The sequence below is a fragment of the Photobacterium minamisatsumaniensis genome (assembly GCF_050336695.1).
GTDB classification, from domain to species: domain Bacteria; phylum Pseudomonadota; class Gammaproteobacteria; order Enterobacterales; family Vibrionaceae; genus Photobacterium; species Photobacterium minamisatsumaniensis.
In genome coordinates, this window is the sequence record NZ_JAKJSI010000025.1 from 1 (window position 1) to 57,671 (window position 57,671).

General features: G+C 43.5%; 47 protein-coding genes (1 of these 47 running past the window's edge). 29 read left to right on the forward strand and 18 right to left on the reverse strand.

The window, feature by feature from the left end; all coding sequences use genetic code 11:
• The first annotated feature begins 1,036 nt into the window (after nt 1–1,036).
• The 3 genes from psrA to fabV all read left to right on the forward strand — a co-directional run bounded on the left by psrA (nt 1,037) and on the right by fabV (nt 5,456).
• Nucleotides 1,037–1,711 carry a TetR family transcriptional repressor PsrA gene (psrA, locus tag L4D78_RS13855; protein ID WP_428467468.1) on the forward strand — a complete coding sequence of 225 codons (675 nt, stop codon included), beginning with the start codon at nt 1,037–1,039 and terminating at the stop codon, nt 1,709–1,711.
• A gap of 53 nt (nt 1,712–1,764) precedes the next feature.
• A complete protein-coding gene (locus L4D78_RS13860) occupies nt 1,765–4,041 on the forward strand; it encodes an acyl-CoA dehydrogenase (protein ID WP_428467469.1) in 2,277 nt (758 codons plus the stop codon).
• Nucleotides 4,042–4,253: 212 nt separating this feature from the next.
• Nucleotides 4,254–5,456 carry an enoyl-ACP reductase FabV gene (gene fabV, locus L4D78_RS13865; protein WP_428467470.1) on the forward strand — a complete coding sequence of 401 codons (1,203 nt, stop codon included), beginning with the start codon at nt 4,254–4,256 and terminating at the stop codon, nt 5,454–5,456.
• Between the two features lie 108 nt (nt 5,457–5,564).
• Here fabV and L4D78_RS13870 read toward each other — a convergent pair whose 3' ends face one another.
• The 5 genes from L4D78_RS13870 to L4D78_RS13890 form a co-directional block, all read right to left on the reverse strand.
• Nucleotides 5,565–6,908: an ATP-binding protein gene (locus L4D78_RS13870; protein ID WP_428457449.1), complete on the reverse strand. Its 1,344-nt coding sequence runs from the start codon at nt 6,906–6,908 to the stop codon at nt 5,565–5,567.
• Complete coding sequence (locus L4D78_RS13875; protein WP_428457450.1) at nt 6,905–7,579, reverse strand: response regulator; 675 nt, start codon at nt 7,577–7,579, stop codon at nt 6,905–6,907. The genes L4D78_RS13870 and L4D78_RS13875 overlap by 4 nt, the downstream gene beginning before the upstream one ends.
• A gap of 196 nt (nt 7,580–7,775) precedes the next feature.
• A complete protein-coding gene (locus tag L4D78_RS13880) occupies nt 7,776–9,458 on the reverse strand; it encodes an aspartate:alanine antiporter (protein WP_428467471.1) in 1,683 nt (560 codons plus the stop codon).
• A gap of 216 nt (nt 9,459–9,674) precedes the next feature.
• The gene (locus L4D78_RS13885; RefSeq protein WP_428457452.1) at nt 9,675–9,938 is read right to left on the reverse strand and encodes a GrxA family glutaredoxin; all 264 of its coding nucleotides are present in this window, start codon (nt 9,936–9,938) and stop codon (nt 9,675–9,677) included.
• Between the two features lie 168 nt (nt 9,939–10,106).
• On the reverse strand, nt 10,107–11,048 hold the full coding sequence (locus L4D78_RS13890) for a porin (protein ID WP_428467472.1): 942 nt from the start codon (nt 11,046–11,048) through the stop codon (nt 10,107–10,109).
• A gap of 333 nt (nt 11,049–11,381) precedes the next feature.
• Here L4D78_RS13890 and L4D78_RS13895 point away from each other — a divergent pair, with 333 nt between their 5' ends.
• The 5 genes from L4D78_RS13895 to L4D78_RS13915 all read left to right on the forward strand — a co-directional run bounded on the left by L4D78_RS13895 (nt 11,382) and on the right by L4D78_RS13915 (nt 16,945).
• The gene (locus L4D78_RS13895) at nt 11,382–12,572 is read left to right on the forward strand and encodes an iron-containing alcohol dehydrogenase (protein WP_428467473.1); all 1,191 of its coding nucleotides are present in this window, start codon (nt 11,382–11,384) and stop codon (nt 12,570–12,572) included.
• Nucleotides 12,573–12,696: 124 nt separating this feature from the next.
• A complete protein-coding gene (gene nfsA, locus L4D78_RS13900; RefSeq protein ID WP_428467474.1) occupies nt 12,697–13,422 on the forward strand; it encodes an oxygen-insensitive NADPH nitroreductase in 726 nt (241 codons plus the stop codon).
• 152 nt (nt 13,423–13,574) lie between these two features.
• Nucleotides 13,575–14,819 carry a hypothetical protein gene (locus L4D78_RS13905; protein ID WP_428467475.1) on the forward strand — a complete coding sequence of 415 codons (1,245 nt, stop codon included), beginning with the start codon at nt 13,575–13,577 and terminating at the stop codon, nt 14,817–14,819.
• A 377-nt stretch (nt 14,820–15,196) separates the two neighbouring features.
• On the forward strand, nt 15,197–15,787 hold the full coding sequence (locus L4D78_RS13910) for an acetate uptake transporter (protein WP_428467476.1): 591 nt from the start codon (nt 15,197–15,199) through the stop codon (nt 15,785–15,787).
• A 189-nt stretch (nt 15,788–15,976) separates the two neighbouring features.
• Nucleotides 15,977–16,945 (forward strand): ADP-ribosylglycohydrolase family protein, encoded by a 969-nt coding sequence (locus L4D78_RS13915; protein WP_428467477.1) that lies wholly within the window; start codon nt 15,977–15,979, stop codon nt 16,943–16,945.
• Nucleotides 16,946–17,053: 108 nt separating this feature from the next.
• On the opposite strand, the gene L4D78_RS13920 is transcribed toward L4D78_RS13915, so the two are convergent.
• From L4D78_RS13920 to pabB, 4 genes are all read right to left on the reverse strand, one after another.
• Nucleotides 17,054–18,415, reverse strand: coding sequence for an L-serine ammonia-lyase (locus L4D78_RS13920; protein ID WP_428467478.1), 1,362 nt, complete (start codon nt 18,413–18,415; stop codon nt 17,054–17,056).
• A gap of 235 nt (nt 18,416–18,650) precedes the next feature.
• Complete coding sequence (locus L4D78_RS13925) at nt 18,651–19,904, reverse strand: SLC5/6 family protein (protein WP_428467479.1); 1,254 nt, start codon at nt 19,902–19,904, stop codon at nt 18,651–18,653.
• A 191-nt stretch (nt 19,905–20,095) separates the two neighbouring features.
• The gene (locus L4D78_RS13930) at nt 20,096–20,695 is read right to left on the reverse strand and encodes a CoA pyrophosphatase (protein ID WP_428467480.1); all 600 of its coding nucleotides are present in this window, start codon (nt 20,693–20,695) and stop codon (nt 20,096–20,098) included.
• 188 nt (nt 20,696–20,883) lie between these two features.
• Nucleotides 20,884–22,284 (reverse strand): aminodeoxychorismate synthase component I, encoded by a 1,401-nt coding sequence (pabB, locus tag L4D78_RS13935; RefSeq protein WP_428467481.1) that lies wholly within the window; start codon nt 22,282–22,284, stop codon nt 20,884–20,886.
• 288 nt (nt 22,285–22,572) lie between these two features.
• Between pabB and L4D78_RS13940 the strand changes: the two genes are divergently transcribed.
• The 4 genes from L4D78_RS13940 (at nt 22,573) to L4D78_RS13955 (ending at nt 29,728) form a co-directional block, all read left to right on the forward strand.
• Nucleotides 22,573–24,084, forward strand: a complete 1,512-nt coding sequence (locus tag L4D78_RS13940) for a fumarate hydratase (protein WP_428467482.1) — start codon at nt 22,573–22,575, stop codon at nt 24,082–24,084.
• A 412-nt stretch (nt 24,085–24,496) separates the two neighbouring features.
• Nucleotides 24,497–25,537: an efflux RND transporter periplasmic adaptor subunit gene (locus tag L4D78_RS13945; protein ID WP_428467483.1), complete on the forward strand. Its 1,041-nt coding sequence runs from the start codon at nt 24,497–24,499 to the stop codon at nt 25,535–25,537.
• A 1-nt stretch (nt 25,538) separates the two neighbouring features.
• Entirely contained in the window at nt 25,539–26,624 is a 1,086-nt protein-coding gene (locus tag L4D78_RS13950; protein WP_428467484.1) for an efflux RND transporter periplasmic adaptor subunit, read from the forward strand.
• A gap of 2 nt (nt 26,625–26,626) precedes the next feature.
• The gene (locus L4D78_RS13955) at nt 26,627–29,728 is read left to right on the forward strand and encodes an efflux RND transporter permease subunit (protein ID WP_428467485.1); all 3,102 of its coding nucleotides are present in this window, start codon (nt 26,627–26,629) and stop codon (nt 29,726–29,728) included.
• 74 nt (nt 29,729–29,802) lie between these two features.
• Here L4D78_RS13955 and pyrC read toward each other — a convergent pair whose 3' ends face one another.
• Nucleotides 29,803–30,831 carry a dihydroorotase gene (pyrC, locus tag L4D78_RS13960; RefSeq protein ID WP_428467486.1) on the reverse strand — a complete coding sequence of 343 codons (1,029 nt, stop codon included), beginning with the start codon at nt 30,829–30,831 and terminating at the stop codon, nt 29,803–29,805.
• A 209-nt stretch (nt 30,832–31,040) separates the two neighbouring features.
• Nucleotides 31,041–33,044: a methyl-accepting chemotaxis protein gene (locus L4D78_RS13965; RefSeq protein WP_428467487.1), complete on the reverse strand. Its 2,004-nt coding sequence runs from the start codon at nt 33,042–33,044 to the stop codon at nt 31,041–31,043.
• Between the two features lie 372 nt (nt 33,045–33,416).
• Between L4D78_RS13965 and hinT the strand changes: the two genes are divergently transcribed.
• The 9 genes from hinT to L4D78_RS14010 all read left to right on the forward strand — a co-directional run bounded on the left by hinT (nt 33,417) and on the right by L4D78_RS14010 (nt 40,668).
• Nucleotides 33,417–33,767, forward strand: a complete 351-nt coding sequence (gene hinT / locus L4D78_RS13970) for a purine nucleoside phosphoramidase (protein WP_428457469.1) — start codon at nt 33,417–33,419, stop codon at nt 33,765–33,767.
• Between the two features lie 207 nt (nt 33,768–33,974).
• The gene (locus tag L4D78_RS13975; RefSeq protein WP_428467488.1) at nt 33,975–35,360 is read left to right on the forward strand and encodes a COG3014 family protein; all 1,386 of its coding nucleotides are present in this window, start codon (nt 33,975–33,977) and stop codon (nt 35,358–35,360) included.
• Nucleotides 35,360–35,746, forward strand: coding sequence for a YcfL family putative periplasmic lipoprotein (locus L4D78_RS13980; protein WP_428467489.1), 387 nt, complete (start codon nt 35,360–35,362; stop codon nt 35,744–35,746). Before L4D78_RS13975 ends, L4D78_RS13980 begins: the two co-directional genes overlap by 1 nt.
• Nucleotides 35,747–35,793: 47 nt before the next feature.
• Nucleotides 35,794–36,387, forward strand: coding sequence for a penicillin-binding protein activator LpoB (gene lpoB, locus L4D78_RS13985; protein WP_428457472.1), 594 nt, complete (start codon nt 35,794–35,796; stop codon nt 36,385–36,387).
• 58 nt (nt 36,388–36,445) lie between these two features.
• Nucleotides 36,446–37,297, forward strand: coding sequence for a phosphotransferase (locus tag L4D78_RS13990; RefSeq protein WP_428467490.1), 852 nt, complete (start codon nt 36,446–36,448; stop codon nt 37,295–37,297).
• Nucleotides 37,298–37,360: 63 nt separating this feature from the next.
• Nucleotides 37,361–38,206 carry a DUF6279 family lipoprotein gene (locus L4D78_RS13995; RefSeq protein ID WP_428467491.1) on the forward strand — a complete coding sequence of 282 codons (846 nt, stop codon included), beginning with the start codon at nt 37,361–37,363 and terminating at the stop codon, nt 38,204–38,206.
• A 163-nt stretch (nt 38,207–38,369) separates the two neighbouring features.
• Nucleotides 38,370–38,912 (forward strand): alpha/beta hydrolase YcfP, encoded by a 543-nt coding sequence (ycfP, locus tag L4D78_RS14000; protein WP_428467492.1) that lies wholly within the window; start codon nt 38,370–38,372, stop codon nt 38,910–38,912.
• A gap of 202 nt (nt 38,913–39,114) precedes the next feature.
• On the forward strand, nt 39,115–40,404 hold the full coding sequence (locus tag L4D78_RS14005) for an NAD(P)/FAD-dependent oxidoreductase (protein ID WP_428467493.1): 1,290 nt from the start codon (nt 39,115–39,117) through the stop codon (nt 40,402–40,404).
• A gap of 45 nt (nt 40,405–40,449) precedes the next feature.
• On the forward strand, nt 40,450–40,668 hold the full coding sequence (locus L4D78_RS14010; RefSeq protein ID WP_428467494.1) for a DUF7661 family protein: 219 nt from the start codon (nt 40,450–40,452) through the stop codon (nt 40,666–40,668).
• A 76-nt stretch (nt 40,669–40,744) separates the two neighbouring features.
• Here the strand turns inward: L4D78_RS14010 and bamJ are convergent, their stop codons facing one another.
• The 5 genes from bamJ to L4D78_RS14035 all read right to left on the reverse strand — a co-directional run bounded on the left by bamJ (nt 40,745) and on the right by L4D78_RS14035 (nt 46,919).
• Nucleotides 40,745–41,218 (reverse strand): BamJ family beta-barrel-assembly machinery protein, encoded by a 474-nt coding sequence (bamJ, locus tag L4D78_RS14015; protein ID WP_428467495.1) that lies wholly within the window; start codon nt 41,216–41,218, stop codon nt 40,745–40,747.
• 94 nt (nt 41,219–41,312) lie between these two features.
• Nucleotides 41,313–41,864, reverse strand: a complete 552-nt coding sequence (locus tag L4D78_RS14020; RefSeq protein ID WP_428467496.1) for a GNAT family N-acetyltransferase — start codon at nt 41,862–41,864, stop codon at nt 41,313–41,315.
• Nucleotides 41,865–42,007: 143 nt separating this feature from the next.
• Nucleotides 42,008–42,856, reverse strand: coding sequence for a peptidoglycan binding protein CsiV (locus L4D78_RS14025; RefSeq protein WP_428467497.1), 849 nt, complete (start codon nt 42,854–42,856; stop codon nt 42,008–42,010).
• 29 nt (nt 42,857–42,885) lie between these two features.
• Complete coding sequence (mfd, locus tag L4D78_RS14030) at nt 42,886–46,341, reverse strand: transcription-repair coupling factor (protein WP_428467498.1); 3,456 nt, start codon at nt 46,339–46,341, stop codon at nt 42,886–42,888.
• Between the two features lie 5 nt (nt 46,342–46,346).
• Complete coding sequence (locus L4D78_RS14035; RefSeq protein WP_428467499.1) at nt 46,347–46,919, reverse strand: PilZ domain-containing protein; 573 nt, start codon at nt 46,917–46,919, stop codon at nt 46,347–46,349.
• A gap of 189 nt (nt 46,920–47,108) precedes the next feature.
• Here L4D78_RS14035 and lolC point away from each other — a divergent pair, with 189 nt between their 5' ends.
• From lolC to lolE, 3 genes are read left to right on the forward strand one after another with little or no spacing between them, the layout of a single operon-like run.
• A complete protein-coding gene (gene lolC, locus L4D78_RS14040) occupies nt 47,109–48,317 on the forward strand; it encodes a lipoprotein-releasing ABC transporter permease subunit LolC (RefSeq protein ID WP_428467500.1) in 1,209 nt (402 codons plus the stop codon).
• Nucleotides 48,310–48,999, forward strand: coding sequence for a lipoprotein-releasing ABC transporter ATP-binding protein LolD (lolD, locus tag L4D78_RS14045; protein ID WP_428467501.1), 690 nt, complete (start codon nt 48,310–48,312; stop codon nt 48,997–48,999). Before lolC ends, lolD begins: the two co-directional genes overlap by 8 nt.
• Nucleotides 49,000–50,244 carry a lipoprotein-releasing ABC transporter permease subunit LolE gene (lolE, locus tag L4D78_RS14050; protein ID WP_428467502.1) on the forward strand — a complete coding sequence of 415 codons (1,245 nt, stop codon included), beginning with the start codon at nt 49,000–49,002 and terminating at the stop codon, nt 50,242–50,244.
• Nucleotides 50,245–50,439: 195 nt separating this feature from the next.
• Here lolE and L4D78_RS14055 read toward each other — a convergent pair whose 3' ends face one another.
• Nucleotides 50,440–50,958 carry a DUF2062 domain-containing protein gene (locus L4D78_RS14055; protein ID WP_428467503.1) on the reverse strand — a complete coding sequence of 173 codons (519 nt, stop codon included), beginning with the start codon at nt 50,956–50,958 and terminating at the stop codon, nt 50,440–50,442.
• Between the two features lie 32 nt (nt 50,959–50,990).
• Between L4D78_RS14055 and L4D78_RS14060 the strand changes: the two genes are divergently transcribed.
• From L4D78_RS14060 to kdsB, 5 genes are all read left to right on the forward strand, one after another.
• Entirely contained in the window at nt 50,991–53,309 is a 2,319-nt protein-coding gene (locus tag L4D78_RS14060; RefSeq protein WP_428467504.1) for a DNA internalization-related competence protein ComEC/Rec2, read from the forward strand.
• A 144-nt stretch (nt 53,310–53,453) separates the two neighbouring features.
• A complete protein-coding gene (msbA, locus tag L4D78_RS14065) occupies nt 53,454–55,211 on the forward strand; it encodes a lipid A ABC transporter ATP-binding protein/permease MsbA (RefSeq protein ID WP_428467505.1) in 1,758 nt (585 codons plus the stop codon).
• 8 nt (nt 55,212–55,219) lie between these two features.
• Nucleotides 55,220–56,227 (forward strand): tetraacyldisaccharide 4'-kinase, encoded by a 1,008-nt coding sequence (gene lpxK, locus L4D78_RS14070; RefSeq protein WP_428467557.1) that lies wholly within the window; start codon nt 55,220–55,222, stop codon nt 56,225–56,227.
• On the forward strand, nt 56,208–56,387 hold the full coding sequence (locus L4D78_RS14075) for a Trm112 family protein (protein ID WP_428457489.1): 180 nt from the start codon (nt 56,208–56,210) through the stop codon (nt 56,385–56,387). Before lpxK ends, L4D78_RS14075 begins: the two co-directional genes overlap by 20 nt.
• Nucleotides 56,387–57,133: a 3-deoxy-manno-octulosonate cytidylyltransferase gene (gene kdsB, locus L4D78_RS14080; RefSeq protein WP_428467506.1), complete on the forward strand. Its 747-nt coding sequence runs from the start codon at nt 56,387–56,389 to the stop codon at nt 57,131–57,133. Before L4D78_RS14075 ends, kdsB begins: the two co-directional genes overlap by 1 nt.
• 148 nt (nt 57,134–57,281) lie before the next feature.
• Here kdsB and L4D78_RS14085 read toward each other — a convergent pair whose 3' ends face one another.
• Nucleotides 57,282–57,671 carry the end of an L-cystine transporter gene (locus tag L4D78_RS14085; protein ID WP_428467507.1) on the reverse strand. It continues 1,002 nt past the right edge of the window, so the window shows 390 of its 1,392 coding nt (coding positions 1,003–1,392); the start codon falls outside the window, past its right edge — the gene reads right to left on this strand; it ends in the stop codon at nt 57,282–57,284.

Below are 57,671 nucleotides of genomic sequence, written 5' to 3' on the forward strand. Positions count from 1 at the left end.
AAGCTTTAAAAGAGCGAGGCAGTAATTGTCGCGTGGCTCTTTTAATTTGAATGTTATAAATAGGACTACAGCGAAATGGATTAGTTCACAATAATTTCAAAAAAGTGCAGATATCTTTTCTAATCCCGCTATTGCTGYACGGCAGCCAAACCAGACGTAAAAAAAGCCCGCTGAAAGTCAGCGGGCGAAATCTATTTACACAATAAGGAGTTTAGCAGCAGTGGCAATCAAGCTTTAAAAGAGCGAGGCAGTAATTGTCGCGTGGCTCTTTTAATTTGAATGTTATAAATAGGACTACAGCGAAATGGATTAGTTCACAATAATTTCAAAAAAGTGCAGATATCTTTTCTAATCCCGCTATTGCTGCACGGCAGCCAAACCAGACGTAAAAAAAAGCCCGCTGAAAGTCTGCGGGCGAAATCTATTTACACAATAAGGAGTTTAGCAGCAGTACCATTAGCTGATTAAAGAGATAAATACGTGTTTGGCGGCCAGCTAACATTGAAACTCTTTAATCTTAATGACATATATTGAGACTCTGCTAATTGTATTTTGTTCCTGATTTTAAATTTATTTTTTTATTTTATTTATAACTTGTTGATAAATCGTATGTTATAGAGTTGATATAAGATGGCTCATTACATTATTTTTAAGGGTATAGCTGAAGACAATTTTACACCCTGTAGAATAAAGAAAACCCATCTCCATAAAGGGACGGGTTTCGAAGAATGTCTTCTAAGAAAAAGCAGTGGCATAACATATGACCTGCTTTTTTTAACTTTGTTCCTTTTTTTTTGAAATTTCTCTAACTTTGATCAGATTCCGCATTCTCACAAATGTCGCATGAAACTGGAGTGATACATATTTTTCCGATGCTATACGTCGTTCTATAGCACCAAATCAGACGATCAATGTCCCAACTTTCATGAATAAAAGATGGTTATCAAGATCTTATACAATAGCGACTGTTTAGCGCTTGTTAAAAATGATATCAAGATGTAAAGTTTAAACATGTGTTTAATACGGGTGAATGAATATGGCTGGAAAGGGAGAAACCAAAGCTCGCATTCTGGATGCCGCCGAATTGCTATTTGCAGAGCATGGCTTTAAAGATACCTCATTGAGGGCAATTACCAGCAAGGCAGGCGTTAATCTGGCGTCGGTTAATTATCATTATGGCGATAAAAAAACCTTGGTTAGAGCCGTATTAAGTCGGTATCTCGATGCATTCTTACCTGCGCTTCAGGTTGATTTGGAAGTCTTACTTACACGTGATGACTTTTCAATGGATGATGTATTTCGTTGTATTAAAGCCCCATTGGTTTCTTTAAATGACTTTAGACCACGGGGAGCTACTGTTTTCATGTCATTGATTGGGCGGGGTTATACCGATGTTCAAGGGCACTTACGCTGGTTTATCGTTAACCGCTATAACGATGTTTTACAGCTTTTTACTACGGCGGTTTGTCGTGCAAACCCATCACTAGACCCTGAAACACTGTTCTGGCGCTTACATTTCACCCTAGGCGCGTCAGTATTCACTATGGCTTCAACAACAGCGTTGTGTGAAATCGCTGAAAATGACTTTTCCCGTAAGGTAACCACAGAAGACTTAATCGAGCGCATGGTACCTTATTTGGCTGCTGGTGTAGCTGCCCCAATAGATCAACCGCTATCGCTGATCTGCGATACGCATACAGGAACACGATAGATGTAATAACTGTAAAAAAACCAATAACAATATGAGACAAAAGGACCTGAAACATGAGTACGTTAATTAATCTAAGAAAACGCTATCTCAGTGATCCCGCATTTAAAATGTTTAAGAAAGTGCTACCGCCGCTTTCTTCCACTGAACGAGAAGCCATGGAAGCTGGTAGCGTTTGGTGGGATGGTGAGTTATTCAGTGGGTCACCAAATTGGAATACGTTACTGACTTATCCCAAACCCGCGCTAAATGACGAAGAGCAAGCCTTTATCGATACCAAGCTCAAAACATTGTTAGATATGTTAGATGACTATCAGATTGTGCAGGAAGATAAAGATCTGCCGCCTGATGTTTGGGAGTACTTACGTAAAGAGAAGTTCTTCTCACTCATTATTGGTAAAGAATATGGTGGCTTAGATTTTTCAGCCCATGCAAATTCGACCATTGTTACCCGTATAGCAACGAAAAGCTTAAGTGCTGCTGTTTGTGTGATGGTACCTAACTCATTAGGTCCTGGTGAACTACTCACTCACTATGGTACTCAAGAACAAAAAGATTATTGGCTCCCACGCCTTGCTCACGGTGAAGATGTTCCATGCTTTGCATTAACTGGCCCTGAGGCTGGGTCTGATGCTGGCGGTATCCCTGACATGGGTGTGGTTTGTTATGGTGAATATCAAGGTGAGGAAGTACTTGGTATTCGAGTCAGCTGGAATAAACGTTACATTACGTTGGCACCTGTGGCGACAGTATTAGGTCTTGCGTTTAAATTACAAGATCCTGAAGGCTTGATTGGTGACAAGCAAGATCTCGGTATTACATGTGCCTTGATCCCAGCAGATCACTCAGGCGTCGAAATCGGTGAGCGTCACGATCCCCTAAACCTTGCTTTCATGAATGGACCAACACGCGGTAACGATGTGTTTATTCCTATGGACTGGGTGATTGGCGGTCAAGACTATGTCGGCCGAGGTTGGCGAATGCTGGTGGAGTGTTTATCAGCAGGGCGTGGTATTTCATTACCAGCATTAGGGACTGCCGTTGGTCATTTAACAGCAAGAACAACAGGCGCATATGCTTATGTGCGTAAACAATTTGGTATGTCGATTGGTAATTTTGAAGGGGTAGGTCAAGCGATGGGGCGTATTGGTGGTTACACCTATATGCTTGAAGCTTCGCGAACTCTAACAACGACATCACTCGACATGGGGGAAACTCCGGGGATTGTTACAGCCATTGCAAAATACCATATGACAGAAATGGCGCGTACCATTTTGAATGATTCAATGGATATTCATGCCGGGCGTGCAATCCAGCTTGGGCCAATGAACTATATTGGCCATCATTATTTGGGCATGCCTGTTGCGATTACGGTTGAAGGGGCCAATATTTTAACCCGTAACCTGATGATCTTTGGTCAAGGGGCGACGCGTTGTCACCCCTATGTACTAAACGAAATGGAAGCGGCAGCTAACCCCGATACAGAGCAAGCAGCAAAAGACTTTGATAAGTTACTCTCAAAGCATATTAGCTTTGCCGTTGGTAATGTCGCGAAGTCGATGGTTAATGCATTTACAGGTTCACGCTTTAACCGCGCACCAGTGAGTGGTGAGACTGCCACCTATTATAAACACATGTCACGCATGAGTAAGGCCTTAGCGGTTGCGGCTGATTTTGCCATGCTGAGTTTAGGTGGCGAGCTGAAACGCCGTGAGATGGTGTCAGCCCGTTTAGGCGACGTACTCAGCTACCTTTACTTAGCATCAGCCACATTGAAGCGCTTTGAAGATGAAGGGCGACAACAACAAGATTTGCCTTTGGTACATTATGCCGTTCAACACTGTTTGCATCAGTGCGGTGTCGCATTTGACGAAGTGTTGTCGAATTTCCCTCGTAAGGGCGTTGGCCGACTATTACGCACATTACTATTTCCAGTGGGAATTCATTACGCGGCACCGAAAGATGAACTATCAATTCAAATTGCGAAATTATTGATGACACCTGGAGAGCAGCGTGAGCGTTTAACACAGCTATGTTATGTCGGAGACAAAGAAGATGATCCTGTTGGCATTATGGAGCGCGCTTTTGTTGCCATGTATGGTATTAAAGACTTAGAGCGTAAATTGACCAAAGCGATTAAAGCGGGTGAGATCTCTAAGAAACTGCCATTAACAGAAAAAATACAAGCTGCTGTTGGTGCTGGTATCATGACTGAAAGCGATGCTGAAAAAATGTTGAGTGCAGATAAGCTTAGACAGAAGGCGATTCAAGTTGATCACTTCTCTGCAGCCCACTTTAAAAAGGGAAGTTTACAATCGGGTAAGGCTGCTTAGGCCGACGATTTAAGTAAAACGTAAACCAACTGCCTCAACGGTGCCACGTGAAAGCGTGGCACTTTTTTATGTCTAATTATCATGTCATTAGCTCACAAAATGGCAAAGAACACCTCCAACCACTGCGAAAATTGGCGTTTTCGCTCATAAATTTAATGCGAATTTGTCATTTACCTTTTATCCTACAGTCAATTGTGTAAGGGAAGTTGAAAATGATCATCAAACCTAGAATTCGTGGATTTATTTGTACAACCACTCACCCAGTGGGCTGTGAAGAAAACGTCAAAGCGCAAATTGCTTATACCAAGGCCCAAGGCACTATTGCCAACGCGCCGAAGCGCGTGCTTGTTGTTGGTTCATCAAGTGGCTATGGCCTTTCGTCTCGTATTGCTGCTGCTTTTGGTGGCGGTGCATCAACAATTGGTGTGTTCTTCGAAAAGCCGGGTACTGAAAAGAAGCCGGGTACGGCTGGCTGGTATAACTCTGCAGCATTCGATAAGTTTGCTAAAGAAGAAGGTCTGTACTCTAAGAGCTTAAATGGTGATGCTTTCTCTCACGAAGCAAAGCAAAAAGTCATTGATCTGATCAAAGAAGATTTGGGTCAAATTGACATGATCGTTTATTCGCTTGCATCGCCAGTTCGTAAGATGCCAGAAACGGGTGAAGTGATCCGCTCTAGTCTAAAACCAATGGGCGAAACATACACGGCAACAGCTGTTGATACCAACAAAGATGTGTTGATTGAAGCAAGCATTGAACCAGCAACAGAGCAAGAAATCGAAGACACTGTTACCGTTATGGGCGGACAGGACTGGGAGCTTTGGGTGAATGCATTATCAGAAGCTGGTGTATTGGCTGATGGTTGTAAGACTGTTGCTTATAGTTACATTGGTACTGAAATTACATGGCCAATCTACTGGCACGGTGCGCTAGGCAAAGCGAAAATGGATCTTGACCGTGCGGCATCTACCCTGAATGACAAGCTATCTACGACGGGTGGTTCAGCTAATGTTGCGGTACTTAAGAGTGTCGTAACTCAGGCGAGTTCAGCAATTCCAGTTATGCCTCTCTACATTGCAATGGTCTTCAAGAAAATGCGTGAAGAGGGTGTACACGAAGGTTGCATGGAGCAGATCCACCGCATGTTTACTCAGCGTCTTTATAAAGATGATGGTAGCGCTGCAGAGGTGGATAGCGAAAACCGTTTACGTCTTGATGACTGGGAGCTTCGTGAAGACATCCAGAAGCATTGTCGTGAACTATGGCCAAGCGTAACGAATGAAAACTTATTCGATGTAGCTGATTACCAACAATATAAAGATGAATTCTTAAGCCTGTTTGGCTTTGGTCTTGAGTCTGTTGACTACACGGCTGATGTTAATCCGCTTGTAGAATTTGATGTTAAAGACATCTAATACATTTATGAGCTACCTGCGTTTAAGTCAATAAATACGCGAGGTAAATAAAAACCGCCGGAAGGCGGTTTTTTTATTTTATACGACAGTAAATGAAAGTCGTTCTTGTTATTGCTTTGGCAATTTGATCACAAAAGACGCGCCTTCAATAGAAGCTGTTTCAACATGAATCGTACCTTGATAACTTCGAACGATCTCATTACATACTGATAAGCCAATACCTTGACCGGGGTTGAGTTGATCAGCCCGTACACCGCGTTGGAAAATAGCTTCACGTACATCCTCAGCTACGCCTGGGCCATCATCTTCAATACGAATAATAAAGTGATCGCGTTTTTCATCGACATAAAGGCGCACTTCGCTGATACAAAAGCGATAGGCATTTTCAAGTAAATTACCCAATAACTCCATTAAATCACTGCGGTTAACCGGCAGTTTTAGGTTGAAGTCAAAGTGGTAGCCAAGTTTCACATCTTTATCAGCGTATACTTTACTCAGTAAGCGGTCGAAGCTGTCGATAACAGGTTTGAGGTCTGTTTTATCTTTTTGCAGTCCTTGCTGACCCATCATTGCACGCTTAAGTTGGTACTGAACTAATTCATCCATTTGGCTGATTTGTTCCATCACACGCTGATTCAGCTCTAAGCGAGGGATGTCTTTATCATCTAATAGTGCATTGGTTGCGGCTAAGCGCGTTTTTAAGCTATGGGCTAAATCATCCATGGCATGGCGATATCGGCCTTTCTGAGCGTTACTGATCTCAATGACGCGGTTTAGAGCCAGCGTGACGTCTTGTAGCTCCATTGGAAAATTATCATCAAGTTTATCTCGCTTGGCGTCAGTCATCTGATCAAGCTGTGATGCAAGTTTTCGCAGCGGTTGGAAGCTCCAATGGAACGCGGCAATTAAGAATGCAATGGCAATCAATACAAACAGCCCAAGGTAAAAGGTCGTTCGTTTATGCAATTGTGATAGCGACGAAATGTATGAATCACCAGAGCGAAGCACAACCAGCTGGAAGGTTTTATTGCCTTCTCTTTCCTGACTCATATTGTAGGCAATGTAGCTTTCACCATTCAGGGTCTCGATAAGAGTAGGCGCTGGAATACTATCTGGTAACTCTTTACAAATATTACCAATGTTGGCTTCTTTAGCTTCAGCAGACAGCCAAATAGTGTGATCGGTTGTATCACAAACGACTGACATGTAATCAGTATCTGATGGGTCAACAGAGTCTATCCATTGGTCGACATCTTTTATCAGGCCCGCTCGGTTGAGTTGGGCGACCACCATCGGCATCTGGGCGACTAACTCTGACGAATAAGCCGCCATATAGCTTTGGCTATACAGCTGGTTTATGACACCTGCTAAAGCCGATGTAATAAGAACGATAATGGCTACCGAGGTAACAAGCACTCGGCGGCGTAGTCTTGGCTGAATAATTCGATTCATTGTGCTTGTAGTTCGAAGATATACCCCTGACCACGAATAGTAGAAATAGGGTTATCTTGTCCGTTACTGGTGAATTTTTTACGTAGGCGGCTGATCATGACCTCAATGGTATTTGGATCGCCTTCTTGATCTTCATATAGCACATCCAATAGGCGTTGCTTAGACACCACTTGGCGACTATGGCGCATTAGATATTCTAGCAAATCATACTCAAAAGCAGTGAGCTCTAGTAAATGCTCGTGTATGAAAACTTGTTTAGCCAGCAGATCGACACGGATATCGCCCGCAGTCATTTCTGGTTTTACAAACCCAGCGCTACGGCGTACAAGTGCACTTAAACGCGCAACCATTTCTTCTTTTTGGAATGGCTTAACTAAGTAATCATCAGCCCCAGCTTCAAGCCCTGTGACTTTATCTTGCCAATTTGAGCGGGCAGTTAAGATAAGTATTGGTAGGCGTAAGCCTTTCTGGCGAATATCTTTAATTAGGCTAATACCATCACGGTCAGGTAAACCGATATCAACAATCGCGATATCATTTGGGTAGTCTTGGGCAAAGAACAGCCCTTCTTCTGCTGTTCCAGCACACTGAACCTGGTGGCCGAGTTCACTTAGCTGCGATTTAAGGTGGTGGCTAAGAATAGGATCATCTTCAACAATTAGGATACGCATAGTTTTGATTACCAATAGAATTTTATCTATCCAATATACTGAATAGAGCCAAAGCAGGCGAATGATTATTATGGATATATAGTAGTTGATCGGACTGAATCAGGCCTGACTCGAGTGTGAGCACGCGAAAAAACGCCCCTAATGGTATTTTAGGGGCGTTGAGAGGATAGAATCGTCGGCTTTATCGCGTTTTACACTAACTTAATATAATAAACAGTGTTCCGGCAATAGTGAGCAATACGTTGGCGATTGCATACGTGCCGGCATAGCCGAGTGCTGGAATGGTACTTCGAGCATGTTCGTTAATCATATCCATTGCTGGGGCACATGTACGTGCACCGATAATGGCACCGAACAGTAAAGCACGGTTCATTTTCAGGATATAAGCACCAAATAAATAGGCCAATACCACAGGAATAACACTCACCATTAGGCTAACAGCAAAAACAGTCAAGCCAGCTTGTTCCAGTGACTCAAATAAATTAGAACCCGCACTTAAGCCAATACCCACCATAAACACCATTAAGCCAAGATCTTTGGTCATATTCAGCGCCCCTTGAGGTACATAACCAAATGTCGGGTGGTTAGCTCGCAGGAACCCGAGTGTAATGCCGGCAATTAATAACCCAGCAGAGCTACCTAAACCGAAAGCAATGTGGCCAAAGGTCATGGTAATGGTTCCAACCAATAAGCCAATAATGAAGAAACAACAGAAAGCTAATAAATCGGCAATTTGGCTGTGAACTGAAATGAAACCAATGCGTTCAGCAAGCCCCAAAACACGGCTTTTTTCACCGCTAACTTGAAGAATATCCCCTTTACTTAGCAAGATATTATGATCCATCGGCATTTCAATTTGGGCGCGAACGACGCGGTTAAGAAAACAGCCGTATTCAGATAGATTCAGCTCTGATAACCGCTTACCTGCGATACTGTCATTCTTAACAACAATCTCTTCTTCGACAACGCGTAAATCGAGTAGGTCTCGGTCGAAAACTTCTTTACCGTTTCGAAAACTTGGGTCGAGTCGAGCGTGGCTATCGGGATAACCCACTAACGCAATTTCATCACCTTCTTGCAAAATGGCATCGCCATCTGGGTTCGCCAAAATACCGTTACGACGAACACGCTCGATATAGCAGCCGGTTTGTCGGTATATACCCAACTCGCGAAGGTTTCGTCCATCAATCCAATTGATCAGTTCAGGACCGGCGCGATAAGCACGGATAATCGGCAGGTATACTTTGCGTTGTGCGCTTTCACCAATACCTCGTTCTCGGGCAATTTGCTGTGAAGACTCTGCAAGGTTTTGCTTCTGCAGTTTAGGCATTAGCTTTGCGAGCACAATGACACTGACAAGGCCAATAAGGTACGACATGGCGTAACCGACGCTTAGGCTATCGACCATTTGCTGAATCAGGTTGGCGTCATCAATACCGGTAAGTCCACTGTTTAAAGCATCTTTTGCACCAACGAGTACGGGGGTTGCCGTTAGTGAGCCCGCCATTAAGCCTGTCGCAAGACCAAGTTCAAGGCCTAAATATCGGCTCATAAACACAGTGATAGTGATGGCCGATAAAATGACGACGAGTGCAAGCATTAGGTAGTGCTTACCATCTCGGAAAAAAATACCGAAAAAGTTAGGGCCAGCTTCTATACCAACGCAAAAGATAAATAGCATAAAGCCTATATTTAAGGCTTCCGCGTCGAAGGTAAAGCCTGCATTACCAAACAGTAAGGCAGTAATGAGAACACCAATGGAGTTACCAATTTGAAGGTTTGCGATTCTGATTTTTCCTGCGGTTAGACCAACAGTCAGAACAACAAAGAGCAATAAAATATCATTTTGATGAAGGAGGGCGGCGACATCGATATTCACAACATTTTTTCCGGAGAGAGCAGCAACAAAGTGATGAAATTTTAGCTGATTTTGGTAAAAGGTCATACCGAAAAAAGTGATATTTTTGATAAAAAATACAACGTTTTTTGCTGGCATATTTTAACAAGGTAATAAAAAAGGCTGAAATATCAGCCTTTTTAAGAATTTGTTATAAGAGATGTTGCGTTTATGGCAGCATTCTGTATCACAAAATGWTTATTGGAAGAGTTCCAAGTTTTCTTTTGCGTATGCTTCGAACTCTGTGCAGCCACCGATGTGTTCTTGATCAACAAAGATCTGAGGTACAGTTTCAACTGGCTTACCCACAGTTTTTTCTAGATCAGCTTTGCTGATACCTTCAGCGTGGATGTCTACATAACGGTAGTTAAAGTCTTCGCGTTCTTCTTTTAGCTTATCAGCAAGATCTTTAGCACGAACACAGAATGGGCAACCCGGACGTCCAAAAATAACAACAAACATGATTTATCTCCTAAAATTTGATGAGGTAACTATAACGTGACTGTGCTCAATGAGAAAGAAGGTTTTCTCTCTTGGTGTGATAGATAAAACCGATTGAAGTCGCATGGTTAAATTAAAAAAGAAAAAGCCGGACAAAGTGTCCAGCTTAGTTAGATGTATAACCCGAACTTAGAAGTCGTAACGTACACCCGCTTGTACTTGGTCATCTTGATCATCAACTTGATCGAACAAGTAACCAGCATAAGCGCGGAATTCACTGTTGAACTTGTAGATAGCTTCGATAGCGAAGTAGTCATATTTATCTGACTTTGCACCGTTATCATCGACTTCTTGGTAGTTGTAAACACCTTGGAAAGTAAATTGGTTGTATTTGTAAGCCGCTGCTAATTCGTAAGCGGTCAGGTCGGCATCACCAATAGAGCCTCCTGCGTATAAACCTGCAACGTAAAAATCATTGATGGTGTAAGCAGCAGTGATGTTGTACTGATCGGAGTCATCGCCATCTTCTTTACCGTCAACATAACCTGCGCCTAAATCGAGACCCATTGGTAATGAATATACAAATGAAATGCCGTAGGTATCAGTATCTTTTTTTTCATTAGCGATGTAGTTAGCAGTCACTGTTAGGTCATTGAATGAGCCAGAGTAAACGAAGTTATTTTCACGCTTATCTTTGTTGCCATCGATAAGGTCGGCGGCATCACCACCGAATGTCGCGAGAATATCGGTGAAGTCAGTCAGGATAACCTGAGCTGAATCTTGTTGACCGTATGAGAATGCACCCACTTGTGTGTCTAGGCCAGCGAAGAGGTAGCGGGTATCAACCGTCGCATCCTTACCACTATTAATTTCCATCTCGTAAGTACCGAAAGCGCCCAAACCGTCCATTATTTCGGTTCGACCCTTAAGGTTTACACGGGCACGGCTCTTATCTTTGAAAGAATCAGTATTGTCAGCGTCAGATTTGTTTTCATCTGAAATATTGAAACGTGCTTCGGCACGGCCACCAACCTTTAAAGAAGATGTTTCATCTTGGTAAACAGTTGCTGCGCTGGCTGTACCAGATAATAAAGTGGCTAAGATTGCTGTTGTAAGTGCTGCGTGTTTCATGGTTTCGTCCCTAGAAAAATAAAAAATGAATAATCAGTTGTTATGTTTAATGGGGAGAAGAGTAGATACCTGAAATGACAGCAATATTTTAAATTGGCTTCATTTTTATGACTTCGGGGGAAGTGCGCTATCAATAGTGAAATGTGACTCGTGGCGAATAATTAGCTTTAAGGCGATTATCACTGTGTAAAATTTGCTCAGAATCAAAAAAGGGAATTTAGATCAGGGCACACTCGATAATAATTACTTATACCCAAGTGGCTTTGATCAACATGATTAGCACGTAGGAAGCTAAAAATTACTTGGGTATACGTATTGTGGAATGGAGTACCTATGTTTCAGTTTATGACCTCATCTCGGATTATTTTTGGCGAAGGTGCGCTGAATAATTCGCTGTCTTCACTTAATCAATTTGGTTATAGCGTGCTGCTAGTGACAGGGCGAGATAGTGCCCGTGCTGAATCGATAATTAGCTACTTTAAACAACAAAATATGCGTTACCAACAAGTCGCTGTTCATGGTGAGCCACTGATCGCGATGGTTGAAGAAATGGCAGCAATGGGGCGGAAGTTTCGACCCGATATGGTTGTCGCCATTGGTGGTGGTAGTGTACTCGACGCAGGTAAAGCGTTAGCAGCGTTGATCCCAAACCAAGGCAGTGTGTATGACTATGTGGAGGTTGTGGGACGAAATGTACCGCTTCAAGCCAAACCGATACCATTTATAGCGGTACCAACAACAGCAGGAACAGGCTCTGAAGTCAGTAAAAATGCCGTACTTCGCTCAGCACAAGAAAATGTAAAAGTTAGCCTACGCAGCCCTGACATGCTGCCTGATCTGGCTATTATTGATCCAACCTTAACGTATGGTATGGATGCTGTGACGTCAGGGTGTTGCGGTATGGATGCCTTTACTCACCTAATGGAGTCTTACGTGTGCGGCGATCCAAGCCCGTTAACCGATATGGTATGTGAAGAAGGCTTACGCCGCTTATCAGGCGCCATTTTGGCGGCTTGTGAAGATGATGATCCACGGGCTCGTTCAGATATGTCTTTTGCTGCATTGCTCGGTGGAATGGCCTTAGCGAATGCTAAGCTTGGCGCTGCACATGGTTTAGCGTCATCATTGGGGGGAAGGTTAAAGGCGCCACATGGTTTAATTACCGCTCAGTTAGCACCCTTTGTAATGCAAGAAAATGTATTGGCGGCTAGGGAGGCGGGGCGTGCTGATGTACTAAACCGTTATCGCCAACTCGCTTGTATTTTAACTGGGCGTATGAATGCAGAGATCATCGATGGCATTCTATGGACCAAACGCACGCTTAAACGGCTTAATTTGCCGTCGGTATCTGAATATGGCCTATGTGACATTATGTACGATGAAGTTGCAGAAGATGCACTGTTATCTAATGCGATAAAAGGCAATCCGTTACCATTAAACAAAGACAGGTTATTAAGTATTTTAGAGCAGATGTGTGATTGTAAAAAACAAACAACGCCAACCGTACTTGATGAGAATTTATAGCATGTTCCTTACTTTTATCTAAATACGGTCGCTTTATAGGTATGCTTTATTTGTTATATGAATAATAGTGGGCTGTGTTACATTTAGCGGCTCACTATTGATTACTTATAAGATAAGGATATCTATGAATCAGACCATTGATACTATACTTGCTCACCGTTCTATCCGTAAGTTTACAGCTCAGCCTATAGCTGAAGAACAGCTATCAACAATACTGGATTGTGCCATTGCGGCATCAAGTTCAAGCTTTATTCAGTGCGTCAGTGTTATCCGTGTTACCGACCCGGCTAAGCGTGAACGATTATCTGAGTATGCTGGTGGTCAACCTTACGTAGCTTCGGCTGCAGAGTTCTTGGTCTTTTGTGCGGATTTCAACCGACATATTCAAATTCATCCTCAGGCACAATTAGGCTTTACCGAGCAAACACTAATTGGCGCAGTGGATGCCGCACTTATGGCGCAGAATGCCATGATAGCAGCAGAGTCGCTTGGCTTGGGTGGCGTGTATATTGGCGGAATACGTAATAACCCGGATAACGTTGCTGATTTATTAGCATTACCAACGCATGTACTACCATTATTTGGCCTGTGTTTGGGTTACCCCGATCAACAGCCAGAGTTAAAGCCCCGCCTGCCTCAATCGTTAATTGTTCATCAAGATACTTATCAACAAGAATTAGATCGCGTTGAGCTTGAAGCTTACGACCAAAATGTCCGCACGTACTATCATAGTCGTACTAGTGGCCAAAAAGATATGTCGTGGAGTGAGCAAATTACAGCGAGCTTGAATAAAGAAGCGCGGCCGTTCATGAAAAAGTTTATTGAAGAAAAAGGATTTAGCGTTAAATAAATACGTTAAATACTGTGTTTTTCGTTGTTTTGATTCTGCTAATGTCAGTTTTTGATTAGAATGGCATCGAAGTCGATGCCTGAACTTTTTTGCGGTTAATGAGTCAGATACACTATAACCAGAATAAATATAGAAAAATTGGAACACGATATATGAAGTTTACAGGGAAAGCTGTCGGGCTGATCTTGCTAGCGGCTTTACTCAGTGGATGCGGAAGTACCCCTGGTAATGAAAGCGGTGCTCAAAATGAAGTTAACTCAGAAACTATCTTGCAAACAGCGGAAAATGTACATCGGCAGTGGCGTGATCAACTGATTCAAGCTGAATCGTTACGAATTTATTCGCCGAGTAAGTATGATCTCATGATGGTGAGCTGGCAAAAAGCCGACCTATTGTTTAAAGACATTCAGCAAAAACCAGAAATGGCATTACAGAGTGTCTCGCTATTTTCGTCAACAACTTACATTGATCGCTTTTATGAAGATATCGCCGTTGTTAAAAGTAACCACAAAGAATTGGAGTATTTTAAGCGGGTAGCAGACGATGTTTTAGCCCCTGCGATTACGCAAATAGCGTATCTTAATTCTATTGATGCAAACCAGCACTACAGAAGTGAATTTGTTCGATTGAACCGCTTTTATGCACGGCTTTTTAACTCAATTGCTCGCGGTGATGTTAGTGATGCTAAAAAAGATCAAATTGAGTTTTTATCTCGAGCGCATAGTTTAGAAATACGTGTAATTAAGCGAATTTATATTTTGCCCCAAGAAGATGCGCTCCGTGAATTACGTCGTAATGATGTACGTTATTACGCACCGTTGAGTTATGCAAAAGTTGAAGCTGAGATTACGAGTGGTAAAACGCTCATTGATAACTCACCTCGTGCTTTTGATGCCATAAACCAAACGGTGTCAGCGATTCAATTTGAACTAGCGCATGCAGAGCATATAGCGAATGAAGTAAAAAGTTTGCGTGACCGAAGCCGTGATGAGTACGAAAGTTTTATTTTAGAGCTTGAAGGTAACCTACTGGATATCTCATTAGCGCTAAAAGATGATGACTTACGTGATATCCCTCTGTCTCAACAGGCAAAGCGAATTAAAGAAGACGTAACAATCGCAAGACGCAAATACGAGATTGCTTCAAAGCAACTTAAGCGTAATGAGGCAGACGATCAGCTTGCTCTGCTCGAAACCTTGATCAATCAACAGAATGAGCAAATCTCTTTGCTTCAATCGCAATTAAAGCGACTGACAGAGGTTAGCCGTGAACCAGAAATGAACGTTCCACCGATTGAATTATCCACCGTTCCTGCTGCAGAACAGCACCGAGAGATAACAATGGATAAGGATGAAGGTGTCAATGAGCTTGATGAGCAAGACATCGAGTTAATGTAAAACACACTTTTAAGCGTTAACAACGTATTTTCGATGAAAAAGCAGCCATTGGCTGCTTTTTTTTGATATGTGAAAAATTATTAAATATACCACTTGCCATTATTGAATTAAGTCTTTGAATTATTAGGGGGTGATGTTTTTTGATGTTGTGGTACGTCAATAATGACTTACATTTAATTACACTTAGATGCGGTTTGTGTATTTTGTTTTCTTTACATTTTGTGTGTTTATTTCAACTTTTTTTGATTTTGGTTGAGTTTTACCCTGTTTTTGGATTGATTTGCCTAGCATCATCCTTTAGAATTCGCCGCGCACTTAAAATGCATCCAAATTTTAATGTTTGTAACTTTTTTTGAATTACTCCTGTAGGGGAACAAATGTCTACGAAACTAGCTAACCCAGCACCACTTGGTCTTATGGGTTTTGGTATGACTACCATCCTTTTGAATATCCACAATGCGGGCTTTTTCCCGATTGACTCTATGATCCTAGCTATGGGTATTTTTTACGGCGGTTTGAGCCAAGTTATCGTAGGTATGATGTGCTTTAAGCGTGGCGATACGTTTGGTACGACGGCATTTACATCATATGGCCTATTTTGGCTAACACTTGTTGGTATTCTAGTTATGCCTTACATGGGTCTTCCTGCAAGCCCTGCTAGCTTCATGGGTTGGTACCTTCTGTTATGGGGCATTTTCACAGGCTTCATGTTTATCGGTTCTTTATGCTACCCACGTGCTAAACAGTTTGTATTCGGTTCACTAACCGTACTGTTCTTCCTACTAGCAGCACGCGATTTCACCGGTAGCACGCTAATTGGTACGATTGCTGGCTTCGAAGGTATTATCTGTGGCGCAAGTGCAATTTACTTTGCAATGGCTCAGGTACTAAACAATGAGTACGGCCGTACAATTTTGCCTGTTGGCGAGTTAAAGAAAAACAAAGTCAGCCTAAAAGCTGCTGCATAATGTTTTACTGAGGTGAGGTAATTAGAGTAAGCCTTTGTATTACCGCTCTGAAATTTAAAAAGCCCGCTGTCTATGCGGGCTTTTTTACGTCTTAAATTCCTGCTTTTGCTTTCTTTACGGTAAATGGTTTGATCTAACGTTATTAGTATAAGCTTATTGCATACTTTTCTGTCGAGGAAGGAATAAGAGATGTCACAACGTTATGCAGCACTTATGGGCGCGCTGGTGGCAGACGCCGCTAGCATGGGGACACATTGGATATATTCGTCTGAGCGCGTTAAGTCATTACAGTCGCTACCACATTTTCCTTTCATAGAGCCGGATGCCCAGCATTATCAAGGGGTAGATGGGTATTATGCCCATGATAAGTTAACCGCCGGAGAGCTGACGACCTACGGTGAGTGGCTAGCGTTGTATACGCGGTTGCTATCTCAGCCCGGTATTGAAACTCGAAAAATACAGCAAGAAATACTTGAATACTTTGGTCCTGGTGGTGATTTTATCGGTTATGTCGATAGCCCAACCAAAGCGCTATTATTGACATTATTTTCGATGGAGCCAGATGACTGGCCAGATGACTCTGGTAGCGATGATGATCAAAACCCTGCGTTGTGTGCCGTACCAGCGTTGGTGGCGTTGAAGATGCCATCGGTTGAGCTAGAAAATGAAATTGAGCGAGTCGTTGGTATTACCCACCAAAATGAAATGGCCATTGCTTGCGCGAAAGCGTTTGCTAGTGCATTGAATGAAGCGCTGCGATCTCGCCGAATGGAACCTGCTTTAAATGTACTTAAAGTAAAATCGCCTGAGATAATACAAGAAAAAATTGAGCAAGTTCGGGTGCTCAGTGGTGATGTTAATGATCTTAGTCATGTGCTTGCCATTGTAAATCAGGCTTGTCATTTAAGTGATAGCTTACCGATGGCTGCATGGATCCTTCAAAACAGCAGTAGTTACACTGAAGCGATCATTAATAATATTTTAGTTGCGGGTGATAGCTGTGGACGGGGTATCTTAGTGGGTGCGATGGCTGGCGCTTGCTATGGTTTTGGTGATCAGAAAGGTATCCCTATTTCATGGGTTACGATGTTGCAATGTGGTGATGCGTTGGCAGAAGACATTGAACAGCTACTACATAACGCAAGTGGTGCATTTTAAGATCAGTTTGCGTTTCAAAAAAGGGTCGCTAGCCTATCTTAGGACTGAACAGTAGGTATAAAAAAAGCTACTCCGAGTGGAGTAGCTTTCTATTTTAAAGTAAAAAGATTAGCAGATTACTTTAATAGCAAGACCACCCTGAGACGTCTCGCGGTATTTTGCGTTCATGTCTTTACCGGTTTCTAGCATTGTTTCGATAACTTTATCGAGAGAAACACGAGGCTCAGATGAACGGCGTAGTGCCATACGTGTAGCATTGATTGCCTTAACAGCAGCAATACCATTTCGCTCAATACATGGAACCTGTACTTGACCTGCAACTGGGTCACAAGTTAGACCTAGGTTATGCTCCATTGCGATTTCCGCAGCCATACATACTTGCTCAGGGCTACCACCCATCAGCTCAGCAAGACCAGCAGCAGCCATAGAACAAGCAACACCAACTTCACCCTGGCAGCCAACTTCAGCACCAGAGATAGAAGCGTTACGCTTGTATAGGCCGCCAACAGCACCAGATGCTGCGAAATAGCGCGTGTATTCTTTTGGACCAACAGATTGAATGAACTTATCGTAATAAGCTAAAACGGCTGGAATGATGCCACATGCACCATTAGTTGGTGCGGTTACCACACGGCCACCAGCTGCATTCTCTTCGTTAACAGCAAATGCGTACATGTTAACCCAGTCAACAACCGTCATTGGGTCGTTGCTTAGCTTTTCTGTGGTCATTAGCTGCTGGCGAAGTGCTGCTGCACGGCGTGGTACACGTAGTGGACCAGGCAGAATACCTTCTTCATTCATACCTCGTTCCATACATTCACGCATGGTCTTCCAGATATTAGAGAAGTAAGTATTAATTTCTTCTTCAGCATTCATCGCACGTTCGTTAGCCATAACCAACGAACTAACAGAAAGGCCGCTGTCTTTACATGCGTTAACAAGCTCTTCAGCTGTTGTGAACATGTGCGGAACTTTAACTGAAGATTCAGCAGGCTTGCCGAAGTTTTCTTCGTCAACGATGAAGCCACCGCCAATCGAGTAATAAGTTTTTGTGTATGCTTCATCATCGCCAATCCAAGCGCGAATCGTCATAGCGTTTTCGTGAAGTGGAAGGTTCGTAGTATGGAAGTTCATACCGCCATCACGAGGGAATTCGACTGTATGGCAGTGCATGCCTACAGGTAGGCGCTCAGTTTCTTCAACACGAGCGATGAAGCCAGGAATGCTGTCAATATCAACATGTTCAGGGCTATTGCCCGCAAGGCCCATGATGATAGCGATATCTGTGTGGTGACCTTTGCCGGTTAGAGAAAGCGAACCGTAAACATCTACGGTAATTTTAGTCACATCACGTAGCTTGCCCATGGCACGCAAGTCGTCGATAAACTCTTTACCTGCTTTCATTGGACCAACAGTGTGCGAACTGGAAGGACCCACACCAATTTTAAAGATATCAAAAACACTGATCATTACGTAATACCTCAGCCTTTGGAAGCGATCTTGCTACCACCAGACTGTATAGTTTTTATCATTCTCGCCCCTTCCTTGGCGAGCTAAAAAAACAAAAGAGCAGGGGCATTCGCGTCCTGCTCTTTAGTAGCTTCTATTCTACGTGAATTGTCTCAGAAGACTATGCGTTGTAGCACATTTTCTTACAATAACAACTCATCATAGCTGTTTATCACTGTTTGAGTGACATACAGCCTTATAGTGCACCGTAGATTACAGATGTAATCGCCGCGATACCACATAGCGCAGTGAAAATCTGAGCTGGAGTAGAAGTTTTGTATTTAGCCATTGCTGGAACTTTGTTCATCGCAAATACAGGCATTAGGAATAGGATTGCCGCAATCATCGGTGCACCCATTGTTTCAATCATACCTAGGATGCTTGGGTTAACTACCGCAACAATCCAAGTTGTAATAACGATGAAACCAAGAGAGATTTTCTCGATCTTGCCTTTAGGCATGTTAGAGCGAGATTTAATTAGGCCAACTAGACCTTCTTGAGCACCTAGGAAGTGACCGAAGTAGCTAGAAGTAATCGCTGCGAAAGCAACCATTGGGCCCATTAGAGAAATCAGAATTGAGTCGTGCTCGTTAGCTAGGTAAGAAAGAACAGAGATGTTTTGTTCTTGTGCCATTGCAAGCTGCTCTGGAGATAGAGACAGAACAACAGAGAATACGAAGAACATTACAAAACCCATTAGCATCATCGCTGCACCACCAGTGATCATGTCAGTTTTCTGTACTGCATTGTCACCGTAGATACGACGTTGTTCTTTAGAGAACTGGCTGATGATAGGGCTGTGGTTGAATGAGAATACGATAATTGGAATCGCTAACCAGATTACAGAAGGCATAGTGCTCCAATCTGGGCTTACAGATACCATTGACGCATTCCACTCAGGAATCAGGTATAGAGATAGTGCTAGTAGAACGAATACTAGTGGGTAAACCATTGCAGAAGTTGCCTTCAGCATTAGCTCTTTACCAAATACTACGCCAGCAGTCATCGCAAGGATTAGGCCACCAGATAGTAACCAGCGTGGAATTGATTCCATACCTAGCTGGTTAACCATGAAAGAATCAACAGTGTTAGTGATACCAACACCATAGATTAGAACGATTGGGTAAATAGCGAAAAAGTAAGCAAAAGTGATGAGGTTCGCACCTGATTTACCAAAATGTTCTTCAACAGTATCTGTGATGTCTGCTTCAGGGTTCTTCGCAGAAAGAACGAAGCGTGCTAAGCCTTTGTGGGCGAACCATGTCATTGGAAGAGCAAGCAGTGCAAGAATGACTAACGGCCAGAAGCCACCAGCACCAGCTTTAATTGGAAGGAATAGAACGCCTGCGCCTACAGCAGTACCGAATAGCGATAATGCCCAAGTAACGTCTTTGTATGTCCATCCTGCTTTTGCAGTTGTAGTCGCTGCAGTGCTTGTAGATGTTTGCATGATTATATATCCAGAGTTAATTACGGAACGGAAATTACGGAACGGGGCGCATTTTCACGATTTCTTACAGGAAAACTTTGATCAAGATCCCGTTATGTAATCACTTGGAATTGCAATACAATTAAAGGTGATCTGGATCACACTAAATGAGAGGGTAATATTAGGGAAAATAGCGTGTCACATTAGATTTGTTAATACCAAAGCTGTTTCGACAGTACCTTTAGCATTTGGGCAGTGGCACCCCAAATTGAATATTTGCTGAATGGAATTGAATAAATATTGTGATTAGCACCTGAAAGAGTGAACCTTTGTGTCCGCATATTCACTGGGTTTAATAAGTAGTCAAGAGGGACCTCGAATAATTCATCGACCTCGTTAGGATCGAGTACTGGCCTATAGTTAGGAGAGATAGTCGATAAATATGGCGTGACAATGTAACCACTAATTGTCGGTAGTTGGGGAAGCTGCCCAATAATACTGTCTCTGTTGCATAAAATACCAGTCTCCTCCCGTGTTTCTCGTAGTGCAGTCTCAATTAAATCAATGTCTTCACTCTCAAAGCGGCCTCCGGGGAAGGCGACTTGTCCTGGATGGTGTTTTAAGTGTTGAGCACGGCGAGTAAAAACGACATTAAAGGTATCATTACGTGGGACGAGAGGGATAAGTACAGCAGCTTGCTTTAAGGTACTAGCAGGTTCTATATGTTGGCGTATGCGTGTTGTATGACTTCTATCGTAGTTAGCCTGAGGAGCTAAAAGAAAGCGGGTAATAAATTGTTGCTGGTCGCTCATAAACTGTCCATAGCGTAAAAGCTTGCTGTCCTACATATAGTAACTATAGCTGTTGAAATACATTATTAAGATGAATTTTCATTTTGGCCAGTATAGTTAATATCGATGGCTTGGTTATTCTTTGAACACCAAAGTTAATGATATCCAAGCTTTTTTAAGTAAAAAACTTGGATATCTAACGTATTCATCTATTCTAGCGTTGGTAATATTTTACTTAGCTTATCCAGTATTTCTTGGTATTCACTGTCAGCCTGACTGTCAGCAACGACACCTCCACCAGCCCATGCATGGATCTTTTGCTGATGAGCAACCAGTGTTCGAATTGTAATACTGGTGTCCATATTTCCACAGCGGCTAATATAGCCAATGCTGCCACAGTAAACGCTTCTACGATGCGGCTCTAACTCTTCGATAATTTCCATTGCACGAATTTTTGGCGCGCCTGTAATCGAACCGCCAGGGAAACACGCACGAAGGAGGTCGGTGGGACTATATTTCGCCTCAAGTTCACCGGTCACAGTGCTTACAAGGTGGTGAACGGCAGGAAAGCTCTCAATACTAAACAGGTAAGGTACACGGACAGATCCTGGTACAGCGACTCGACCGATATCATTACGCAATAAATCGACAATCATTAAATTTTCAGAACGATCTTTTTCTGCTGTTTGTAAATCATTAGCCAGCTCAGCATCGTGTTCAGGGTTACTTGAACGTGGTCGGGTGCCCTTTATTGGTTTCGTCTCAATACGACCGCTGCTGTGTTGCAAAAAACGTTCTGGCGAGACTGACAATACACTGCTGTCATTTGTTCGAATAAAAGCAGAGAACGGCGCACTGTTATGTTGCTCAAGATGACAGTACGCTTCCCACTCATCGCCCTTGTAGTGGGCACTAAAACGCTGCGCAAGGTTGATCTGATAACAGTCACCTGAGAGTAAATACTGTTGAACCTGATCAAACTTGTTGCAGTATTGGGCTTTTTCCATATTTGCAGCCCACTTAGATGTTAATGCAAAGCAAGCAGATTGTTGCTGCACGTTTATTTCCGACTTGGAATAATACGCTTTTTGTTGTTTTTCAAGCCAGGCTTTGCGTTCACTTCCATGCGGGGATATAACATAAAGCTGCTGGGTATGGTGGTCTGCAATCAATGCCCAATCATAAATACCAACAGCCATATCTGCTGTTGCGAGATCGTGTTCTGCTAGCTCTGCGATATGTTCAACACGTCGACCTAGGTCATAAGCAAAATAGCCGACTGCACCACCTAAAAAGGGTACATCTTTGATAGGGTTAATCGTGGGTAACAGCTTTTGCTGAGTTTCTTCTACTAACTCGAAAGGATCATTGGTGCTGATTTTTTCATCACCATTTGAAAATTTAATACGAGTTGTTTCATCTTGTGTCTCTAAAGTGGCTAAAGGATCAGCAACCAAGATATCAAAACGATTATCTGGGTGATCTGATGCCGCAGAGCGTAATATCATAGCCCAAGGCTGGCCCGCCAACGGTTTAAACCACGTTAACGAAGCGTCTTTAGTGTAATTGAGTTGTTCTATAGTCAATTTTGGATGTGATTTACAAATCATTTTCTTTTTTGTGACAGGTGTACGATTGGCGCATGGCGCGAAATTGTCCGCAAGAGTATCATAAACGCAGAATTTAATACGACGCCCAAGGACGTCCTTTGGCCATTATTTTTATTGGATACATAGAAACAATGGTTAACGGAGAATAGCCATGAGGATCATGGCCGCGTGGTTACGTTTTTACCCTGTGCATTTCCCTACATACAGGCGTACTAATCGTGAATCACACCTTACATTGGAAGCATTAAATCGGGCGCCATGGAATGATAATAAATCAACGAGGGCTTTATGACCGTCATCCAAAAACAAGATGTGATCAGTAGTGTAGCAGATGCGCTGCAGTATATTTCTTATTACCACCCGCTAGACTTTGTTCAAGCGCTTGAAAAAGCTTATAACAAAGAGCAAAGCCAAGCAGCAAAAGATGCCATTGCTCAAATTTTGATTAATTCACGTATGTCAGCAGAAGGGCGTCGTCCGATCTGTCAGGATACGGGAATCGTAACGTGTTTTGTTAAAATTGGCATGAATGTACAGTGGGATAGCGATCTTACCGTACAAGAGATGATTGATGAGGGTGTACGCCAAGCATACACCAATCCCGATAACCCGTTACGAGCCTCTGTTGTAGCGGATCCAGCGGGAGCGCGTAAGAACACCCAAGATAACGCGCCTGCTGTTGTTCATATTGATATGGTGCCAGGTAATAAGGTCGAAATTCAAATTGCTGCTAAGGGCGGCGGTTCTGAAAATAAAACGAAAATGGTAATGCTGAACCCATCTGATGATGTGGCTGAGTGGGTAGAAAAAACGGTACCGTTAATGGGTGCTGGTTGGTGTCCACCGGGCATGTTAGGTATTGGCATTGGCGGTACAGCAGAAAAAGCGGCAGTGCTTGCAAAAGAGTCACTCATGGAATCGGTTGATATTCATGAGCTACAAGAGCGCGGCGCGGAAACGGCAGAAGAAAAATTACGCCTAGATATCTTCGAGCGCGTAAACAAGTTAGGTATTGGTGCACAGGGCCTTGGTGGTTTGACAACGGTTGTTGATGTCAAAATCAAAACGGCACCTACCCATGCGGCTTCAAAACCAGTATGTATGATTCCTAATTGTGCAGCTACGCGCCATGTACACTTCACGCTTGACGGCACTGGCCCTGCTGAATTGACGCCACCAAAACTGGAAGACTGGCCTGAAGTCACATGGGAAGTCGGTGAAAGTGTTCGACGTGTAAACGTGGATGAGATTTCTAAAGCTGATGTTCAAGAATGGCGCTCGGGTGAAACAGTTTTACTTTCAGGTAAAATTTTAACGGGTCGTGATGCCGCACATAAGCGCATTCAAGACATGCTAGCGAAAGGCGAAGATTTCCCCGTTGATTTCAATAATCGCTTTATCTATTACGTAGGTCCTGTTGATGCTGTAGGCGATGAAGTTGTAGGCCCTGCTGGCCCAACGACATCAACACGTATGGATAAGTTTACTGACATGATGCTCGAACAAGCGGGCTTAATGGGTATGATTGGTAAAGCTGAGCGTGGGCCTGCGGCCATCGAATCCATTAAAAAGAATAAAGCAGTATACCTAATGGCAGTCGGCGGTGCGGCTTACCTGGTTGCGAAAGCAATCAAGAAAGCACGTGTGGTTGCTTTTGAAGATTTAGGTATGGAAGCTATCTATGAATTTGAAGTCGAAGATATGCCTGTAACGGTTGCCGTTGATGCTGAAGGTGTTAACGCACACCAAACTGGCCCGGATACGTGGAAAGTGAAAATTGCTGAATTCGAAAAAGCATAAATTCTTTCGCATAATTTAGCTGGATAAAAAGGGGCTTCGGCTCCTTTTTTGTTTTTTTAGCTTTATACTAATCACCTGAAAAAACCTCTGTGTTAGTTTATTCCCCCCACAAATATTCCAAAATTCCCCAAATTTAATCCTTATTCTCTGATTTGTTTTGAAATGCTTCTTTACACTATCACCCCATTCAGAAGACTTTGTTAGATTGACTTTCTTATTTAATAAACTGTTTTTGGTCGTATTTTTGTGCTTGTTCGAAAATTAGTCGCAGTTTGTGGGCTATAGTGTAACTAGGTTATTAATTTGTGGTGCTTTTTTATGGTAACCACAGATAGAGGTACATCGCTAAATAGCCATGTGTAGCGATATTCAATAAGTATAAAGATAACAAAAACATATAATTGAGGATTTTATGGGACGCGTTATTTTAGCTACGGCTATGCTATCCCTGTTCATTCAGGGGTGTGGTGACAAGGAAGTTGAAATACCTGAGCCTGAATCTAGGCCAGTTAAGCTTGAAGCCGTTTCTGTTGGTGATAATGAGACTTTTCGTACATTTCCTGCTGTCGTTGAGGCGGGTGATAAAGCCGTTTTGGCGTTTCGGGTTTCAGGACAGTTGAATAAAGTTGAGGCTCACCCTGGTGATTTTGTCAAAAAGGGAGAGGTGCTTGCCCACCTTAATACTGATCAATTGGAGTTACTGTTAGAACAAGCTCGAGCCGATTACGAATTAGCGTATGTACAATATAAACGTGATAAAGAACTGCTAAAAACAAATTTTGTGTCGGAATTGGATTTTGACCGTTCAGAGGCTGAACTTAATCAAGCAAAGGCCGATTTGGATAAAGCTAAAGCGAACCTAAATTATGCGAGCTTGGTTGTGCCTTATGACGGAACGTTATCACTCTCTTTAGTGGAAAACTTTGAGTATATAGCGGCTAAACAACCCGTAATGCATATTCAAAGTGCAGGCCTCATTAATGTTACCTTCCAGCTCCCAGATCAACTCTTTGCTCGCTTTCAACATAAAAGTGACTTCGACCGTGAACCTCGGGTCACTTTTGATACCATCCCGGATCAAATTTTTGACGCGCAATTTAAAGAAATCGATACCGAAGCGGATGAAAAGACCAATAGTTACAAAGTCACATTATTTATGGAACGCCCACAGGGTTACAACTTGTTGCCTGGTATGGCTGGACACGTCAAAGTCTCTATTCCAAGCGGCGGAATGGGCGCGATTCCAAAGCGTGCCATTTTAACTGAAGGTGATAAGACATTTGTCTGGAAAGTGGACGGGCAGGGCATTGTTAGTAAAGTTAGTGTTCAGTTAGATGAAAAGCGGCGTGTATTAAGTGGGTTACAGGATGATGACTTAATTGCTACTTCAGGAGTGACTGGGCTCCAAGAAGGACAAAAAGTTCGTCGATGGGTCAAAGAGCGGGGGCTTTAATATGAAGACATGGACTTTAATGCCTTTAGCCTTTGGAGTGGTCATGGCTTTATCTGGTTGTGATAAAGCTGCTGTAGAGCCTCGCTCTATTATCGCTCCTGTTGCTGTCAGTGAAGTTAGAATCGCGGAAAGTGCACCGCAGCTAACATTTCCAGCTGTAGCTGCCGCGGCAAATAAATCGAGTTTGTCCTTTAGGGTGCAGGGTGAGGTCAGTTTTATTTCAGTACGACCTGGCGATTTTGTAAAAAAAGGGCAGTTGTTGGCGCGTTTAGAGCCGACAGATTACAGACTTGAAGTTGATGATGCACAAGCTAAGTTCAATGTGTCTGATAGTCAGTATCGACGTTCGGCAAAATTGGTTAAGCAAGGTTTTTTACCTCAAGCACAATTTGATGAATTGAAAGCTCAGCGGAGAATTGCAAAAGCCCGTTTGGATTTGGCAAAGCTGAATCTAACGTTTACTGAACTTAAAGCACCATTTGCCGGGGTTATTTCAAGAGTACCGGTTGAACAATTTGAAAATGTTCAGGTTGGTCAAATGGTGATGAACCTACACCTTGCAGATCAAGTCGATATTATTATTCAAGCGCCAGATATGATTTATTCCCAAAGTACAGCTGTAGAAGTTCAGGCTTCTCAACCTGGAGCCAGAATTATATTAGAAGACGGTTCTGAATTTCAGGCAAATTTGAAAGAATTCACAACCGAACCCGATCCAGAGGTTGGGTCTTTTCTTGTGACGTTGACCATGCCTATGCCAAAAGACCGTTTTATTCTTGATGGGATGGCGGTTGAAGTAAAGGCTGATGCACAAAAATTGAAGGTTTATAAACGGGATGAAGTTGTAATCCCGATGGAGGCCATATTTAATGCCGATGGCGATGAGTTGGCGCCTGATAATAAATTTGTTTGGGTTGTTGATAGTGATAATACAGTAATGAAACGGAAAGTGACTACTGACAAAGTTGTGCCTGACGGTGTTCGGTTATTAGACGGCTTAGAATCAGGAGAGCTGATAGTTGTTGAAGGCGTAAATCGGTTACGTGAAGGGCAGTCGGTTACCATCGTAGATAAGGAGGCAGGCTGATTATGAAACAAGATATTGCAGCCTATTTTATACGAAATAAAGTGGTCAGTTGGATGCTGACGTTGATTTTCCTTATTGGCGGAACGATGGCCTTTTTTGGGCTAGGACGATTAGAAGACCCAGCTTTTACCATTAAAGATGCGATGGTGGTTACTGCCTACCCAGGTGCAACGCCACTTCAAGTGGAAGAAGAGGTTACTTATCCTATAGAACAAGCGATTCAACAGCTTATTTATGTTGATGAAATCAATTCTGTCTCAAGCCGAGGACTTTCGCAAATTACGGTGACCATGAAAAATAATTATGGTCCAGATGATTTGCCACAAATTTGGGATGAGCTTCGTCGTAAGGTTAATGATTTAAAACCATCATTACCGCCAGGTGTTCAAGAACCATCGATTATTGATGATTTTGGTGATGTATTCGGCATGTTATTGGCCGTGACAGGGGAAGGCTATAGCTATAAAGAGCTAAATGATTACGTTGATTATTTACGCCGTGAAGTGAGCTTAGTCGAAGGGGTTGGTAAAGTTTCGGTTACGGGTACCCAGCAGGAACAAGTGTTCATTGAAATTTCAATGCAACGTTTGAGCAGTTTAGGTATTTCACCGCAAACAATATACGGGACGCTTGAAACACAAAACTTGGTGACGAGTGCTGGTGCGGTAAGAATTGGTTCTGAATATATTCGAGTACATCCAACGGGCGAATTTAAAAGCGTAGAAGAACTTGGCGATTTGATCATTACTGAAAGTGGTGCCGAGGGCTTAATTTACCTTAAAGATGTCGCCGAAATAAAACGTGACTTTAAAGAAGTACCGGATAACTTGGTGAGCTATAACGGCTCTCAGGCCTTACATGTTGGGATCTCTGCGGTTGAAGGGGTCAATGTTGTCCAAGTAGGTGATCGAGTAGAGCGTAGGCTAAAAGAGCTGAAAGAGCAGCAACCCGTCGGCATTGATATTGGTGTTGTCTATAGCCAACCAACCGAGGTAGATAAATCCGTTAGTGGCTTTATTGTCAGCCTTGGACAAGCGGTTGCAATTGTAATCATTGTTTTGTTGTTTTTCATGGGTGTTCGGTCGGGGATCTTAATTGGGTTAATTTTATTGTTAACCGTTTTGGGCACGTTTGTATTCATGAAATGGATGGCGATTGATTTACAACGGATTTCACTTGGTGCATTGGTTATTGCGCTCGGCATGCTGGTTGATAATGCCATAGTGGTCGTTGAAGGGATATTGATTGGCATGCAAAAGGGGCGAACCCGTGTGCAAGCCGCTTCTGACATTGTGACACAAACCAAATGGCCGTTATTAGGTGCGACCGTTATTGCGGTAATGGCATTTGCGCCTATTGGTTTATCACAAGACTCAACAGGGGAGTATTGTCGAACACTGTTTACCGTATTGTTAGTATCATTGATGCTTAGTTGGTTTACCGCAATATCGTTAACCCCATTTTTTGGTGATTTATTTTTCAAAAAATCAAAAGTTGGTTCTGATGACGACGATGTGGATCCATATGCCGGTAAGTTGTTTGTTTGGTATAAAGCTTTCCTAGAGTTTTGTATGCGACGGGCATGGATGACAGTTATGGTTCTGGTTGTCATGCTTGGGGCAAGCCTTTACGGATTTACCTTACTGAAACAGTCATTCTTTCCATCATCAACGACACCGATGTTTATGGTTGATGTGTGGCTACCAGAAGGCACAGATATACGTGCAACAAATGATACGCTGGGTAAGCTTGAGTCTGTTATCGAGCAAGATGAACGTGTTGACTATGTCAGCTCTAGTGCTGGTAAAGGCACGCAACGCTTTATGTTGACCTATTCGCCTGAAAAAAGTTACTCATCGTATGGTGAATTGATCATTCGGGTAAAGAACTTTGATGACGTACTACCCGTAATGGGTCAGTTGAGTAAAGTACTCGATACCAAACACCCAGAGCTAGATTATAAATTAAAGCAAATTATGCTTGGCCCATCCTCCGGCTCTAAGATTGAAGCGAGATTAGTCGGTCCAGACCCAACTGTTTTACGGACGTTATCTAAACAAGTGGTTGATATTATGAATGCCGACCCTGGTGCCTTTAATATTCGTCATGATTGGCGCGAACGTAATAAGGTACTTGAGCCAGTGTTTAATGAAAGTCAGGCTCGACGATATGGGATCACCAAAAAAGATGTTGATGACTTATTGCAGATGTCTTTTTCTGGGCTGACGGTTGGTGTTTATCGTGATGGTACTAATTTGATGCCAATTGTCGCGCGTTTACCGGATGAAGAACGGGTCGATGTCAGCACCATTGAAGGGATGAAAATCTGGAGCCCTGCTACGCAAGGGTATATACCAATACAGCAAGTGATCAATGGGGTGAATATTCGCTGGGAAGATCCACTGATTGCGAGGAAAGATCGTAAGCGAATGCTGACAGTCATGGCAGACCCTGATCCACTTGGTGATGAGACGGCAGCAACTGTTCAAGCTCGTATACAGACGCAGATTGAATCTTTGGACTACCCTCCAGGCTACTCACTAGAGTGGGGCGGTGAATACGAATCGTCAGCGGATGCAAAGGCGTCGCTGTTCCAGACAATGCCGATGGGCTATTTAGTGATGTTTTTGATCACGATATTCCTATTCAATAAAGTGAAAGAAGCTCTCATTGTTTGGGCGACAGTACCACTTGCTGTTATTGGTGTTACCACAGGGTTGCTATTATTGAATACACCGTTTGGCTTTATGGCCTTACTTGGTTTCTTGAGTTTATCGGGAATGCTGGTGAAAAACGGTATTGTACTGCTTGATCAAATCGAAATTGAAATTGCGAGTGGTAAAGAAAAATACCAAGCAGTAGTTGATGCGGCAGTCAGTCGTGTTCGCCCTGTTTGTATGGCGGCAATTACGACGATTCTTGGGATGATTCCACTATTGCCCGATGTGTTTTTTAAGCCGATGGCAGTCACCATTATGTTCGGCTTAGGTTTTGCGACCATATTAACCTTGATTGTGGTTCCCGTATTATATCGCTTGTTCCACCATCTTCGTTTGCCCGAAGATACTGCGGCGGTAACAGCAACACCGGTAACGCAAAACTAATATTGTGTTAGCGTGAAACAGCAAAAAGGGCTTCCGATTGGAAGCCCTTTTTATTGGCAGATCGTGCTAGTGGTTTATTTCACTTGCCACTGAATGTCTTCACCTGCACGGATCGGAACAACAACATCATTACCAAATGACATTGTTTCAGGCACTGACCAGATCTCTTTGCTTAAGGTAATGGTGTCAGCATTACGCGGAAGGTTGTAGAAATCTGGGCCATTAAAGCTCGCGAAGGCTTCTAGTTTATCTAGTGCGCCAGCTTGCTCGAATACCTCAGCATACAGCTCAATTGCCGCGTGGGCAGTATAAGAACCTGCACATCCACACGCTGACTCTTTACGATCTTGTGCGTGAGGTGCAGAGTCAGTACCAAGGAAGAACTTAGGGCTACCACTTGTTGCAGCTTCTACAAGTGCTTGCTGGTGGATATTTCGCTTAAGAATTGGCAAACAGTAGTAATGTGGTCGAATACCGCCAACCAACATATGGTTACGATTGAACATTAAGTGGTGAGCTGTAATGGTTGCACCAACATTTGGCCCAGCGTTGTTCACAAACTCGACTGCATCTTTAGTTGTGATGTGTTCAACCACGATTTTCAGGTTAGGCATTTTCTTAACAATAGGGCTTAGTACTGTATCTAAAAATGCTTTTTCACGGTCGAAGATATCAACATCATGAGTTGTTACTTCACCGTGGATAAGTAGCAACATACCTTCTTGTTCCATTGCCTCAAGCGTAGGAATTAGCTTATCAATGGAAGTCACACCAGAATCAGAGTTCGTTGTTGCCCCTGCAGGGTATAGTTTTGCCGCATAGATATGGCCAGTTGCTTTAGCTTTGCGGATTTCGTCAGGGGTGGTGTTATCAGTGAGGTAAAGTGTCATGAGAGGAGAGAAATTGCCTTGCGGCTTTTCGGCTAGGATGCGATCTCGATATGCCAGAGCCAACTCAGTGTCAGTAACCGGTGGAACCAAGTTCGGCATAATGATTGCTCGTCCAAGGTATCGGCTTATATCCCTAACGGTATCATTTAAGACTTCACCGTCGCGAAGGTGCGTGTGCCAATCATCAGGACGTGTAATCGTAATAGTCGTCATTGTTGCTTCCCTCCAAAAAAATTCGACCGATTCTAAAATCTTAACGAGATGAAGTAAAGGATAGGCTTCAAACATTCTGCCTATTTGATTACCAAAGAGGTAATCGATTGCTTTTGTGTAGCATATAAATGCTTAATGAAGAGTAAAAGAAAAGCCAGTGGAAAATCGACTGGCTTTGTTCATGAATATCGAGGTGGTTAAATTAGCACTTATAATTTAAATCGATGTACTAAATCATGCTGCTGATGAGACAAGGTATCAAGTTTGGCGCTAGCCTCTGCAACTTCTTCCATCGACATAAAGTTTGAATCCGCAATATGGCTAATATCAGCTAATGTACGAGCAATCTCGGTAGTGGTACTGCGCTGCTCTTCAGCGGCTTCAGCGATGTGGGTACTCATTTGGCTAATTTCATAAATTATCGCCTGAATTTCTTCCATTGCACTATTTGCCTCGGAAGCTTGATTGATGCTATTCCCCATTTCACTGACACATGACTGCATGACAGTCACGGCTTGACCTGAACTCGATTGCAAGCTTTGGATCATCTGTTCAATCTCAGAGGTTGAATCTGTCGTGCGTTTAGCCAGCACCCTGACTTCATCGGCAACCACGGCAAACCCACGTCCTTGATCGCCCGCTCGTGCGGCTTCTATAGCGGCATTCAAGGCTAATAAATTGGTTTGGTCGGCAATGTTTCTGATGACGTCAAGAATTGAGCCTATATTGCTGCTCATTTCTTGGAGCTTAGAGACGGCATTCACCGACTTGTCTAATCGTTCAGAAAGCTGATGTGCGGTATTAATATTACGACTCATGACTTCTCGGCCAGTGTTAGAGGCCCGCTCAACCTCATGTACACGCTCCATCGTACTTTGTGCGCTACGTGATACATCAGTCACCGATTGTTCCATCTCTGTCATGGCTGTTGCCACTGACGCTGTTTGATGGCGCTGTTCGTTTAGACGATTTTTGGCTTCAGTTGTTGTGGTTTGGTTCTCTTCTGCGACGGTGGTTAGATCGCCTGAGGCTTGGGTGATTTTGCCTAAAATTTCTTGCAGGTTATCAGCAAGCATATTGATGTAACTACCCAATTTACTGAACTCAACAAATTGATTGATATCACTACGTTTAGTCATATCACCATTGGTTAATGCCTCAAGTGTTTTTAAGGTAGCGTTCAATGGGCGACGAACACTTTGTGCTAAATACCAGCCAATGAAAATGGCAAATATTGTTGCAGCTAGACCGATTAAAATAGCGCGATTATAGCCTTGCTCATAAGCATTATCGGCATTAATAATGGCTTGATCCATTAGGTTATTCGCTTGAATACCAAAACTATCGAGAATTAATGTTGCTTGGTCAATTTCAGCGGCAAGCGTGGCAATATTGGTATAAAGGCGGCTACGCGCATCAATATATTGAAAATGGGCATCCAACACACCACCATTTTGACCGATGTCTTTATTATATTGCTCTATATCCTTATCAAAGATTGCATTTAACTCAGGCATGATGGAAGTCAATGAGCGATATGCGTTCTTGAGGTGGTTAACATAGAGTTTGTTATCCCTTACGGCTTTGTTGATGATGGTCAGATCATCGGTAGCAAGGGCATCTGAAGTAATGGTTTCTGTTTGTTGGAGTTTGATGAAGTAGTTTTTAGCGATCATTTTGACGGAAATGCTTTCTTGTTCGTCAACATAATCTTTCATTCGAAGGTTTAAGCTATTGTGTAGGCGTTGAAACCGTCGCGCAGACTGCTGTCGCTCACCTTGTGCGAGCAATTGTGTTCGGTAGTTACCCATAGCCGTATGAGACTCGCGGAAGTACCGCTCTTCAAGCGCAATTAATTCTTCAAGTTGACCGCTCAGTGCGCTGTTGCCCTGTGTGATAGCGATTAGCTCTTCAAGCGACGCAAGAAAACTATTATGTGCAACCGTAAAATCGGCCTCATAAGCATCCATTCTTTCCGGTTGCTGAGTTGTCAGAAAATCTTTGAATATTTTATCGGCAGAAAGGAGGCGCACACTGACTTGATTAGAGAGTGAAACCAAAGGTAATGCATCGGTTGTGACGTTTTCAAGTTGCTGGTGAATACGGTTTGTCCCATCCAGCATAGTCATGATTGTGATAGCAAATAAAAGAACCATCACAGCAAAGCCGGTATACATACGTCGTATTACAGAGGTTTGTTTCGTTGTCTTCATAATATCCCTAAATAATAACAAGTAAGTGACAGCTGAACTTACTTAACTAACTGTAATACGAAGTTGTTATTATGGTATTGGTCTTCGTACAAAGTGTGATGCTGAAAATTTAAGCAGCAAAATAAGCAGCATCAGTTGTGGCAAAAATGACCCTAAAAGCACAAATTAGACGTGGCTGGCATAGGGTATAGCGTCTAATCATAAATGAATATGCTTCTTACAGTCTTTGACCGCTGCATCAAAAAATAACTTCTAAGATAAATAAATCACTGGAAAAGTTGTTTAAAACAGTGTTCAATATTGCTCTGGTGAATGGAGTCAAGCATACTGGTTAGTAAGGAAAAACCTTAGCTAATTAAAATGGAGCATGTTATGGCTGAAGAGACCATTTTCAGTAAAATTATTCGCAAAGAAATCCCTGCCGATGTTTTGTATCAAGATGACTTAGTAACGGCATTTCGTGATATAAACCCTCGTGCACCAAGCCATATCCTTATCATTCCTAATAAATTAATCCCAACGGTGAATGATGTTGAAGCGGATGATGAGTTAATGATGGGGCGTTTATTTACGGTAGCTCGCAAGCTGGCAGAAAAAGAAGGCATTGCAGAAAATGGTTACCGTTTGATCGTCAATTGCAATCCACATGGTGGTCAAGAGGTGTATCATATTCATATGCACCTGCTTGGTGGTCGTCCATTAGGGCCAATGTTAGTTGGCTAATTCACTTCATTTGGTGAATGTCTAACCAAACGCAGATGGTAGCGTTTAGTTGGTGGAACTTACGTCTAAGAATAAAGTCTGAGTGGCAGGGACTTCTGATCAGAAGGACTAGAAGGTTTGTTCATTTTTCTCGTATGACCCAGTCAGTACGAAAAGGTAAGTAGGCTTTGCTCTTGGGCTTTTTTATAAATAGTGGTTGATGACAAAATGTTGAAGCATGCCGTTGTTGCGGTTTTATCTCTTAGTTTAATGGCGTGTGCGAACTTATCTACACAAAGCTTGTTTAGCCATTACAGTGCTGCCAATAGTAAGGCTCATCAGGCAATGCAACAGGGCCGCTATCAGCAGGCACTGGAGGCATTACCTGATGCGCCTGCAGGCGATATTTTAGATGGCATGGAAAAAGGGCGCGTAGGCTTTGTTGCAGAGCAGTACCCCCAAAGCTTTACGGCATTACAGCAATCCGATCAGGCGGTAAAAGAGCAGCAAAGACAGGCTGCAATCCAAATATCTGAGGGCTTTAATCAAGCGGGTGCATTATTGACGAATGACAATATGATCACCTATCAGCCAGCAGACTATGAATTGGGCTTTTTGCACCTGTATTTGGCACTGAATTACCTACAGAGCCGAGACTTAGAAGGGGCACTTGTTGAAGTACGCCGTGCCAACATGGTGCAAGAGGCAGCCAAAAGATACCGTGATGCCGAGCTTCGCAAGGCGGAAGAAGAAGCTCAGCGAAAAGGAATGGATCAAAATTTAGGGGCGGTATTAGCGCGTTACCCTAATGTTGGGAATAAGCTAGGCAATATCCAAAATGGCTATTTATTCTATTTTTCTGGTGTGTTGTATGAGGCGGATGGTGATTTAAATAGCGCCTATATTGACTATAAGCGTGCTTTAGCCGTTGCGCCTGATAACCCATATGTTGCAGATACCGTATTGCGCCTAGCGACAAGAATGGGGATGTCGAGCGATCTACAAAAATTGGAAGCGAGATATGGTGAATATCAAGCCCCTGATCGTAACAGCGGGAGGGTAGTGATATTCGATGAGCAAGGCGTTGTAGCCGCAAAAGAGGGGTGGCGTTTACCGCTATGGCTCCCCGATAGCCGCGGTAATGGTGTGATATATAACCTTGCACTGCCTTATTACCAAACACCAGTGAAACCGAAGTTTTCGCCATTGCTGATGGATAAACAACCTGTTTCATCAAGCGCGTTAACTGATGTTAATGGCATGGCGCAGTACAGTTTAAGTGAAGATCTTCCTGTTATTGTTTTACGCCAAGCGTTACGTGTTGTGGCGAAAGATCAAGTCAGGCAATCAGCAGCCAAGCAAGGCAATGATGTCGGAAATGTGCTGGCTAATATTTTTAATACATTAACTGAACAACCGGATACTCGTAGCTGGCAAAGTTTACCGGCCAGTGTCGCTGTCTCACATAGCATGATGTCACCAGGGAAACATAGTCTTTCATGGAATGGTCATCAGATCGATGTAAACGTTATTGCTGGACGGACGACGATGGTATGGGTATCACGGCAAGGAAACCAACTGACTGGTTGGTCAGTGCTACTAGGAGATAGCTAATGAGAATATTGATCATTTTGTTCATGGTAATAGGCATTTCAGCTTGTTCAACAGCTTCATCTGGAATCAGTATTGAAAGCAGCAACCAAAATGTGGTTATTGGCAATAATGATTTGGCCAATCGAATCACAATAGAAAGAGCACATGTTTCATCTGCCAATGGATTACTGAAGGCTGGTGTGCCAGTGACGAGCAAGATCGATTCAGATTTAAAATTGCAGTACCGGTTTTATTGGTATGATGCGCAAGGGTTAGAAGTTGCTGGAAGTGATTCTCCATGGCGTCAATTTGTTTTACATGGCAAAGACACTATGACATTACAAGCGGTCGCAAGAACGCCGCAAGCAACGCAATATCGTGTTTATATCCGTAAAGCGACTTATTGATTAAGGTAGAGCGGTTGATCTACTAATTTAAAAATGAAGGTAAGAAAATGAAAAAAAGCGTGATTGCGTTATTGGGTGTTGCCGCATTGATGGGTGGCTGTGCGCAAAAGGTAAGTTATGGCGATGCTCAGGAAGCGGAAACGACGACCATTGAGTTTGGCTCAACAGACTTGCAAAAAATTGCTGAAGAAATGACAGATAGTATGTTGTCATCTGGTTCTGTCGCTTATATTACGGGTAATAACCAGCGTCCAATTATTGTGGTTGATGGCATTAAGAACAAAACAAGTGAGCATATTGATACCGAGTCTATTACTGACTCAGTAAGTACTCGCCTTTTAAACTCGGGTAAATTCCGTTTTGTTGATATGACGCGTGTAGAAGCTGTTCGTAAGCAGCTGAACTTCCAAAATAACGATGAGCTTGTGAATCAAAGTACTGCTATTCAATTTGGTAAAATGGTTGGTTCGGAATACATGCTGTATGGCAACCTCTCGAGCATCGTAAAGTCTGCCGGTAGTGATAAAGATGTTTACTACAAAATGACTATGCGTTTGATGGATTTGGAAACAGGCTTAATTGAGTGGGCTGATGAAACTGAAATCCGTAAGCAAGAATCAAAAAGCTTGCTTGGCTGGTAGTTGAATCAGCACAATTAGCTCATTGGTACCCCTTCAGGCAATGCAAAGGAATAGAACGTTGTTAGATGCTTTAACTGAAGTATTTCTTACCGGCTTGCCTGAATACCAATTAGTTACGGCTAAACCATTGGATGGTGGTTTAAGTAACCGTTGCTGGTACATTGAGTTAAAGCATCGCCACACTGGTTGTAATCATCAATTAGTGTGGCGACCTACTTCCTCTGCTACATCGGCATTCGCCTTATCCCGTCAACATGAGTACCAGCTACTCACGGGAATACCGGCTCAGCTAGCCCCACAACCTTTTGCACTGCTTAACGATGGTTTATTGGTTGAGTGGGTACGTGGTGAGACGGCGACTGACGCATTACCAAGTAAAAACCTGATTCAGTTACAAGTCGCAATACATCAACTTCCGGTGCCAGCATGGCGTTTAGACGTGCGTGAGAAGGCTGCGCATTATTGGTCGCAGATACCGTCAGACGTTAAAGATGATACCTTGCAGGCCATTTATCGCTATTTTCAAACTCAATCACCTAAGCAATGGTTTTCTGATACCTGCTGCCATCACGATTTGGGTTGGTACAATGTCATAATTCAGCCCGGTGGTTCAGCGAAGGTGATTGATTGGGAGTATGCTGCAGCTGGAGATCCGGCATTAGATCTCGCTTTAACAATTACGTCTAATCAGTTGGATCCGAATATGGCAATTGGACACTACTGTCAGGCTATTGGCTCGAACGAAGTAAAGCGTTGGCAGCAAGCTGTTGCAGCTTGGCTTCCATGGTGTGATTTCCTTGCAATGCTATGGTTTTATGTGGGTTGTCGTCTTTGGCAAGATACCAGTTATGCAGTAGAAGCTGAGAAGTTAAAGCAACATCTTATTTCAAAACTGCAATATATTGATTAAATAAACCTTTTCTATATTAGCTAGTCTAAACTTCTAACGGTTTACTTAGTACGGAGTCGAAAGATGGTGAGAATGGTCCCACAGCTAGCTGCTATGTCTTTGACTTTGCTCTTGCTCGGCGGGTGTGCCACACGTTTAGCATATAATAATCTGGATTTCTGGATTAGCTATAACCTTTCGAACTATGTCAGTCTCGATAGCCACCAAGAATCATTGCTGGATAACGGGCTTGAAAAAGCACTGCAAATTCACCGTCGTCAAGCCCTTCCCAAAATTCATCATGGTATTGATCAGTTGCTGGCTGATTTAAAAATGCCGTTGTCATATGGCCAAGTTCGGGGCTATTACACGCTATTTAACGGACTAGGTAAGGAATCTTCGGCAATATTGGCTAAACCGCTCGCAGGCATGCTCTCAGGATTAAGTGATGCACAAGTTGCAGAACTCGACCAGAAAATCGAGGGGCGATTAAATGAGGTAAAGCAAGAGCGGCAGGCACTTACCGCGAGTCAAAAACTGTCCAAGCGGACTGAACGGCTTGAAGATTTTACTCAAGATTGGATTGGTACATTAAGTACAAAACAAAAAACGCTGTTGCAAGAACTGGCTGGCTACCAACTTGAAATGGAACCGGTATTCCTTGCGATTCGTCAGCATTATTTAGATAGTTGGCGAGAGCTAATGAAGCAGAGGTCTCTCCCTTCGTTTGAGTATCAATTTAGTCAGTTGTTGCAAAAAATGGTCTCTCTGGATAACGCTTCCTATCAATCTGACATTAATTTTTACCTTAATCGCCGCTTTGAGTTAATGCGGCGGTTGAACCATACGCTCACAGAAAAACAGCGTGAGAAGTTGGCGAGTAAGCTAACAACATTAAGAAAAGATATCGCTGTATTGATTAACCAGTAGGAAAAAGAGATTAAGTGATGTTTTTGACTTTTAAACCCTACAAAACGTGTTAGATTAAGTTCAAAGAAATGTTATTAGAGCATTACGAAAAGGCAGATGGTTTTCTTCATTGAGATAGACTAAAAGACCAGATGCTAAGCGTTGATCACGACAGGGAGAAAAGATGATTATTTACCTACATGGCTTTGACTCAACAAGCCCCGGTAATCATGAAAAGGTACTACAGCTGCAATTTATTGACCCTGATATTCGTTTCGTGAATTACAGCACGCTTCATCCCAAGCATGATATGCAGCATTTATTAAAAGAAGTGCACAAGCTAAAGGAAGAATCAGCAGATGAATATCCGTTGATTTGTGGTGTTGGCCTCGGTGGATATTGGTCAGAGCGTATCGGTTATTTGTGTGGGATCAAACAGGTTATTTTCAATCCAAACCTGAATCCAGAACGCAATATGGAAGGACGTATTGACCGCCCTGAGGAATATGACGATATTTCGACTAAGTGTGTGACAGGTTTTCGTGAAAAAAATGCAGGTAATTGCCTTTGCATACTTTCAACTAATGATGAAGTGTTAGATAATCATCACACAAAAGATGCACTTGGTGATTTCTACGATATCATCTGGGATGAGAACGAAAGTCATAAATTTAAAAAAATCTCACAGCATCTAAAAACAATAAAAGCATTCAAAGAAACACTTTAACCTCCTACCTTACTGCAGACGGTTCTTGCCGTCTGCTCAATAACATCAATAGAAGAGTATCTTGTGTTGCACCTTGTTGCGTAAGGTGCTGTTCTATTGGTATTAGTCAGTCAGCCAGTACATTACTATCTTCATTTTATGGATGAAACGTAGCTGTAAGGTTCTGAGCAATAAAATTTATATAARATAAGAGGAAGACATTGTGACGCGAATTATCGTAGTAGGCGGTGGCGCCGGCGGTTTGGAGCTTGCGACGAGGTTAGGTCGTACCCTTGGCCGTAAACGACGTGCGAAAGTAACACTCGTTGACCGTAAGGCAAGCCATTTATGGAAACCGCTATTACATGAAGTAGCAACAGGATCGCTGGATGCGGGGGTTGATGCTTTAAGTTATCGCGCTCATGCTAAAAACCATTATTTTGACTACCAAATGGGTAGCCTTCATGATATCGACCGCGAGCGTAAAGTCATTAAATTGTCGCCGTTGTATGATGAGCATGATGAACTGTTGATGCCTGAGCGTGAGCTTGAATATGATGTCTTGGTAATGGCAATTGGCTCGACATCCAATGATTTCAATACGCCGGGTGTTAGAGATAATTGTATTTTCCTTGATAGCCCTGAGCAAGCACACCGTTTCCGTACTGAAATGAACAACCAGTTCTTGAAACTACATGCTGATAAAAACCAAAAGACGGTTGATATTGCGATTGTAGGTGCTGGCGCAACGGGTGTAGAGCTCTCGGCTGAACTTCATAACGCAGTACAAGAGCTTAAAAACTATGGCTTTGGTGATCTCGATAGTTCACGATTAAATGTTAACTTGGTTGAGGCGGGTGAGCGTATTCTTCCGGCATTGCCCCCACGCATTTCATCAGCCGCACACAGTGAGTTGACGAAGTTAGGTGTGAATGTTCGTACTGCGACAATGGTAACAAAAGCAGATGAAACAGGCCTAACAACCAAAGATGGTGATCATATTCCGGCTCAGATCATGGTGTGGGCTGCTGGTATTAAAGCGCCTGACTTTATGAAAGATATCGCAGGGCTTGAAACTAACCGTATTAATCAGCTTGTGGTTAAGCCGACGCTGCAAACAACACGTGATGATGATATTTATGTCATTGGCGATCTGGCCTCTTGCGTACAAGAGGACGGCAGTTTTGTTCCACCGCGTGCGCAGGCTGCACACCAGATGGCAAGTCGCTGTTTTTACAATATTGTAGCTAAGATTACTAACCGTGATCAAAAGCCCTATGTCTACAGCGATCATGGCTCGTTAGTGTCTTTAAGCCGTTTTTCTACTGTTGGTAGCTTGATGGGGAACTTGACCAAAGGCTCGATGATGGTCGAGGGACGTATTGCACGTATTGTGTATATTTCGTTATACAGAATGCACTTGGTTGCCTTACACGGTGTCTTTAAAACTGGCTTAATGATGCTAGTAGGACGAATTAACCGTGTCTTACGACCAAATCTAAAGCTACACTAATCGGTAACTGACGATACGGACATGTATTAAAAGGACATAAATAAGATGTTTTTATTATTTGATGTATTTGGAGCTAAGCTATCTGTTCAGCGAAAAGACGGCTTTTGGTTATTGTTCAAAGAATCAGATACCGCAATGCGCGCCCGTATTTATGATGTTGTGATTCCGCCTGAACTGGAAGAGACTGATCTTGCCGTCTACCTTGCTGATATTTATCACGAGAATGCGACGCTAGAGCGATCCGATGTTAAACGATTGAATTGATTTGTTGCTCAATGAGTCAGAGTAAATAAAAACCGCCGAATGGCGGTTTTTTTATTTACGATATCATTGACTGAATTTAGTTGATTTTAAACAGTTCAACATCAAAGATAAGAACAGAGCCTGCCGGTATGCCACCTACACCGCGATTGCCATAAGCGAGATCAGCTGGAACGAAGAAACGAGTCTTTTCGCCTTCCACCATTAATTGTACGCCTTCAGTCCAACCTTTAATGACTTGATTCAAGCCAAACTGAATGGTTTCACCGCGGTCAACAGAGCTGTCGAAAACCTTACCATCAATTAATGTACCGTGATAATGAACGGTCACTTTATCTGATGCTTTAGGGTGCTCTGTGCCTGTGCCTTCTTGCAGTACGAGGTACTGAAGGCCGGATGCCGTTGATTTAACCCCGTCTTGTTCTAAGTTACTTGCCAGAAACTCTTCACCAATTTTAACATTCTCAGCTGCTGACTGCTTGTTGCTAGAAGAGCGCTGCATAAAGAAAATAACAAGACCAATGATGGCGATGGTAAGAATAATTTTGAACACGTTTGAACTCCGTTAAAGCAATGAAGACTAATTTTTTACTTACAAGAACAATATAACAGATTATCCCTAAGTAACTTATTTAGTGGTTTATTTGTTACGAAATATCGGTTGGAATGAGTGAAAAAAGGAGTCCATTGATAGGCTCGTTATTTTCAATCACACGATTTCTTGCTGTACATTCAAATTTGGCATTACAAGCAAGTGCCGTGCGTTGACTGGCAAGATTACCTAAATGCGTCACAATTTCTAGCCGAGTTAGCTTTACCGTGGTAAAAGCGAAGTGAGCGACAGCGTGGCAAGCTTCTGTTGCAAACCCTTGCTGTTGTGCTGAACATTTTACCCAGTAGCCGAGCTCTGCAGAGTTAGTTTGATCTGAAAGGTTGCTGAGTGAAATGCTGCCAATAAACTCATCGTTGTCTTGGCGGAAGATGGCAAATTCATAACTGATGTCGTAGAGCCAATTTTGCTGGCTAGCATGTATCCATTCATGAGCATCATGTTGGTCATACTGGTTAGAACACCAGGGTAACCAACGAGCGAGCTTCTCACCGGAATCATGAATTGCCTCAACTAACTCAAGCAGGTCGGCGTTTTTATATGGTCGCATTTTCAGTCGTTCTGTAATCAGCTCATGATCCGCTTTCATCGTTAGGCTCTTTTGGCAAGATTCGCCTTAGTGTGATACGGCAATTGAGGTGTTGCAAGATGCAGGGTGAAAATGTGTGAGTAGAAAAAGAAACGGGCAGCCAGATAGGCCGCCCGTTACGCGTAGATTTTTTCTCGTAGCGATTAATTATCGATACGGCGAATCTGGATGACCATGCCCATTAGAGGGTGGTCAATATAATGTGTTTCACCACTACGCATTTGTCGTTGCTGATCGAAACGGTAAGATTTTAAGAACTCTTCCACTTCAACTTTGTTTTGTACTGCCTGCAAGTGACCGACCTGAACATTACTGTCAGCCAGTAATGGGTCAGTATCTTCGAGTGATTCTGTACCAACAATGACCTCACGTCGTCCAGGCTCTCTTAAATCAACGTTAATATCGGTAAACAGATAATGCTGAACATAGACACGGATCATACCTTCAAGCTCGTATAAAGGCTGATTCTTAGCTTCATCAAGGTTCTGCGAACTACTGCCGAACTCTTCTTCATCAAAAGATGTAGCGTTAGGCTGGTTATCTGCCGATATGACAATGCCATCAGTACCCGCTTCGATATCACGGCGTTGTTGCTCAGCTTTCGACGTACCATCTGGAAGGTATTTATCTGAAAAATCCTTACCAGCAGTAAGATAAAATTTAGGTGCTGCCGCTCGGCTTAGATCGCCCTGACGCCAGCCAAAGTGCGCTAAAGGCGTAAAACCAGCATGGCCTTTTAACTTGTTATACTGTGAATTCAACTGGAAGTTAGAAGGGGACATCAGGCTGATCCCTTTTGCTTTCAGTCGAGCGCTATCACCAAAAGACATCGTTCCTTTCAGGTTGATGGGCTTTTGTTGGTCGGGCCAAGATTCATTGACTTGCTCTGGCGCGATATTACGCTTGAACATAATCACTTCGATATCAAATTGTCTCGCCGCTAAACTTGGCCAGCTTATGGCTAAGAGCAGCAAATAAATCAGTTTTTTCAAGATAATACTCCGCACTTTAATGCCGTCTATTATAGAGTGTTTTCTGCTAACTTTGTTAAAAGTCCGTCAACATACTTAATCCGATCTTTACGATCACTCATTGGCGCCATGACTTTGAGTTTAGTTGGGCCTTCCATTCGGTAATGCTGGGGCTGTGATTGCAATAAGCTCACAAGGAACCCAGGGTTGATAGCTGCATTTTGATTAAACTCAATAAATCCGCCTTTTTCACCAGCTTCAACTTTCCGTACGCCAAGGCCTGCCGCTTTTAACTTCATTCTGTTAACGGTTAGCAGGTTATTAGCGGACTCTGGTAATAAGCCAAAGCGGTCAATTAGCTCTACTTTTAATTCATTTAGGGCTGTTTCATTTTCAGCGCTTGCAATGCGTTTGTACAGTGACAGTCGGGTGTTGATATCTGGAATGAAGTCATCTGGCAGCAGAGCAGGTAGACGAAGCTCTATCTCGGTTTGCTGTCGAAGAAGATCATCGAGTGATGGCTCTTTTCCTTCTTTCAGTGCTTCTACTGCTTGTTCTAGCATTTCCATAAATAAACTAAAACCAACAGATTGGATCTGCCCGCTTTGATCGTCACCTAATAATTCACCAGCACCACGAATTTCAAGGTCATGTGTAGCCAGTGTAAAGCCTGCACCTAAATCTTCAAGGGATGATATTGCTTCAAGACGTTTCACGGCGTCTTTGGTCATACGTTTAGGGTGCGGTGTCAGTAGGTAAGCATAAGCTTGGTGGTGCGAGCGACCCACACGGCCACGTAGCTGATGTAATTGGGCGAGGCCAAGGTGATCGGCACGGTTAATAATGATTGTATTAGCGGTTGGAACATCAATACCCGTTTCAATTATTGTGGTACACACTAGTAGATTGAATCGCTGGTGATAGAAATCACTCATGATTTTTTCAAGTTCGCGTTCGCGCATCTGACCGTGAGCAAAAGTGACGCGAGCTTCAGGTACTAACTTGGCCAAGTCTTCTGCCATTTTTTCGATGGAGTCGACTTCATTGTGCAAAAAGTAAACTTGCCCACCACGCGTGATTTCTCGTAAAACCGCTTCACGTGTTACGGCATCATCGTTTTCTCGTACAAAGGTTTTGATGGCTAAGCGTCTTGCGGGCGGTGTTGCTATGATAGAAAGATCACGCATACCACTCATCGCCATGTTTAGTGTACGAGGAATTGGTGTGGCTGTAAGAGTTAGGATATCAACATCAGCTCTAATGGCTTTTAGCTTTTCTTTTTGGCGGACCCCAAAGCGGTGCTCTTCATCAACAATCAGCAAGCCGAGATCATAGTAGCTAATTGAGGCGTTAAGTAGTTTGTGTGTACCGATAAGAATATCGATTTTGCCTTCAGCCATGTCAGCTAAAATTTGCTTTTGCTCTTTTGCCGTTTTAAAGCGAGATAGCACCTCGACTCGAATTGGCGTATTTGCAAAGCGATCGCGGAAGTTTTCGAAGTGTTGCTGGGCCAGTAGCGTCGTAGGGACAAGGACGGTTACTTGCTTGTTATTATCAACAGCGACAAAAGCAGCACGCATGGCAACTTCTGTTTTACCGAAGCCAACATCACCACACACGAGACGATCCATCGCTTTTGCCTGACACATATCAGACAGTACTGCATTGATTGCCAAGGCTTGATCATGAGTTTCTTCAAACGGGAAACCAGTGCTGAAATCAGCATAAGCTTCACGGTCAAGGTCAAATTTGAAGCCGGATTTCATCTCACGCTGAGCATAGACATCTAATAACTCTGCGGCGACATCTCGCACTTTTTCCGCAGCTCTCTTGCGTGCTTTTGTCCACGTTTCGCCACCTAGCTTATGGAGGGGAGCCGTTTCGTCAGCACCGCCAGAATAGCGGCTGATCAGGTGTAGTGACGCAACGGGTACGTATAGTTTGGCACCACCATGATATTCAAGGGTAACGTATTCTGTTTTTAGCCCACCGGCTTCCAGCGTTTGCAGCCCAAGGTAGCGGCCGATACCGTGATCAATATGCACGACAGGTTGACCAACTTGCAGTTCGGCAAGGTTACGGATGATAGTATCGGCATTAACGGTTTTTTTGTCTTCACGGCGACGGCGCTGGACAACGCGCTCACCCAAGAGATCACTTTCACAAATAAAGGCAACTGCGGGTTCGGCAAGAATAAAACCTTGCTCTGTTGCACCAATTACCAAACTAAATCGTTCTGGTGTTTGTACCGCTTCTGTGAGTGTTGAGCAAACCATTGGCCGTAACTTAATCCGTGCCAGCAGGTCAAGCAGTGCTTCGCGGCGACCTTCTGATGCAACAGAAAAAATAATTTTGCCATCAAAGCTTTCAGAAAAACGGCGTAGCTCGGCGAGTGGCTCTTTTAACTGATGATTGATGGTTATTTCTGGTATAGGGCTCAGCGCAGGGTTAAAACGGCCTGCTTTTTCTGGCTCGACGTCTTGGCGGATACGCACTTGTGGTAGCGTTTTGAAACCCGAAAACATTTCATCTTTCGTTAGCCATAGTTCTCGAGGAGCCAGTAATGGGCGTAACGGGTCAACTTTCCGTTGTTCGTAGCGATACTCGGCATCACTGAGGAAATGGTCGACTGCAGGCTCTAGGTGACCAATCGTCACCAGCAAGCTGTTATCAGGCAGGTAATCAAATAACGTTTCAGTGTGTTCAAAAAATAAAGGCTGCCAGTACTCTATACCTGCAGGCCAAGTACGTTTACTGACCTGCTGATAAATAGATTCGGGTTCACGACGGGCTTCAAAACGCTCACGCCAGCGCATACGAAAGTTTTCAACCGCAATTTCATTGGTTGGAAACTCATGCGCTGGTAATAAATTAATGTTATTTATTTCACCTGTTGAACGCTGATTTTCAGGGTCAAACTGGCGAATTGAATCAACTTCATCATCAAAAAAGTCAATGCGATAGGGTTGATTGCTGCCCATAGGAAAAAGGTCAACTAAAGAGCCTCTACTCGCATATTCACCATGCTCCATGACTTGATCAACATGACGGTAGCCAGAAGCCTCAAGCTGAAGTCGTAGCTTATCAAGCGACAGGCGATCGCCATTGGTGACGAGTAATGCATGCTGGTGGATGAATTCTTGGGGTGAAAGGCGTTGTAGCAATGTGCTAATCGGTACCAACATCACGCCAGATTGCTGAGTGGGCAGCTGATAGAGACGCGATAAGCGATCAGAGATAATATCTTGGTGTGGCGAGAAATTATCGTAAGGTAGTGTTTCCCAGTCTGGGAATACACTGACCTCTTGCTCAGTAAATTGGCTGACTTCTGATTGTAGTCGTAATGCCGTCTGAGTATCTGGCACGACAACTAATAATGGACCGGCGTGTTCATGCGCCAGTTCAGCGATAGAAAGTGCAAGTGCAGCACCAGTAACATTACCAACAAAGCGGCTATCGCCTTGTTTGGTTGGTAATGGAAGAGAAAGAATAGAATGTGCTTTCATGATAATTATTGGCTTTCTGATCGCTGTTGGGCGCGTTGGCGCAAGATTTTTTGTTGGAAATGAAGGGCTGCACGAATGAGCAGATCCCGGTCATCTTCCTGTAAACGAGTGTATTTCAGTGTAATCTCAAACTGTTCATTTTGCTCACCGCATTCGACAACATCGGCATAGGCATATATTGCGGCTGCAGGGTTATCAAGAAACAACTTCACTCTTACTGCTGACCCCTCAACTAATGCTGTGGCATTAGAGTATGAGAGCCGGCTTGCACCAAAAGATGTGGTGATATAGCGCAGGGCTGGATCATTTTGCTGTGAAAGTACATAAGACAGTAACAGGTTAATTTTATTGTTTTGTGCTGTTAAGTACGTGGTGAGTGCTTGTTGATCGCTATTATTTAAGGTGTTTAAAGCGCGATCAAGGTTGTCATCTAAACCATTACACTCACTGGCAACACGAAATAAAGGCGGTATTTCGAGGCTGAAGGTGTGTTCGTCAGGTACCACATCTCCATCTGATAATGGCTCGACATTAATAGTCAGCCCAGCATTGACCGAAAAATACTCGTCCTGATTCATGTTACACCCACAATAAATTAACTATCCTTCGATTATCACTTAGCAAACGCTAAGGGGCAAGTAAGTCGGTAACAGAGTGTCTATTTTACCTTCTGTTTTTACGTTACTTTTACGTCGTATATTGGTAAAAAGCCGGATCTACAGGTATGCTGACGAACAATCTTTATCAGGATGGTTTCTTCATTATTTATGTTTCATCCCGTTTCTTTTTTTATAGGTCTTCGTTATCTGCGTGGTCGATCGGGAGATCGCTTTAGTCGTTTTGTCTCTTATATGTCGACAGCGGGTATCACAATTGGTGTACTTGCGCTTGTTACCGTATTGTCGGTGATGAATGGTTTTGAGCAGCAACTCAAAGAGCGAATCTTGGGTGTGATGCCGCAAGCTGTCGTATCAGGTCCCGATGGCCGTATTATGCGAACAGAGACCCCTCCCTCTGCATTACTTGAATTACCTCATGTAGAAATGGTAACGCCCGTAACACGAGGGGAGGCCGTTATGCAAAGCGCACAGTCTCTATCGGCTGGTATGTTAGTTGGTATTGACCCTTCGGAATTTGAGCCCGTTGGTTATTACACTAACAACGGCGATATTGAAAACTTGATACCGGGTAGTTACCGAGTCATTTTGGGGCAATCATTAGCCAACCAGCTAGATGTGGCTGTTGGCGACAAGGTGCGCTTGATGGTAACGAGTGCGAGCCAGTACACACCGTTAGGCCGTATCCCAAGTCAACGTAACTTTGAAGTGTCGGGTTTATATAACACGGGCTCAGACGTTGATAAACAACTGATCTTAACCAATATTGAAGATGCAGGTCGCTTGTTGCGTTATAAACCGGGTCAAATTACCGGGTGGCGTTTATTTGTTGATGATCCCTTTGTGGTTGCCGAGTTAGCAAATCACTCAAGTATTGCGGACTACGGATGGTCTGACTGGCGTGAGCAACGTGGTGAGCTTTTCCAAGCTGTTAAAATGGAAAAGAACATGATGGGCTTGATGCTGGGTTTAATTATTGGAGTTGCAGCGTTCAATATTATCTCTGCCCTCATTATGGTCGTAATGGAGAAGCAAGCCGAAGTCGCTATCTTGAAAACACAGGGCATGACGTCTTGGCAGGTATTATTTGTCTTCATGGTTCAAGGGGCTAGTAGCGGCGTGATTGGTGCTATTTCAGGTGGTTTACTCGGTACGTTGGCCGCGTTTAATTTAAATAGCATCCTGTCGGTATTAGGGGTCAATTTGATTTCTGCTGGTGGAGCGCTGCCTGTTGTTATATCCCCCGTTCAAATTTTAATTGTTATTGTTGGCGCGATTTTATTGAGCTTGCTAGCAACTGTTTTTCCTTCTTATAGGGCGGCATCTGTTCGCCCTGCCGAGGCACTTCGTTATGAGTAATTCGTTATTAGTTTGTCAGGGACTGCGCAAGGTGTACCGCGAAGCCCAACTCGAAACAGAGGTGTTAAAAGGGGTAGGTTTTAGCCTTAATGCTGGCGATCTCGTGGGTATTGTTGGCGCTTCTGGTTCGGGTAAAAGTACGCTTTTACACTTACTGGGCGCATTAGACGAGCCCAGTGAAGGCGATGTCTTTTTTAAAGGCCAGAAGCTCAATGCAATGAGCACGAATAAACAAGCGAAATTACGTAATCGTGAGATTGGTTTTGTTTATCAGTTTCATCACCTTTTGGCTGATTTTTCTGCGGTTGAAAATGTGGCGATGCCACTATTGATCGGCGGTATCTCTGCCGATAAAGCACGCTCTCAGGCGCAAAGTATTCTAGAGACTGTTGGTTTGAAGCACCGTTTAGAGCACCGACCTTCGGAGCTGAGTGGCGGTGAGCGACAGCGTGTTGCAATCGCCCGTGCGTTAGTTAATAAACCTGCCTTGGTTCTAGCGGATGAACCAACGGGTAATTTAGATCATAAAACGGCACTAGAAATTTATGAGTTAATGCGAAAGTTAAATAAGGAATCAGGCACTGCGTTCTTGGTTGTTACCCATGATAATGAATTGGCATCAAAGCTCGATCATTGTATGCATATGCAAGATGGTGAACTGGTGAAGGTTGAGGTAGCGTAAATGTTCCGACCGTTATCGTTATATATCGGGAGTCGCTTTAGCCGAGCTAAGCAGCGAAATCGAATGGTGTCGTTTATTTCGGTTTCATCCATGCTTGGGATTGCAGTGGGTGTGGCTGTCATCATTATTGGTTTATCGGCCATGAATGGTTTTGAACGCGAACTACGAAACCGTGTTTTGTCTGTTATCCCACATGGTGAGTTAGAAGTGGTTAAGCAACCATTTACTGATTGGCAACCTGTCCTACAAACAGTGGAGCAGCACCCGCAAGTTACTGCGGCGGCACCGTATATTCAATTTACCGCCTTGCTCGAAAAAGGGAGTAACTTAAAAGCGGTAGGAATGCGTGGTGTCGATCCTGAAAAAGAACGTTCTGTCAGCGCCATCCCTGATTATGTCAAAAATAATGCATGGGACACGCTATCTGCAGGTAAGCAACAAGTGATTATTGGGCAGGGCGTGGCTAAAAACCTCGGTATTGATGTTGGTGATTGGATCACCGCGATGATACCGAACCCCGATCCTGCTCTGAAACTCAAAGCCCCACAACGTATTCGTTTACAGGTTGTTGGCTTATTGGCCTTGGCGGGACAGATTGACCATAACTTTGCCTTGGTGCCTTTAGCCGACGCCCAAGAATATTTATCGATGGGGGAAGGCATTTCAGGGATCGCACTGAACGTCGACGAAGTTCTGAATGCCCAGCACATAGTACGTGAAGTCGGATTTACTCTGCCTGTATATGTCTACCTGAAAAGTTGGACGCAGAAGTATGGCTACTTGTATCGAGATATTCAGATGGTACGAACCATTATGTATCTGGTGATGGTGCTGGTTATTGGGGTTGCAAGCTTCAATATTGTGTCCACTTTGATGATGGCAGTAAAAGATCGTTCAGCCGATATTGCCATTTTACGTACCATGGGTGCGACTGATCGCTTAATTCGCTCAATATTTATTTGGCACGGTGTGTTGTCGGGGGTGGTAGGAAGCTTAATCGGTTCATTAATCGGTTCAGCCGTTGCGGTCAATTTAACGACGATCATGCGCTTTATTGAGAGTGTTATTGGGCATCAATTTTTATCCGGTGATATTTACTTTGTTGACTTTTTACCGACACAATTATTAATGCAAGATGTTGCACTTGTTACTATTACCGCGGTACTGCTGAGCTTTTTAGCGACATGGTATCCGGCAAAGCGCGCCAGTGCTCTGCAACCTGCAGCGGTACTGAGTGCTAAGTAAGTGATGCATTTTCAAGAATGGTTGTTACAAGGCTATTGTTGATGTGGTTCCCAGTGATGATGTAATGATGTCACGGTTTAAAATAGCAATGGGCCACAGCTTCAAGATATGTAAAACATGCTTTGTAGTACTCAAACCGATGTAATAAAAAAAACCTCGCCTAGGCGAGGTTTTTTGTTTCATAAATCCGTCTGGTTATTTGAGAATTCGGAATCTACGTTTTTGCCAACTTCTGACAACAGAGTAGCGCCAAAGGCCACGAATACCAAAATAACCCAATAGTGAGAAAGATATCGCACAGATCAAACAGCCAAGCAGGAATGGCGGGCCTATTTGATTCATTTGGTGCAGTAAAAACTCCCAAGAAAGTTCGAAATGAAAAGATTGGTGGGGAGTATTCAGTAGCCAAGCCCCAACCTTATAGGCGGCATAAAACATCACTGGCATGGTGATAGGGTTACTAATCCAAACTAAGCAGACAGATAATGGTAGGTTCACGCTAAAGAGAATAGCTAATCCCGCTGCCATAATCATTTGACTGGGGAGAGGAACGAAAGTCATGAACAAGCCGACCGCAAAGGCCCCTGATGCTGAACGACGATTAAGGCACCATAGGTTTGGGTTATAAAGCACATTACCAAAAATTTTCAGCGCTTTTTGGCGCTTAATCACCTCATGGCTTGGCATAAAACGTTTAATTACTTGTCTTGGCATTTTCAGTCATTTTATCTACTGGCGTTAGCGATATGAATATCGTACTTGCCGGGATTGCATTAGGACTATTGTCACTTCACTTCTGGCCAACACTACCAGAATATAATGGGTTTATTACAGCATTGATGCTCGGCGGCTTAGTGTGTGCCTCTTTAGGCCGGCATCTATTGATCTGTATCGCATTTGGTGTACTACTGGCGAATATCGCCGCAACATCCTATTTAGAAAACGTCCAACGTGTATCAATTGAGCCAAAGAATATTACCATAACTGGGCAAGTTAGCAGCTTATTAAATGCTAACAGATCCGTTATAACGTTTGATTTTGTAACGCCTAATTTCTCCCCGTTAATAAATGTAGAAAAAGAACGCCTTAAATTTAGGCTACATTGGCAACAGCCTTTACATGATAGCACTATGAAGCATGGTGAGAAGTGGCAGCTTGAAGTGAAGCTTAGACCACCTCATGGACGAGTAAATAGTGCAGGGTATGATGCAGAGCGTCAGTTTGTTGGGAAAGAGATCCATGGCAGCGGGGTTGTGCTAGCGGGTAAGCGGCTGTCGAAGAAAGGTGAACACTCAGCTCGACAACAACTTTTTGATCAAACCGTGCAAGCAACTGAAGGTTTAGATCATCAAGCTTTTCTTCTCGCGCTTGGCTTCGGTTTTCGAGGGGAATTAAATGACCAGCATTGGATGATGCTGCGCGATAGTGGTTTATCACACTTAATGGCGATTTCAGGGTTACACATTGGTCTTGCCGTTGTCTGTGGCTGGTGGATTGGCCGTATTATCAAAAGTGTTGCGAATGATACTTCCCGTTGGCAATGGTTACCTTTGTGGATAGGGCTATTAACGGGCGTTTCTTATGCTTGGCTTGCTGGGTTTAGTATTCCGACGGTTCGTGCGTTGGTGATGAGTACGATTGTACTTATGTTGCTGCGTTTTCGCATTCAATGGCCGGTTTGGCAAACGTTATTGTTTACTTTTACGCTGTGCTTGATGCTAAAGCCCCTGGCTTCATATACAGCAGGGTTTTGGCTTTCTTTTGCTGCTGTATTTATTATTTCATCGGTTGCCGTTTCTGGAGTTCGAACTGAGCCACTAAAGCGAGATGGTTTAACGCTTTATATGTCGCTTTGGAGCAGGGTAAAACCACTTGTCATTATGCAATTTGCATTGCTGTTTCTGATGTTACCCATGCAATGGTTATGGTTTGGTGGGTTTACCCTGCTGGCCCCAGTTATTAATATTATTGCTGTACCTTGGGTCAGTGTGATTACTGTTCCGTTGGTGCTAATGGCAATTATGATGACCTTTTGGCCAAGTGCATCTTCATGGGTGTGGCAAGCTGCAGATATGTCATTATGGCCTGTGATCTATCTTGCTGAGCACGCAAGGGGGAGTTGGTGGGAGCTAAGCCCATCTTCTATGGTGATGTTATTCGGTGGCCTTTTTTGTATTGCCTTACGCTGGTTTTTTCCTTTCCGCCAATTTAAAGCCCTATATTGTGTTTTAGTTATAACGCTAGTGAGTTGGTTTTATCGTGAGAATACCGGCCGTCAGGAAACAAACCTTGTTTCACATACATGGCAGGTTCATTTATTGGATGTAGGCCATGGGCTCGCGCTGCTAATTGAAAAAAATGGCCGAGCCGTACTTTATGACACGGGGAATCGTTGGCAAACCGGTAGCATTGCCGCATCGGTTATAGCACCTGTGCTACAGCAAAAAGGTATTCACCAACTTGACGGGCTGATTTTGAGTCATGCTGATAGTGATCACGCGGGTGGTACTGGTTATTTAATCAAACACTTTACACCTAAATGGAAAAGAAGCAGTGATGATCGTACAGGCTTCATGCCTTGCGTACGAGGTGAGCGTTGGCAGTGGCAGGGATTAGAATTTCGGGTTGTGTGGCCACCAAAGCGTGTGTCACGTGCGGCAAACCCTCACTCTTGTGTGATTGAAGTCTCTGAACTTGATGCGCCTTATTCGGCTTCATTGTTACTAACGGGGGATATCGATGCGATATCAGAATTATTGCTGGCCCAAAAAGAACCGAACTTGTCGCCGGATGTTTTACTCGTCCCTCATCATGGCAGCAATAGTTCATCAACGGCAACGTGGTTGTCATCCATGTCTCCTCGTTTTGCGTTAGTGTCTGTTGCCAAATATAGCCCATGGAAATTACCGTCATTAGCTGTTGAAAAGCGTTATGTAGATAAAGGGACTCAATGGTTATCTACCGCTGAGTTAGGGCAGATAACATTGGATATCGACCGTAAGGAAATTTCGGTAACTCGCTATCGTCATGACAAGAAATCTGCGTGGTTTCGTACCGTAAAGTAACATTCAGTGGGTGACAATATTTTAAAGGGTAGATATTTGCCTGAAAATTGAGCAATTTAGGCGGAGGATTAATTAACTTATTTGGTCCGTAGGCGTGAAGAGAGTAGAATGTAAAGAATTGACCTCAAGAATAAATGATTTTTCATGACACAACCCAACGATCAAACCACGTGGGAAACGTTTAAACGTCTTTGGCCGTCTATTAGCTTGTATAAAGCTGGACTAGGTGCCGCGATTATTGCGTTGATCATAAATGCTTCCAGTGATGCCCTGATGCTTTCGATGATTAAACCATTGATGGATGAAAGTTTTGGTGGCGTCGACAGTGTCGACTCGAACTTCTTGGCAATGATGCCAATTTATTTACTTAGCCTAATGATTATTCGTGGGGCTAGTGGTTTTGTGTCGACTTATTGCCTTGCGTGGGTATCCGGTAACGTCGTGATGTCGATGCGACGTCAAATGTTTAACCACTTCATGAAGATGCCTGTAGGTTACTTCGATAAAGAGTCTGCTGGTAAATTACTTTCCCGTATTACTTACGACTCTGAGCAGGTAGCTTCTGCTACGAGTGGTGCATTGGTTAGCTTGGTCAGGGAAGGTGCGACAATCATCGCCCTGATGGCCATTATGTTTTACAACAGCTGGCAGTTATCCGCTATCTTATTGATTATTGCCCCCGTCGTTGCCATTAGTATCCGCGTGGTTTCTAAACGCTTCCGTCGTATTTCTAAAAGTATGCAAGACGCGATGGGATCGGTGACCTCGTCTGCAGAACAAATGCTAAAAGGCCACAAGGTAGTGTTGAGCTACGGTGGCCAACAGGTTGAGCAAGAGCGTTTTGAGAGTGTCAGTAACCGCATGCGGCAACAAACGATGAAATTGGTATCAGCACAGGCTATTGCAAACCCAGTGATTCAGGTTATTGCCTCTTTAGCATTGGTCGCGGTGTTGATTTTGGCAAACACGGAGTCACTGCGTGAATCGCTAACACCTGGTACGTTTGCCCTGATCTTTGGTTCAATGTTTGGTTTAATGCGACCATTAAAATCGTTAACCAATGTTACTTCCCAGTTCCAGCGTGGTATGGCAGCGTGTAGTACGTTATTTGACTTGATGGAACAAGAACCAGAAAAAGACCATGGTAATTACGTTGCTACTCGCGTTGATGGCGACGTAAAAGTGAAGGACATTACCTTTACCTATCCAACCAAGGATACGCCAGCATTACGCAATGTTAGTTTTGATTTACCTGCGGGTAAAACGCTAGCGCTAGTTGGCCGTTCAGGCTCTGGTAAAAGTACTATCGCTAACTTGCTGACGCGTTTTTACGATATTGATTCCGGTAGTATCACCATTGATGACCGTGACCTTTGTGATTACAAGTTATCGAACTTGCGTGATCAAGTTGCCGTCGTTTCCCAAAACGTACACCTGTTTAATGACACAGTGGCGAACAATATCGCTTATGCGAGCGGTGACAAATACAGCCGTGAAGACGTTGAAAAAGCGGCAAGCCTTGCCCATGCCATGGGCTTCATTAACGATATGGATAACGGCATGGACACCATGATTGGTGAAAATGGTGTGAGCTTATCTGGAGGTCAACGTCAGCGTCTAGCGATAGCTCGAGCATTATTACGTGATGCGCCGATTTTGATTTTAGATGAGGCGACATCAGCGCTGGATACTGAATCAGAGCGAGCGATTCAATCGGCACTGGATGAACTTCAGAAAGATCGTACTGTGTTGGTTATTGCCCACCGTCTATCGACCATTGAAAAAGCGGATCAAATATTAGTGGTTGATGAAGGCGAAATTATCGAACAAGGTGTACATGCTGAGCTACTGGCGCAAGGTGGCGCGTATGCACAACTACACCGTATTCAGTTTGGTGAATAATGGCATCGGTGATTGAAAAAATTTGGTTTGAGTCCCACTTTGCAGGATGGTTGCTCAAACCAATATTATGGCCGTTAAGTCAACTTTTTGGTGTGATCAGCCGTCGTCGTCGTCAGCAATATCAAACTGGACAGAAAGTCGCTTATCGGGCGAGCGTACCTGTTGTTGTGGTTGGTAATATTACTGCTGGCGGCAACGGTAAAACGCCCGTTGTCGTTTGGTTAGTTGAACAGCTAAAAGCGGCAGGGTTAAAACCGGGCGTGGTATCGCGCGGTTATGGCGGCAAGGCACCGCATTATCCTTACCGTATCGATGAGCATAGTACAACCAGTGAGGCTGGGGATGAGCCTATTCTCATTTCTCGTCGAACGGGTGTGCCAGTAGCCGTTTCCCCAATCCGCTCAGAAGCCGTTGCTTTGCTAGAACCCGATGTGGATGTCATTATTACTGATGATGGCTTACAGCATTATGCATTAGCACGTGATATTGAAATTGTTGTGATTGACGGTCAACGCCGTTTTGGTAATCAACAATTGATCCCACTGGGTCCACTACGTGAAAGCTGTGCTCGGTTGGATGAAGTGGATTTTCTCATTTGTAATGGCTCGAAGCCGGAAGGCGATGAAATCCCAATGCACTTGGCTCCCGCACCCATCGTTAATCTCAAGACTGGTGATCGTGCTGATCTGCTTGCGCTTGAGGGAGATCTCGTGGCAATGGCGGGCATTGGCCATCCACCGCGATTTTTTAGTACGCTAAACCAGCTTGGAGTAAAGCCTGTATTTTGTCAGCCGTTTGCTGATCATCAGGCCTTCTCTGCGCAAGAATTACAACAGTTAGCTGCCAAAGGGCAGCACCTAATCATGACAGAGAAAGATGCGGTGAAATGCCACACTTTCGCACAGCCAAATTGGTGGTATTTACCGGTTGATGCTGTAATGCCTGCCGAGCAGGCAGAAAGCTTGATTAACCGCATTATTAAGGTAAAGGAAGAATATGGATCATCGTCTACTTGAAATCGTTGCTTGCCCTGCATGTAAAGGTAAGTTGAATTTTGATAAAGAGAAAAGTGAACTCATTTGTAAATTTGACCGCTTGGCGTATGCAATTAAAGATGGTATCCCGGTCTTAATTGAGCTTGAAGCGCGTACTCTGAGTTCTGATGAGGTGAAATAATGTCATTTACTGTCATTATCCCAGCCCGCTACCAGTCATCCCGTTTGCCGGGTAAGCCATTGGCTGATATTGGCGGTAAGCCAATGATTCAGTGGGTATATGAAAAAGCCAGCAAAGCCGGTGCAGAGCAAGTTATTGTTGCGACAGATGACCAGCGTATTGTTGATGTTGTTAAAAGCTTTGGTGGTGAAGTGTGTTTAACTCGGGCTGATCACGAATCAGGTACTGAGCGACTAGCAGAAGTTGTTGAAAAATATAACTTAGCTGACGATCAAATTGTGGTAAATGTGCAAGGTGATGAGCCATTAATCCCTGATTCAATCATTCGCCAAGTTGCGACGAATTTAGCGAACAGCCAAGCGCCAATGGCAACATTGGCAGTGCAAATTGATCATGCTGATGAAGTCTTTAACCCCAATGCGGTGAAAGTTGTAACGGATAAAGATGGCTATGCCATGTACTTTAGCCGTGCTTCGATTCCATGGGATCGCGACAACTTTGCGAAACGCCCTCAAGAAATTCACCATAACCTGATGCGTCACATTGGCATTTATGCCTACCGTGCAGGCTTCATTAACACTTACATCAACTGGGAGCCAAGTGCCCTAGAAAAGATTGAAGCGTTAGAACAGTTACGTGTGTTGTGGTACGGCGAAAAGATCCATGTTGATGTCGCACTGGATGCGCCGCCAGCGGGTGTTGATACACCAGAAGACCTCGAAAAAGTACGTCAATTGATTGGTTGAACCTGAGTGTTTGAAACCGTCGAGAAAAGGCTGGATAGAGCATTCTATCCAGCCTTTTTAATAGGCAAAAAAATTTGAGTCAAATGATAGATAACAAAAAGGACGAGCATTGCTCGTCCTTTTGCATTTTTTGAGTACAAGGAGGTTACTATGCCTTCGCTGTTTCACCTTCAGCGTCATCGTCAGCATCGAAAATGGCATCGTCTGCTTCACCCAATACGCGAGAAGTAATCGTCCCCGCCGTCATTGCGCCGCTTACGTTGACTGCCGTTCGACCCATATCAATTAATGGTTCGATTGAAATCAGTAGGCCAGCAAGCGCTACTGGCATATCAAGGGCTGATAGCACAATCAGAGCAGCAAATGTCGCGCCACCACCTACACCTGCAATACCAAATGAACTGATAGTGACAATGGCAATCAGGGTTAGCATGAAGCTTGGATCAAGCGGGTTAATACCAATTGTTGGCGCAATCATTACAGCCAGCATCGCAGGGTATAAACCGGCACAGCCATTTTGGCCCATTGTTGCACCGAA

Excerpts from the sequence above, each read along its gene's own strand:
- L4D78_RS13965 (WP_428467487.1), bottom strand. The coding sequence starts at position 33,044 with ATGAAGACAACGAAACAAACCTCTGTAATACGACGTATGTATACCGGC.
- L4D78_RS13915 (WP_428467477.1), top strand. The coding sequence starts at position 15,977 with ATGTCACAACGTTATGCAGCACTTATGGGCGCGCTGGTGGCAGACGCC.
- kdsB (WP_428467506.1), top strand. The coding sequence starts at position 56,387 with ATGTCATTTACTGTCATTATCCCAGCCCGCTACCAGTCATCCCGTTTG.
- L4D78_RS13885 (WP_428457452.1), bottom strand. The coding sequence starts at position 9,938 with ATGTTTGTTGTTATTTTTGGACGTCCGGGTTGCCCATTCTGTGTTCGT.
- L4D78_RS14035 (WP_428467499.1), bottom strand. The coding sequence starts at position 46,919 with ATGAATCAGGACGAGTATTTTTCGGTCAATGCTGGGCTGACTATTAAT.
- nfsA (WP_428467474.1), top strand. The coding sequence starts at position 12,697 with ATGAATCAGACCATTGATACTATACTTGCTCACCGTTCTATCCGTAAG.
- L4D78_RS13890 (WP_428467472.1), bottom strand. The coding sequence starts at position 11,048 with ATGAAACACGCAGCACTTACAACAGCAATCTTAGCCACTTTATTATCT.
- psrA (WP_428467468.1), top strand. The coding sequence starts at position 1,037 with ATGGCTGGAAAGGGAGAAACCAAAGCTCGCATTCTGGATGCCGCCGAA.
- L4D78_RS13950 (WP_428467484.1), top strand. The coding sequence starts at position 25,539 with ATGAAGACATGGACTTTAATGCCTTTAGCCTTTGGAGTGGTCATGGCT.
- ycfP (WP_428467492.1), top strand. The coding sequence starts at position 38,370 with ATGATTATTTACCTACATGGCTTTGACTCAACAAGCCCCGGTAATCAT.
- lolC (WP_428467500.1), top strand. The coding sequence starts at position 47,109 with ATGTTTCATCCCGTTTCTTTTTTTATAGGTCTTCGTTATCTGCGTGGT.
- lolD (WP_428467501.1), top strand. The coding sequence starts at position 48,310 with ATGAGTAATTCGTTATTAGTTTGTCAGGGACTGCGCAAGGTGTACCGC.
- mfd (WP_428467498.1), bottom strand. The coding sequence starts at position 46,341 with ATGAAAGCACATTCTATTCTTTCTCTTCCATTACCAACCAAACAAGGC.
- L4D78_RS13875 (WP_428457450.1), bottom strand. The coding sequence starts at position 7,579 with ATGCGTATCCTAATTGTTGAAGATGATCCTATTCTTAGCCACCACCTT.
- L4D78_RS14060 (WP_428467504.1), top strand. The coding sequence starts at position 50,991 with ATGAATATCGTACTTGCCGGGATTGCATTAGGACTATTGTCACTTCAC.
- lolE (WP_428467502.1), top strand. The coding sequence starts at position 49,000 with ATGTTCCGACCGTTATCGTTATATATCGGGAGTCGCTTTAGCCGAGCT.
- L4D78_RS14020 (WP_428467496.1), bottom strand. The coding sequence starts at position 41,864 with ATGAAAGCGGATCATGAGCTGATTACAGAACGACTGAAAATGCGACCA.
- L4D78_RS13955 (WP_428467485.1), top strand. The coding sequence starts at position 26,627 with ATGAAACAAGATATTGCAGCCTATTTTATACGAAATAAAGTGGTCAGT.
- L4D78_RS13940 (WP_428467482.1), top strand. The coding sequence starts at position 22,573 with ATGACCGTCATCCAAAAACAAGATGTGATCAGTAGTGTAGCAGATGCG.
- L4D78_RS13945 (WP_428467483.1), top strand. The coding sequence starts at position 24,497 with ATGGGACGCGTTATTTTAGCTACGGCTATGCTATCCCTGTTCATTCAG.
- L4D78_RS13930 (WP_428467480.1), bottom strand. The coding sequence starts at position 20,695 with ATGAGCGACCAGCAACAATTTATTACCCGCTTTCTTTTAGCTCCTCAG.
- L4D78_RS13995 (WP_428467491.1), top strand. The coding sequence starts at position 37,361 with ATGGTGAGAATGGTCCCACAGCTAGCTGCTATGTCTTTGACTTTGCTC.
- lpoB (WP_428457472.1), top strand. The coding sequence starts at position 35,794 with ATGAAAAAAAGCGTGATTGCGTTATTGGGTGTTGCCGCATTGATGGGT.
- pabB (WP_428467481.1), bottom strand. The coding sequence starts at position 22,284 with ATGATTTGTAAATCACATCCAAAATTGACTATAGAACAACTCAATTAC.
- L4D78_RS13920 (WP_428467478.1), bottom strand. The coding sequence starts at position 18,415 with ATGATCAGTGTTTTTGATATCTTTAAAATTGGTGTGGGTCCTTCCAGT.
- L4D78_RS13975 (WP_428467488.1), top strand. The coding sequence starts at position 33,975 with ATGTTGAAGCATGCCGTTGTTGCGGTTTTATCTCTTAGTTTAATGGCG.
- L4D78_RS14075 (WP_428457489.1), top strand. The coding sequence starts at position 56,208 with ATGGATCATCGTCTACTTGAAATCGTTGCTTGCCCTGCATGTAAAGGT.
- hinT (WP_428457469.1), top strand. The coding sequence starts at position 33,417 with ATGGCTGAAGAGACCATTTTCAGTAAAATTATTCGCAAAGAAATCCCT.
- L4D78_RS14010 (WP_428467494.1), top strand. The coding sequence starts at position 40,450 with ATGTTTTTATTATTTGATGTATTTGGAGCTAAGCTATCTGTTCAGCGA.
- L4D78_RS13895 (WP_428467473.1), top strand. The coding sequence starts at position 11,382 with ATGTTTCAGTTTATGACCTCATCTCGGATTATTTTTGGCGAAGGTGCG.
- L4D78_RS13860 (WP_428467469.1), top strand. The coding sequence starts at position 1,765 with ATGAGTACGTTAATTAATCTAAGAAAACGCTATCTCAGTGATCCCGCA.
- L4D78_RS13905 (WP_428467475.1), top strand. The coding sequence starts at position 13,575 with ATGAAGTTTACAGGGAAAGCTGTCGGGCTGATCTTGCTAGCGGCTTTA.
- L4D78_RS13925 (WP_428467479.1), bottom strand. The coding sequence starts at position 19,904 with ATGCAAACATCTACAAGCACTGCAGCGACTACAACTGCAAAAGCAGGA.
- pyrC (WP_428467486.1), bottom strand. The coding sequence starts at position 30,831 with ATGACGACTATTACGATTACACGTCCTGATGATTGGCACACGCACCTT.
- fabV (WP_428467470.1), top strand. The coding sequence starts at position 4,254 with ATGATCATCAAACCTAGAATTCGTGGATTTATTTGTACAACCACTCAC.
- L4D78_RS13980 (WP_428467489.1), top strand. The coding sequence starts at position 35,360 with ATGAGAATATTGATCATTTTGTTCATGGTAATAGGCATTTCAGCTTGT.
- msbA (WP_428467505.1), top strand. The coding sequence starts at position 53,454 with ATGACACAACCCAACGATCAAACCACGTGGGAAACGTTTAAACGTCTT.
- L4D78_RS14055 (WP_428467503.1), bottom strand. The coding sequence starts at position 50,958 with ATGCCAAGACAAGTAATTAAACGTTTTATGCCAAGCCATGAGGTGATT.
- L4D78_RS13870 (WP_428457449.1), bottom strand. The coding sequence starts at position 6,908 with ATGAATCGAATTATTCAGCCAAGACTACGCCGCCGAGTGCTTGTTACC.
- L4D78_RS13910 (WP_428467476.1), top strand. The coding sequence starts at position 15,197 with ATGTCTACGAAACTAGCTAACCCAGCACCACTTGGTCTTATGGGTTTT.